This is a genomic window from Marinobacter changyiensis (genome assembly GCF_009193265.1).
Taxonomy (GTDB): domain Bacteria; phylum Pseudomonadota; class Gammaproteobacteria; order Pseudomonadales; family Oleiphilaceae; genus Marinobacter; species Marinobacter changyiensis.
The window spans coordinates 402110-459780 of the sequence record NZ_VZZZ01000002.1; the positions used below are offsets into that span (position 1 = coordinate 402110).

The 57671-nt window shown below is 52.4% G+C and carries 37 protein-coding genes and 1 pseudogene (1 of these 38 cut by a window edge); 22 read left to right on the top strand and 16 right to left on the bottom strand.

All coding sequences use genetic code 11. The features are described from left to right. The 3 genes from F6Y09_RS07640 to F6Y09_RS07650 form a co-directional block, all read right to left on the bottom strand. A protein-coding gene (locus tag F6Y09_RS07640; protein ID WP_246180392.1) for a serine/threonine-protein kinase crosses the window boundary here: on the bottom strand, positions 1-1311 show its 5' portion. Its footprint begins 339 nt before the window's first position; only the first 1311 of its 1650 coding nucleotides appear in the window; the start codon lies at positions 1309-1311; its stop codon lies beyond the left edge, outside the window. A gap of 145 nt (positions 1312-1456) precedes the next feature. Then, positions 1457-2638, bottom strand: a complete 1182-nt coding sequence (locus F6Y09_RS07645; protein ID WP_152206321.1) for a BaiN/RdsA family NAD(P)/FAD-dependent oxidoreductase — start codon at positions 2636-2638, stop codon at positions 1457-1459. A gap of 95 nt (positions 2639-2733) precedes the next feature. Continuing rightward, positions 2734-3543 carry a PhzF family phenazine biosynthesis protein gene (locus F6Y09_RS07650; RefSeq protein ID WP_152206322.1) on the bottom strand — a complete coding sequence of 270 codons (810 nt, stop codon included), beginning with the start codon at positions 3541-3543 and terminating at the stop codon, positions 2734-2736. Between F6Y09_RS07650 and F6Y09_RS07655 the strand changes: the two genes are divergently transcribed. Together F6Y09_RS07655 and F6Y09_RS07660 are read left to right on the top strand one after the other, a co-directional pair. Beyond that, positions 3542-3889, top strand: a complete 348-nt coding sequence (locus tag F6Y09_RS07655) for a hypothetical protein (protein WP_152206323.1) — start codon at positions 3542-3544, stop codon at positions 3887-3889. The genes F6Y09_RS07650 and F6Y09_RS07655 overlap by 2 nt on opposite strands. Before the next feature lie 149 nt (positions 3890-4038). Next, entirely contained in the window at positions 4039-5451 is a 1413-nt protein-coding gene (locus F6Y09_RS07660) for an aminotransferase-like domain-containing protein (protein WP_152206324.1), read from the top strand. Between the two features lie 22 nt (positions 5452-5473). On the opposite strand, the gene F6Y09_RS07665 is transcribed toward F6Y09_RS07660, so the two are convergent. Then, positions 5474-6172 carry an SGNH/GDSL hydrolase family protein gene (locus tag F6Y09_RS07665; protein ID WP_152206325.1) on the bottom strand — a complete coding sequence of 233 codons (699 nt, stop codon included), beginning with the start codon at positions 6170-6172 and terminating at the stop codon, positions 5474-5476. A 202-nt stretch (positions 6173-6374) separates the two neighbouring features. Between F6Y09_RS07665 and F6Y09_RS07670 the strand changes: the two genes are divergently transcribed. From F6Y09_RS07670 to F6Y09_RS07680, 3 genes are all read left to right on the top strand, one after another. Further along, on the top strand, positions 6375-7235 hold the full coding sequence (locus tag F6Y09_RS07670; protein ID WP_152206326.1) for a metal-dependent hydrolase: 861 nt from the start codon (positions 6375-6377) through the stop codon (positions 7233-7235). Then, positions 7232-8254: a hypothetical protein gene (locus F6Y09_RS07675; RefSeq protein ID WP_152206327.1), complete on the top strand. Its 1023-nt coding sequence runs from the start codon at positions 7232-7234 to the stop codon at positions 8252-8254. The genes F6Y09_RS07670 and F6Y09_RS07675 overlap by 4 nt, the downstream gene beginning before the upstream one ends. Positions 8255-8351: 97 nt before the next feature. Next, on the top strand, positions 8352-8990 hold the full coding sequence (locus F6Y09_RS07680; protein WP_152206328.1) for a LysE family translocator: 639 nt from the start codon (positions 8352-8354) through the stop codon (positions 8988-8990). A gap of 110 nt (positions 8991-9100) precedes the next feature. Here F6Y09_RS07680 and fdxA read toward each other — a convergent pair whose 3' ends face one another. Together fdxA and mutS are read right to left on the bottom strand one after the other, a co-directional pair. Then, entirely contained in the window at positions 9101-9424 is a 324-nt protein-coding gene (fdxA, locus tag F6Y09_RS07685) for a ferredoxin FdxA (protein WP_152206329.1), read from the bottom strand. Positions 9425-9639: 215 nt separating this feature from the next. Continuing rightward, a complete protein-coding gene (gene mutS / locus F6Y09_RS07690; protein ID WP_152206330.1) occupies positions 9640-12240 on the bottom strand; it encodes a DNA mismatch repair protein MutS in 2601 nt (866 codons plus the stop codon). 657 nt (positions 12241-12897) lie between these two features. Here mutS and F6Y09_RS07695 point away from each other — a divergent pair. From F6Y09_RS07695 to asnB, 10 genes are read left to right on the top strand one after another with little or no spacing between them, the layout of a single operon-like run. Beyond that, positions 12898-14466, top strand: a complete 1569-nt coding sequence (locus F6Y09_RS07695; protein ID WP_152206331.1) for an XrtA system polysaccharide chain length determinant — start codon at positions 12898-12900, stop codon at positions 14464-14466. Further along, complete coding sequence (locus F6Y09_RS07700; RefSeq protein ID WP_152206332.1) at positions 14466-15341, top strand: P-loop NTPase family protein; 876 nt, start codon at positions 14466-14468, stop codon at positions 15339-15341. Before F6Y09_RS07695 ends, F6Y09_RS07700 begins: the two co-directional genes overlap by 1 nt. 3 nt (positions 15342-15344) lie before the next feature. Beyond that, positions 15345-16544 carry a GNAT family N-acetyltransferase gene (locus F6Y09_RS07705; RefSeq protein ID WP_152206333.1) on the top strand — a complete coding sequence of 400 codons (1200 nt, stop codon included), beginning with the start codon at positions 15345-15347 and terminating at the stop codon, positions 16542-16544. Beyond that, positions 16498-17718 (top strand): TIGR03087 family PEP-CTERM/XrtA system glycosyltransferase, encoded by a 1221-nt coding sequence (locus F6Y09_RS07710; RefSeq protein ID WP_152206334.1) that lies wholly within the window; start codon positions 16498-16500, stop codon positions 17716-17718. The genes F6Y09_RS07705 and F6Y09_RS07710 overlap by 47 nt, the downstream gene beginning before the upstream one ends. Then, positions 17715-18332 (top strand): acyltransferase, encoded by a 618-nt coding sequence (locus F6Y09_RS07715; protein WP_218944121.1) that lies wholly within the window; start codon positions 17715-17717, stop codon positions 18330-18332. The genes F6Y09_RS07710 and F6Y09_RS07715 overlap by 4 nt, the downstream gene beginning before the upstream one ends. Further along, complete coding sequence (locus tag F6Y09_RS07720) at positions 18329-20824, top strand: RIFT barrel domain-containing protein (protein ID WP_246180393.1); 2496 nt, start codon at positions 18329-18331, stop codon at positions 20822-20824. Before F6Y09_RS07715 ends, F6Y09_RS07720 begins: the two co-directional genes overlap by 4 nt. A gap of 3 nt (positions 20825-20827) precedes the next feature. Then, positions 20828-21778 (top strand): glycosyltransferase family 2 protein, encoded by a 951-nt coding sequence (locus F6Y09_RS07725; RefSeq protein WP_246180394.1) that lies wholly within the window; start codon positions 20828-20830, stop codon positions 21776-21778. Next, a complete protein-coding gene (locus F6Y09_RS07730; protein ID WP_152206335.1) occupies positions 21775-22902 on the top strand; it encodes a glycosyltransferase in 1128 nt (375 codons plus the stop codon). The genes F6Y09_RS07725 and F6Y09_RS07730 overlap by 4 nt, the downstream gene beginning before the upstream one ends. Beyond that, complete coding sequence (locus F6Y09_RS07735; protein ID WP_246180395.1) at positions 22895-23950, top strand: polysaccharide deacetylase family protein; 1056 nt, start codon at positions 22895-22897, stop codon at positions 23948-23950. Before F6Y09_RS07730 ends, F6Y09_RS07735 begins: the two co-directional genes overlap by 8 nt. A 1-nt stretch (position 23951) precedes the next feature. Further along, complete coding sequence (gene asnB / locus F6Y09_RS07740) at positions 23952-25850, top strand: asparagine synthase (glutamine-hydrolyzing) (protein ID WP_152206336.1); 1899 nt, start codon at positions 23952-23954, stop codon at positions 25848-25850. Between the two features lie 80 nt (positions 25851-25930). Here the strand turns inward: asnB and F6Y09_RS07745 are convergent, their stop codons facing one another. Both F6Y09_RS07745 and F6Y09_RS07750 read right to left on the bottom strand, forming a co-directional pair. Next, positions 25931-26905 carry a glycosyltransferase family 2 protein gene (locus F6Y09_RS07745; RefSeq protein ID WP_152206337.1) on the bottom strand — a complete coding sequence of 325 codons (975 nt, stop codon included), beginning with the start codon at positions 26903-26905 and terminating at the stop codon, positions 25931-25933. 795 nt (positions 26906-27700) lie between these two features. Beyond that, the gene (locus F6Y09_RS07750; RefSeq protein WP_152206338.1) at positions 27701-28480 is read right to left on the bottom strand and encodes a class I SAM-dependent methyltransferase; all 780 of its coding nucleotides are present in this window, start codon (positions 28478-28480) and stop codon (positions 27701-27703) included. Between the two features lie 617 nt (positions 28481-29097). On the opposite strand from F6Y09_RS07750, the gene F6Y09_RS20500 reads away from it, so the two are divergent. From F6Y09_RS20500 to F6Y09_RS07760, 3 genes are all read left to right on the top strand, one after another. Next, positions 29098-38601: a malectin domain-containing carbohydrate-binding protein gene (locus F6Y09_RS20500; RefSeq protein ID WP_152206339.1), complete on the top strand. Its 9504-nt coding sequence runs from the start codon at positions 29098-29100 to the stop codon at positions 38599-38601. Between the two features lie 68 nt (positions 38602-38669). Next, positions 38670-39107 (top strand): hypothetical protein, encoded by a 438-nt coding sequence (locus F6Y09_RS20345; protein WP_218944122.1) that lies wholly within the window; start codon positions 38670-38672, stop codon positions 39105-39107. A gap of 13 nt (positions 39108-39120) precedes the next feature. Then, on the top strand, positions 39121-40353 hold the full coding sequence (locus F6Y09_RS07760; RefSeq protein WP_179959367.1) for a cytochrome-c peroxidase: 1233 nt from the start codon (positions 39121-39123) through the stop codon (positions 40351-40353). Between the two features lie 16 nt (positions 40354-40369). On the opposite strand, the pseudogene F6Y09_RS20505 reads toward F6Y09_RS07760, so the two are convergent. Next, positions 40370-41259: pseudogene (locus tag F6Y09_RS20505) on the bottom strand (IS3 family transposase); the annotation flags it as partial. A 309-nt stretch (positions 41260-41568) separates the two neighbouring features. On the opposite strand from F6Y09_RS20505, the gene F6Y09_RS20115 reads away from it, so the two are divergent. Further along, a complete protein-coding gene (locus tag F6Y09_RS20115; RefSeq protein WP_179959368.1) occupies positions 41569-42915 on the top strand; it encodes a hypothetical protein in 1347 nt (448 codons plus the stop codon). A 114-nt stretch (positions 42916-43029) separates the two neighbouring features. On the opposite strand, the gene F6Y09_RS07780 is transcribed toward F6Y09_RS20115, so the two are convergent. Beyond that, positions 43030-43944 carry a glycosyltransferase family 2 protein gene (locus F6Y09_RS07780; protein WP_179959369.1) on the bottom strand — a complete coding sequence of 305 codons (915 nt, stop codon included), beginning with the start codon at positions 43942-43944 and terminating at the stop codon, positions 43030-43032. A gap of 612 nt (positions 43945-44556) precedes the next feature. Here F6Y09_RS07780 and F6Y09_RS07785 point away from each other — a divergent pair. Beyond that, positions 44557-45846, top strand: a complete 1290-nt coding sequence (locus F6Y09_RS07785; RefSeq protein ID WP_179959370.1) for a glycosyltransferase — start codon at positions 44557-44559, stop codon at positions 45844-45846. Here the strand turns inward: F6Y09_RS07785 and F6Y09_RS07790 are convergent. The 3 genes from F6Y09_RS07790 to F6Y09_RS07800 all read right to left on the bottom strand — a co-directional run bounded on the left by F6Y09_RS07790 (position 45843) and on the right by F6Y09_RS07800 (position 49764). Beyond that, positions 45843-47009, bottom strand: coding sequence for a glycosyltransferase family 4 protein (locus F6Y09_RS07790; RefSeq protein WP_152206345.1), 1167 nt, complete (start codon positions 47007-47009; stop codon positions 45843-45845). The two genes, F6Y09_RS07785 and F6Y09_RS07790, sit on opposite strands and share 4 nt — an antisense overlap. An 11-nt stretch (positions 47010-47020) precedes the next feature. Continuing rightward, positions 47021-48058 (bottom strand): sulfotransferase, encoded by a 1038-nt coding sequence (locus tag F6Y09_RS07795; RefSeq protein ID WP_152206346.1) that lies wholly within the window; start codon positions 48056-48058, stop codon positions 47021-47023. A gap of 209 nt (positions 48059-48267) precedes the next feature. After that, entirely contained in the window at positions 48268-49764 is a 1497-nt protein-coding gene (locus F6Y09_RS07800; protein WP_152206347.1) for an oligosaccharide flippase family protein, read from the bottom strand. A gap of 233 nt (positions 49765-49997) precedes the next feature. Between F6Y09_RS07800 and F6Y09_RS07805 the strand changes: the two genes are divergently transcribed. Together F6Y09_RS07805 and F6Y09_RS07810 are read left to right on the top strand one after the other, a co-directional pair. After that, positions 49998-51296: a right-handed parallel beta-helix repeat-containing protein gene (locus F6Y09_RS07805; RefSeq protein WP_152206348.1), complete on the top strand. Its 1299-nt coding sequence runs from the start codon at positions 49998-50000 to the stop codon at positions 51294-51296. Between the two features lie 437 nt (positions 51297-51733). After that, positions 51734-52681, top strand: coding sequence for a UDP-glucuronic acid decarboxylase family protein (locus F6Y09_RS07810; RefSeq protein ID WP_152206349.1), 948 nt, complete (start codon positions 51734-51736; stop codon positions 52679-52681). A gap of 41 nt (positions 52682-52722) precedes the next feature. Here the strand turns inward: F6Y09_RS07810 and F6Y09_RS07815 are convergent, their stop codons facing one another. The 3 genes from F6Y09_RS07815 to F6Y09_RS07825 form a co-directional block, all read right to left on the bottom strand. Next, positions 52723-53730, bottom strand: a complete 1008-nt coding sequence (locus F6Y09_RS07815) for a hypothetical protein (RefSeq protein WP_152206350.1) — start codon at positions 53728-53730, stop codon at positions 52723-52725. A gap of 121 nt (positions 53731-53851) precedes the next feature. Continuing rightward, entirely contained in the window at positions 53852-55153 is a 1302-nt protein-coding gene (locus F6Y09_RS07820; protein WP_152206351.1) for an O-antigen ligase family protein, read from the bottom strand. A gap of 427 nt (positions 55154-55580) precedes the next feature. Further along, positions 55581-57470, bottom strand: coding sequence for a PA14 domain-containing protein (locus tag F6Y09_RS07825; RefSeq protein WP_179959371.1), 1890 nt, complete (start codon positions 57468-57470; stop codon positions 55581-55583). Positions 57471-57671: the final 201 nt, after the last annotated feature.

Below are 57671 nucleotides of genomic sequence, written 5' to 3' on the forward strand. Positions count from 1 at the left end.
GCTGCCGGTGCGGGTTCTGGAATCATCGGTGATCTTGGCAATACCGAAATCGGTTATTTTGAGGCTGCCGGTCTTGGCGTCATAGATAATATTGCCGGGTTTGATGTCACGGTGAATAATCTTGTGGCGGTGGGCATAGTCCAGGGCATCTGCCACTTGGGCCAGTACGTTCAGCACCACCGGGATGGGCAACAAGCCGCTGGCCTTGCCATAGGCGCTCAGGGGCTTTCCGCGCGCAAAATCCATGGCAATAAAGGCCAGGTCGGCTTCTTCGCCCACATCGTAGACCGTGACAATCGCCGGATGGTTAAGCCGGCCTGCAGCTTCTGCTTCCCGGTAAAATCTGGCCTTGAGTTCACTCAATTCTGTCTGTTCGAACTGGCTGTAGCTGAGGGTTTTAATCGCCACGGTGCGGGCAATTTTCGGATCCTTGCCCAGATAGACCACGCCCATGGCGCCGCGGCCAATCTCACGGTCAATCTCATAGCGGCCAAGGGTAGGCTTGCTGACCGCCTGGTCGGGCATGATCAACGTGCGGTTAGAATCAAAACCGACGCTGAGGGCTGTGGGGGACTCTGAAGTCAGCCGGTCCATGGCATCCAGCCGTTCTTTCACATCCCGGAAGCGCTTTTTCTTGCCCAGGATCTGCTGATAGGTTTTCCGGGCCTGGTCATACTGGCGTTTACGTTCCTGCTGAATCGCAATGTCGTACTGCAGAGCCAGGGTATCCTGATCCGGCGGGCAGTCTGCTAGCGCGTCCAACGCCTCATCCGGTTTGCCTTGCGCCAATAACAGTTTGCCGAGCTGAAACCTTGCATCTTGCACGTTACACCGGAGCTCTCGAATCTCCCGGTAGGGCTGCATCCAGAACAGCATGATCACAAACCCGGCGGCCAGAAAAACGACCACCTGGCCAAGCGGAAGCCATAGCTGCTGGTCAAGCATCAGCGCGGCCTGGGTCAGTAACAGCCCGCCGGAAAGCAGAACAACCAGTACCACCGACATGGCCACACTGAGGGCTGGCACAACAAACACCAGAAATCCGACGCAGAGCACGACCGCACCCTGGATGATGTGAGAGAACCAGATCGGTCGGATATAGCCGCTGTCTGTCACCTGGCTGCCAAAAGCCGGCGTCGCCAACTCCTGCCCGGTGGCTTGTTGAACGCCGTCGAACAGAGTGCGATCAAGCATCGAGAGCACCGGCAGCTCAGCACTGGCCAACAAGACTAACGCGGCAAGAGCGACCACCAGAAGGCGAAGACTGAACAGGCGTGATAACAGGAAACGGATGACATCTACTCCGTGCAACTGCAGAACAAGTTCCTGGCAGTTTAGAAAGAGATGATGGCAGGGGATACAGGCGGTTGGACGTTTTTTTGTAAGTTATTGTGTTTTTGTGCGCGCTTGCTGAGGAGCAGCTTTGGTTCGAATCTGGATTACGTCGGGTTAAGTCTCAAACCGCTCCCCCAGCCGCAACCCCCGAGGCCCATGCCCATTGGAAATTATGCCCACCCAGGTGCCCGGTGACATCGACAACTTCGCCTATGAAGAAGAGGTTGGGACGATCGTTGACCGCCATAGTTTTTGAGGAGAGTTGACGGGTGTCTACGCCGCCGAGGGTGACTTCGGCAGTGCGATAGCCTTCGGTGCCAGCCGGTTTGACTTTCCAGTGATTGAGGGTATTTGCGATGGCTTCAATATCGCTGTTCTTGAGATGTTGCAGGGCTCCCTGCCAGCCGTTGAGATCGTTGAAGGCCTGGGCGAAGCGTTTGGGCAGGGTTTGCATCAGATAGTGGGCGACGGTGGACTGGGGCTTGCCGGCCCGCAGGTTGATCAGATCCTGGCTGGCGTCCAGCCCCGGTAGCAAGTCCACGGTCAGTTCAGCTCCGGGACTCCAGAAACTCGATATCTGCAACATCGCGGGGCCACTGAGACCACGGTGGGTGACCAGCATCGGCTCCCGGAAATGCTCGTTGTTGCAGTGTACGTCTACCGGGCAACTGACACCGGATATCGGGGCCAGGCGGGACTTGAGGTCCGGGTGCAGGGTAAAGGGCACCAGTCCTGCGCGGGTCGGTAATACTTCAAGCCCGAACTGGCGGGCGATCTCATAACCCAATCCGGTGGCCCCCATGGTCGGGATCGACAAGCCGCCACAGGCCACTACGAGAGATTCGCAGGTGAGTTTGCCCGCGCTGGTCTGCAGGGTGTAACCCTCACCGCTGTCCGCGATTGACTGCACAGCGGTCTCCATCCGGACTTCGGCGCCTGCCCAGTCACACTCAGTCATCAGCATCTCGAGAATGTCCTTGCTGCTGTCCCGGCAGAACAGTTGACCCGCGGCTTTTTCTTCATGCTCGATACCATGGCGCTCAACCAGGTCCAGAAAGTGCTGGGGGGTATAGCGCTTGAGAGCCGAAATGCAGAAGTGGGGATTACTCGAGAGGAAATTGGCAGGCGAGCTGTTGAGGTTGGTGAAGTTACACCGCCCGCCGCCGGACATGAGGATTTTCTTGCCAGGCTTGTTGGCGTGGTCCAGCACCAGCACGCGCCGCCCCCGGTACCCGGCAGTGGCCGCGCACATGAGACCGGCGGCCCCTGCGCCTATGATGATGACGTCGTAGCTGGAAGACATAGTAGTCCGGGCTTGCTGAATGGGTGCCGGGAATTATACGGGCTCAGGGGCGCTGCGTCTCTGAACCCTGTATTGCATCCTGTCCGTCGGCCCAATCAAGGCACCTGGATAAAGCCTTTCATGTAAAACGCTGCCTGCCCGGCAATGCCAACCCGATCGCCGCGAAGCTCACATTTCAGGATGCCGCCCCTGGCGGAGACCTGATGTGCGATCAGTTCCGATTTGCCCAGTCGTTCACTCCAGTAAGGGGTAAGAACACTGTGGATGGAGCCGGTGACCGGGTCTTCATCAATGCCCATGCCGGGCGCAAAATAGCGGCTGACAAAGTCGCAGTCCTGGCCCGGTGCGGTGATGATCAATCCCTGGTTACCCAGGGTTTTGAGCGCCCGCATATCCGGGTTAGCGTCTCTTACGTCTGCCTCGCTGTCCAGAACCAGCATGTAGTTGGTGTCACTGGGCACGAAGAACTCCGTTGCGGGCGTGTTGCCCAGGCTTTGCCTGAGCAGATCGGGGGTATCGACGGTGTCGAAGGCCAGATTGGGAAAGTCCAGCTCAAGCCAGCCGTTCTCTTTGCGGGTGACCCCCAGTGGCCCGCTTCTGGAATGGAAACCCAGGGTATCCGTCGGCCAGTCGAGCTTGTTAAATAAAACCCAGGCAGAGGCCAGCGTGGCGTGCCCGCAAAGTGGCACCTCACCGCCGGGCGTAAACCAGCGAATATGAAAATCATGGTCCGCGCCCTCGGCACCCGGCACCAAAAAGGCGGTTTCGGAGAGGTTGTTTTCTACCGCAATCGACTGCATGAGTGCGTCATCCAGCCAGGCTGTGAGAGGCACCACGGCAGCCGGGTTACCGCCAAAAACACGGTCAGTAAAGGCATCAACCTGGTAAAGGGCAAGGCGTGTCATGAATTTGCTCCAAAGTGCGTTGGTGGCTGTCGGAACGGTTAAAGCCACAAGCATAGGCCAGGGCGCGATCATTCGCGAAGGCGGACAATTCGGCGCCTCCGTAGAGATAAATGCGAAGGGGCATACCGATTTTCGACAGTACCCAGCGACCGGGCGCGGGCTGCTCTATAGTGAACCCCAGGTTTTCCAGCTTCTGGAGAGCTTTTTCGGGACTGAGCGGTTTGGTAAAGCTTTCTCCAACAACAAGTACATCCTTGCGTTGGGCTTGGGGGCGGCCGTTGGTTGGCTGCCAATGAAACAGGCATTGGGCGTTCATGGCACCGACTCCTTTGTCGGGGAACTGTGATGCCATTCTGCGCTCAGGCTCAAAACCATAACAGATTCAGAGAGGCTGCTTTTGCACCGGTACAGGAAGGTCTAGAATGAATCTGTGCTGCTCAATCAGTAAGCAAACTGTACTGCTGTAATTGTTCACCGGTCTGGCAGGATAGAGTCATGGGAATTCTATATAATCGCGTTGCAGATCAGCTTCAGACCTTGATTCACGAAGGTGTATATCGTGACGGTGAACGCCTGCCCGGGGTTCGGGTTCTGAGTCGTCAATTCGGGGTCAGTATTTCGACGGTTTTGCAGGCTCATCAGACTCTGGAGGCCCGGGGGTATCTGGTCGCGCGGGAGCGTAGTGGCTACTTTGTTCACCTGCCGCGCCGGGATGTTCCGGTACCGGATATGCCAAAGCCGAAGGTGCGCCCGGCACCGGTAACGGCCCGGGACATGACGCTGGCGCTGTGTTCCGAAACCCAGAAGCGCATGGTGCCACTGGGCGCTGCAGTACCTCATCCGGACTTCCTGCCGCTACGTCAGATTCAGCAGGCCACGATCTGGGCGGCCCGCCAGGGCTATGAAACTCTCGATTATGCGTTCCCCGGTAAACCCTCCTACCTGCGACAGCTGGCACAACGCATGACGGCCCTTGGGGTCGTGGTTACACCGGAGGATATTCTTGCCACCAACGGGGCCCAGGAGGCCATTATTCTGGCGCTGCGGGCCGTCACCCAGCCCGGTGATATTGTGGCGGTAGAATCTCCGTCGTTTCCCGGCATTCTGCATGCGCTGGAAGTTGTCGGGTTGCGGGTAATCGAAATTCCGACCCATCCATCGGAGGGGATCAGTCTGGAGGGGTTGCAGCTGGCGCTGGAGCAATGGCCCATCAAGGCCTGCATTGTGGTGCCAAACCACAGCAACCCGGTCGGGGTGAGGCTGACGGATGACAACAAGCGCCGTCTGGTGAACATGATGGATGCGGCGGGCGTGCCGCTGATCGAAGACGACATCTATGGGGATCTGCCTTACGAAGGTGAGCGGCCCAGACCGGCCAAGGCATTCGATCAGACCGGTAACGTGATTTACTGCAGCTCGTTCTCGAAGACCATTTCCCCGGGTCTCCGGCTGGGCTGGATGATCCCCGGTCGTTACATGGCCGGTGCCAGCCAGCAAAAGGTGTTTTCCAACCTGGCCACAGCCTCATTGCCGCAACTGGCGGTCGGACATTTTCTTGAGCAGGGCGGCTACGACCGATATCTTCGCACCGCCCGCCAGCGTTACCGGGAAGCCACTGATCGCATGCGAAGTGCAATAGGCCGCGAATTTCCCGAGGGCACGGCGGTCAGTAAACCGATGGGCGGGTTTGTCCTCTGGTTGCAGTTGCCGGATAAAACCTCAGGCTATGAGGTGTACCGTCTGGCCCGGGAAGAGGGCATCCACACTGCGCCCGGCCGGATGTTCTCCACGACGGACAAATATGAAGATTATTTGCGACTGAATGGAGCCAATCCCTGGAGTGAGCGTATCGAGAAGGCCATTCAGCGCTTGGGAGCGCTAACGCAACAGGTCGCTGACGGAAGGTAACGCCGGCCGGATGAGATGAGCGTCAGCCCACTTCAATCATATCAGCAAGGGTTCTGGCCCAGGCTGAGTAACCGGCTTTGCCGGGGTGGAACCCGTCACTGGCCAATGTGGCGTGGCCTTGTTCAAACTCCACTTGTACCAACCGGGTGCCGGGCCGGTCCGCGAGGGTGCGTTCAAGCTGAATATTGAGCTGCCTTGCCCGCTCACCGAGGTACCAGCGCAAGGGTTCGGGCAGCGCCGGGAAACGATCCATCGGCGGTACCGCCGAGAACAGAACCTGTTTGGGGCGATAGCGTCGCTGCAAGGTATCCAGTAATTCGTTGACCTGGCGGGTCCACCGCCGGACAGAGGTTCTGCCAGTCACATCGTTGACGCCCAGGGACACCACAATCACTTCCGCTTGCAGCTTGGGCAGGCGTTCAGCCGGTGGCAGAAAATCCACTACCTTGAGCCCGGTATGAGCCTGCAATGTCCAGTTCACCGTCATTCTGCTAGCCAGCAAGCCTGCCAACTGTCCTGATAACGCATCATTTTGCGAATCAACACCAACCCCTGCCGCTGCCGAATCTCCCAGAATCAGCAGGTTCAGCAGCGGGCCTTCACCGACAGTACCGCTTCGGGCGCCACTGGCTTCGGCCAATCTCGGTGTTTTTGCTTTTACACGTCTGCCCTGAAATATCAGAAAGGGGGCGAGTGGAATCAACGACAGATTGTGGAGCAAAGATCATTCTCCTCTCTTCAGGTTGTATCTATCATGCACCTAACCGAGTGAAAAATCACTGGCCTGAAATGCGTCATTTACGGTAACAAAAAAGAGCCGGTAACTATTGGCCTGATATCAAGGTTTAGGGTATAAAATGAAGCGACTGCTTTAATTTGATCGAAGCGCTGCGTGTCATAACCAAAATAATCAGGAAACCGTTATGTCGATCAGTTCAACCCCGCAGGGGGTGTCCGTATCGCCCCGGCATGTCAGTTTTGACGTAACAGAGGAGCTGAAAACCCTTTGGCATGGCAACGACGCATTCCGAACGGCCTTTTTCAATGCACTCTCCCTGCAGTTTCCGGATGGCGAACAGCATTTCATTGATGCCGTACGACTTTACCGGGACCGTATCGACGACCCGAAGCTGAGCCAGGAAATCCGTGGCTTCATTGGCCAGGAAGCGCTGCACAGCCGAGAGCACAAGAGCTATAACGAGGCACTGAAAGCCCGCAGCTACGATATCCACGCCATTGACGAGCGGTTTCGAAGACACATGAAGTGGGTGACCAGACTCTCACCCAGCCGACGGCTTGCAGGTACTTGTGGTGCTGAGCATTATACGGCTGTGTTGGCAAACGCGATTCTCCGGTACCCGGAGTGGATGGAAGGTGCGACACCGACGATGAAAAAGCTGTGGCGCTGGCATGCCATTGAGGAAACCGAGCACAAGTCTGTAGCGTTTGACGTCTATCGGGAGTGTGTCGGTGACGACCGGCTGCGTCGTGTTGTTTTCCTGTTTGTGACTTATAACTTTTTCAAGTACACCTTCCTGAACACCTGCAGTCTGCTGAAAACGGAGGGCAAGCTCTGGAGCCTCCGAACCTGGCTGGGGGGCATTAATTTTTTATGGGGCAAACCTGGCATTCTTCGCAGTTGCCTGCCCGAGTTCCTGGCTTATTTCCGCAAGGATTTTCATCCCTGGCAGCAGGACAATCGCGCATTGCTGGCGGACACCCTGGCAGAGCTGGACAGGGACTATAACGCCACTTCCATTTTCCGGCAGGAACCAGATATATGAGTCAGACCGATATTTCCTCCGCGCTACTTGAGCAGCATGTCAAACATGAGTTGGCAGCACTCAAAGGCGCCAAACTGCAGAAATTTGTGAAACGGGAGCTCGACGAGCTGCTGGCCATGGGCGATGCGGTGCCTCTCAGCAGAATCTGTTCCCAGGAGCAGGTGATGGGGGTGATCCGACGCGTTGTCATGAACATGGAACTGGATGGTGGCATTCCGGAACTGGCTGGGGAGATGGCCGCCGAGGTGATGAAGGCGCCCGTGCAGTCCACCACCGAGCTGAAGGACATTTTGAGCCGTGACCAGGCAACGGCGTTTCTGGAGGAAATTCTGGAGCTGAGGGAGCATCGTGAGCGGGTGATCAGTGAGCTCATGGCGCACCCGGTCTATCAGGAACTGGTTTCCAATGTGGTGTATCACGGGCTGATCAACTATCTCTATGAAGACAACGTGATCACCAAAAAAGTGCCGGGCGTCGGGTCGATGATGAAGTTCGGTAAGCGCATTGCAAATCGGGCGGTGCCGGGGCTGGATGAGACCTTTGAGCGCCGGATCAAGGCCTGGTTGTCTGATAGCCTGCCGGGGCTGATCATGCGAAGTGAAGAGTTCCTGCACAAAGCGCTCAGCGATGAGGAGGTGCATGACAGTGTCATGGCCGCCTGGATGTCCCTGGAGAACAGGACAATCGGTGACCTGCGACAAGGCCTGGGTGAAATTCAGCTGCAGGAATTTGTCGTGCTGGGTTACGAATTCTGGTTGAACTTCCGTCAAACCGACTATTTTGAGGGCTGCTGCCTTGCGGTAGTGGAACACTTGTTCGAAAAGTACGGCGATCAGCCTTTTAATACTCTGCTCTCGGATGTCGGGGTGGACCGAGCGGTGATCCTCGCTGAATCCGATGCATTGCTGCTGCCCCTGATGGACGTTTTGCGAAAGGAAGGTTATCTTGAGGCCTTGCTACGTCGTCGCCTGACCCCGTTTTACCGGTCTGCGGCGGTGAAGAAAATTCTCCAGTCCTAGTTGTCCCGACGGGCTAATTCGTTAACCGACTGAGCCACGGAGGGCTTTAATAGCCGCGAGTGGATATCGCCTCCTGCGGCTTCTTTGGAGAGGGTGCATGCCAGCTTCGGAATTGTTATGGGCCTATGTCCTGGCGGTGGCGTTATTGACGGTCACGCCGGGTGTAGACACCCTGTTGGTGGTTCGTAATACTGCCCGTGGTGGCCTACGGGATGGGGTGGTCAGCAGTGCCGGCATTTGCTGTGGCCTGTTCGTGCATGCCACGTTGTCGGCTGTCGGTATTTCCCTAATTCTGGTTCAGACTGCCTGGGCATTTTCCGTGCTGAAATGGGCAGGTGCCGGCTACCTGATCTGGCTGGGGCTCACGAGTCTGCGCCAGGCGATCAAGCCAGGCCAGCCGTCAGTAGTCGAGAGTGCCGGGCCAGTGCAGAGTGTCCGCATAGGTCGGTCCTTGCGTGAGGGCGTATTCTCCAACGTTCTCAATCCCAAAACAGCGCTCTTTTATATGGCGTTTTTACCCCAGTTTATCGATCCCCAGGGGCCCGCCTTCGCGCAGTCCATTGGCCTGGCGTCGATCCATTTTTTGCTGGCGATGTTATGGCAATGCGGCTTGGCGCTGGTGGTCGTCAAGTCCCACAAAGTGGTCGTCAGCCAGCATTTGAAGCGGGTACTTCATGGCGTGACAGGGGGTGTTTTTGTGGGGTTTGGTGCCAGGTTGGCGGTCACTCAGCCTTGAGGGGATTAGTGTAGGAGCGGTTTCAACCGCGAATCTTTGCTGATATTTCTGACTGGCTTGATGGCCCCGGCTTGCGCCGGGGCTTCGCGGTTGAAACCGCTCCTACACAGTTACTTTTCCAGGTACTGGATCTTGCCGGGCTTGCCATCCCACTCTTCGGCGTCTGGCAACGGATCTTTCTTCTCGGTGATATTGGGCCACTTGCCTGCAAGGTCGGCGTTCAGTTCGACGAACTGAAGCTGGTCCGCAGGCAGCTCGTCTTCCGAGAAGATGGCTTCGGCAGGGCATTCCGGCTCACACAAAGCGCAGTCAATACACTCGTCCGGATCGATGACCAGAAAGTTCGGGCCTTCGTAGAAGCAGTCCACCGGGCACACTTCAACGCAATCCGTGTATTTACACTTGATGCAGTTATCAGTAACGATAAAGGCCATAAACAGGTTCCTGGTCTTGTGGTCTGTCTCATCAGCAGGCAGGGCATGGGTCCGCTTTGGCCGTTTTCGGCGCGCGGTCGCTGTCCTGCTCTTTTTCTGAACGTATTGGGAATGGACGATATTGTAGGGAGCAGCCCGCTTTGCCGCAAGCGCTTGCGGGCTATATGTTTATTCCCCATCTTCAGCGCTGCCTACTGCGTGCGCTTGTAACGCTCTCAGAGTCTCGCCTTCAGTTCGTATAGACAGTTTAGCGCCTCTCGCGGACTCAGTTCATCCAGCTCCAGGGCCGCCAGGGCCTTTTCAACAACACTGGGCTCCAGGCTGGCGAACATATCCGCCTGCAGCACCGGTTCTGGCGCAACTTTCTGAGTGGCAAGCTGGGCTTTCGGGGCAGCGCTGCCCTCAAGCTGGCTGAGCTGGTGTTTTGCATTGCTGATGACGCTCTGAGGCACGCCAGCAAGCTTGGCTACCTGGAGACCGTAGCTCTGGCTGGCGGGGCCGTCATGCACATTATGAAGGAAGACAATGCTGTCATCGTGCTCGGTTGCCGTCAGGTGAACATTGACCGCATGCTCCAGCTCATCGGCCAGTTGAGTCAGCTCGAAATAGTGGGTGGCGAACAGGGTGTAACAGCGGGTGGTCTTCGCCAGGTGCTCAGCGGTGGCCCAGGCCAGCGATAAACCGTCAAACGTACTGGTGCCGCGGCCGACTTCGTCCATCAGCACCAGGCTATGCTCGGTGGCGTTATGCAGGATGTTGGCGGTTTCAGTCATTTCCACCATGAACGTTGAGCGCCCACCGGCAATATCGTCCGACGAGCCCATGCGGGTGAAGATCCGGTCTACCGGCCCCAGCCGCGCCCGGTTTGCCGGCACGAAGCTGCCGGTGTAGGCGAGCAGGGCGATCAGGGCCGCCTGGCGCATGTAGGTGGACTTACCGCCCATGTTCGGGCCGGTGATAACCAGCATCCGCCGGGTATCGTCAATCAGAAGGTCATTCGGCACGAAGGGCTCGTCAAGCAGCTGTTCGACCACCGGATGGCGGCCCTCTTCGATGTCAAAGCCCGGTGACTCGGTAAACTCCGGCGCACAGAAACGCAGGGAGGTTGCCCGTTCAGCGAAGTTGCTGAGCACATCAAGCTCCGCCAGCGCCTGCGCGCTGTCCTGCAGGGGGGCAAGCTGGCCTGCGAGGGTCTCAAGCACTTCTTCATACAGGCCTTTTTCTCTCGCCAGGGCCCGGCTTTTAGCGCTTAGTGCCTTGTCTTCAAAGGTTTTGAGCTCCGGTGTAATAAACCGCTCGGCATTTTTCAGGGTCTGGCGCCGGATGTAATCCACCGGGGCCTGATCCGATTGCGCCCTGCTGATTTCAATATAATAGCCATGCACCCGGTTGTAACCGACTTTCAGGGTGCTGATGCCGGTTCGCGCCCGTTCCCGGGTTTCCACGTCCAGCAGATATTGCCCCGCGTTTTCGCTGATGTTGCGAAGCTCATCCAGTTCTTCATCAAAGCCTTCCCGTATCACTCCACCTTCACGGATAACCACCGGCGGGTTATCGATGATGGCGCGCGCCAGGAGGTCGGCCAGCTCCGGGTATTCAGTGATGATGGTGGCCAGTTTCTCGATGTGATGGGAGTTGACTGGCCGAAGAGTCATTTGTAAGCCGGGCAGGGTGGCAAAGGCATCACGCAGCCGCGCCATATCCCGGGGCCGCGCCGACCGCAGGGCTACACGCGCCAGCACCCGCTCGATATCGCCAACGGATTTGAGCAGGTCGTGTACGGGCTCGTAATGAAAGCCGTCGAGCAGCGCCGATACGGCCTGTTGACGTTGTTTGACCTCATCCACGTTGCGCAATGGCCGGTTGAGCCAGCGCCGCAAATGCCGCCCCCCCATGGAGGTAGCCGTGCGATCCATCACCCAGGACAGGGTATGTTGGGTGCCGCCCATAAGGTTAGTGTCGATTTCCAGGTTACGCCGGCTGGTGGCATCGAGAATCACGGCTTCTTCCCGCCGCTCCCGGCTGAGTTTTCGGATATGGGGCAGGGCCGTGCGCTGGGTTTCGCGGGCATATTGCAGCAGGCAGCCAGCGGCGGGGATGCCCAGGCGAAGACCTTCACAGCCAAACCCCGTCAGATCCCGAACCTGGAGTTGTTGGGTAATCGCACGGTGGGCGCTGTCCATCTCAAATAACCAGGGCCCCTGGCGGCGAATGCCGGTGAAACCCTGGAGGATATCTTCGAAGGGGAAATCTTCGCTGATCAGGATCTCCGCCGGGCGCAGCCGCTGCAATTCACCCTGCAGGGCTTCCAGGCTATCCAGTTCAGAGACCGCAAAACGACCGCTGGAAATGTCCAGGGAGGCGAACCCGAACTGCTCATACTGGTTGAAGATCGCCACCAGCAAGTTGTCCCGTTTGTCCTCCAGGAACGCGTCATCGCTCAGGGTGCCGGGGGTAACAATACGCACGACCTGCCGGTCAACGGGTCCTTTCGAGGTGGCCGGATCGCCAATCTGCTCACAAATGGCAATAGATTGACCGGCCCGAACCAGCCGGGCAATGTAGTTTTCAGCCGCATGGTAGGGAATGCCAGCCATCGGGATCGGATTACCACCGGACTGTCCGCGAGCCGTCAGCGTGATATCCATCAATTCAGCCGCTTTTTTGGCATCCTCGTAGAACAGTTCGTAGAAATCACCCATCCGGTAAAATACCAGCTCATCGGGATGCTGGCCCTTGATCTTCAGGTATTGCTGCATCATGGGCGTGTGCTTGGATAGAACACTGTCCGATGCGCTACCACTGGCTTTTGGCATAAATCCTCAATCGTCTGGGGCAATGATGGGGCGCAATGTTACCACGAGTGCAAAGTTGCTGAGCCCGTGGCCATCCGGATTTCTTTATGGCTGCAGCCTATAAAACCAAAGCACAATTTTTTTCCTGGGCATAACGACTCAGCGTCTGACCCAATGTAAAAACGTGGTGCAGGTGCCTCAGCCAGAACGCCTGCGTGGATGCGAGTTGGTGGTTCATCACCAGTCTCGCTGTTTCCCCTAGCAGAGTCATTTTGCAGGAACCGATTTCCCCGCTGATGACTACAAGCCCTTCCGATCTCCAAATGGCAGGAGAATTGAAAGTCCCGGCGCATAGACTATATTTAATGGTAATTTCCGAAGAAGATTACCATTCGGAGTTTTGACTGAGTATGGGGGCGGCACGAGCCGGAAATACCCTAACGACCGTCACCAATTGCATAGGGATTGTTGCCATAATTTCGACAAAAATTTGCGGTGATTCAATTTTTACGTAAAGTAATGTAAAGCTGTATTACATAACGACACAAAGCCTTGATATCCCGTATCTGGTGGTTGGAGTACTGGCGACAATGGTCGTGATACTGCTTCGCCTCGCATTCTTTCGTATTGTGGATTCTAGCGTACCCAGAAAAGAGAGTTATTCAGAGGGTAATTTGAATGGACATCAAGCTCATTCTGAATATTTTACGAGCGATCAAGCTCGAGCTCTACCGCAAGCGGGTTGCTGCTGTTGTCGTGTTTATGCTGGTTACCTCTGGCGTGCTGGCATTTGGCTATGTCATGCCAAAACAGTACACGTCCGAGGCGGTGCTTTACGCGGATCAGTCCAACATTCTGCAGCCACTTCTCAGAGGGCAGGCCGAAGTTACCCAGATTGACCGTGTCAATGAAGCCCGCGAAATGCTTCAAAGCCGATCGTTTCTCGAGCAGGTGGCCCTGGATGCGGAACTTTTGACAGGCGGCGAAGCTGACCAGCAGCAGAACGGTGTTATCAACGCGCTGCGTCAACGAGTTCGAATGCGGGTCACCAACGGTAATTTCCTCGAACTGAGGTATACCAGTGAAAATCCCGATGAGTCGTTCCTGGTATTGAGTACCGTTCTCGACAGGTTTTTAGAAAGAACGGTTGGGAAAAAGCGTGCCGAGAGCCAGGGTGCGTTCCAGTTTATTGATTCTCAAGTAAAATCGTACCAGCGGCAGCTTGAAGAAGCAGAAGAGAAATTGAAAGAGTTCAAGGCCAACAATCAGGACGGTACAGAAGGCAACGTGCTGTCACGGATTGAAAGCCTTCGACAGGATATTGAAAACCTGAAGCTGGAGATTCAGCAAACCGAATCGGAAGTACAACTGACCAGACAGCAGTTGGAGACGGAACAGCCTGTCCACCGCATCACCATTGATCCCGGCAAGTCTTCCGCCGAACGGCGGCTGGCAACGGCCTACCAGGAACTGGATTCGCTGCTTCTAAGATACCACGAGAAACATCCGGACGTGGTTGGCATGAAGCGCCAGATTGAAGATCTCAAATATCAGGTTTCCAATCAGGATGACGGGTCTCGGGAGGGGCAGATTACCGAGGTTATGGACAACCCGGTCTACGAGAATCTTAAAATTCAGCTTGCGGATAGTACGACCCGTCTTGCGGTTCAGAGAAATCGTCTGGTTTCCCTGGAACGGTTACTGGGGGAAGCCTTTGAACGGTCCGAGCGTGTTGCTGAAAATCAGGCTGAATTATCCGAGTTGATCCGGGACTATGACGTCATACGCGGTGTCTATGAAGACATGCTCCAGCGTCGCGAAAAAGCCAGATTGTCAATGACTCTTGACATTCAGGGTGAGGGGGTAAGCTACAAGATTCAGGAGCCAGCGTCATACCCCAACAAATGGGATGGATTGCAGCTTCATGAAGTGGGTATCGCCGGACCCTTCTTCGGCAGCGCTGCCGTATTGGGGCTTCTGACATTGCTGGTCATGCTGGATCAGCGAGTTCGCTCTCCCAGAGCGCTGCAATTGGCATTGCCCAAGATCTCCATTCTCACAACCATCCCGCACTACCGAAGCGCCTGGAAAGATCGTCTTCTCAGGAAGGACGTGCTTTTTCTGTTGTTTCTGCTGACTGTCTATCTGATCGGTTATCTGGCTTTGCTTTTTGTTAGCGTCACGGGCATGTCTCCTGAAAGCCTGATTAATGAAATCATGGGATTGACAGGGGCGGGGCGCAGTTGATGACTGATAACAAGCTTTACAATGCACTTCTCAAAAGCCAGCAAGAGCAGCGACGCCCCGACCATCACAAAGGCGAGGCGAGGCCTGAAGAAAACTTCCGCAAGGAAGGGCCCTACGCCGGCTCGGATCGCCTGGAGCCCAACTGGGTACGCGTTGATGAGGGCGATGGCGAGCATCCGCCCTCAGTCTATGACTCCTCTGTCTCTCTCTCCCTTATTGGCAATCCGAATCCATGGAGCCGCGAGCAGCTTCGTGAACGCAAGATTATCTACGCAGGGATGCCCGACAAGGAAGTAATGGATGCTTACCGGGAGCTGAGAATCCAGCTGAGGAGCCGCGAGGATGGCGCTAACGTGTCAGTTCTTTTCAGCAGCCTCGGCAGCAGGGAAAACTCAGTACTGACAGCCTTTAATCTGGCCGCTGCGTTTGCCCTGGATTCCCACACTTCGGCGTTGCTTGTGGATTGTGATCCCTACGATCAGGCGCTGGCGAAACTGGTCTCCAGCCCCATGAATGCGGGAGTTACGGATTTCGTTTCTGACTCTTCGCTCAAGATCAGGGACATCCTTTACCCTAGCGGCGTAGACCGGCTAACCGTGATACCTGCAGGAACACAGGTATCGTCTGCTGTGGAACTCTTTTCTGCAGTGCGTATGCGCGATTTAATGACGGAACTCAAGACACGCTACCCGGATCGCTGCATTGTGATTAACGCACCGCCGTTCCTGGAAAGCACCGAGGCCCGGATTCTGGAACGGTTTGCAGATCAGATTGTATTCGGTGTTCCCTTTGGTGAGGTTACCAGCGATGAAATCGCGGGGTCTGTCGATGCCTTCGATTCCAAAAAGTTCGCCGGTCTGGTCTTTCAGGAGTAAACCATGCATTCCAGAGCGGGCAGAGTGAATCAGGATAAAGTCTCTCACACTCGCAAAGGTGCTGGCTCTACTCTCGATTGTGCCGAAACTGCCTTTGAGACCCACGATTTATACCGGGACTGGAAAGAACTGGAACAGTGGGCCTGCCCCAGCATTTTTCTATCCTGGCAGTGGATCGGTGTCTGGTGCTCGGTTTATCAACCCGACGTAAGAGTGCTGCGGGTGACAGACCATGGGCGGCTTGTCGGCCTGGGCCTCATCACGGAATCGGATGAGCGTCGCCATGGCATTCTGGTGTCTCGTTGTCTGCACCTTCATCAGACTGGCCGACCGTCACAGGATCACATCTGGATTGAGTACAACGGCTTTCTTGCCGGCCAGGGATACGAGTCAGCGGTCGCACAAACCAGTGTCGATTACCTGAAACGCACCTGGACGAATTGGGATGAGCTCGTGATCGGGGCAGTGGAGGCAGGCTATGCCAACGCACTCGCCGAGGCCACAGCGCTCACGCCACATGTTCGCTGGGAAGCGCCCTGTTTTGGCATAGATCTGGCATTACTTCGCAGGGAGGGTCAGTCCTGTCTGGATTCACTGTCGGGTAACACCCGCCACCAGATCCGTCGCACACTGCGATTGTACGAACAGGTGGGCGAAGTGCGCCTGGAGCGACCGAAAACGCTTGATGAGGCCGAGTTTCTCTGGGGCTTGATCGCGCCTTACCACATAGCCCGATGGGGCAGCGGCAGCGGCGAGAGCGGCTTTGCAAATCCGGAATTTGTTCGTTTTCACCGGCAGTACATCCGGACAAACTGGAAGCAGGGAGGAGCAGACCTTATTGCACTCAGGGCCGGTGAGGAGACTGTCGCAATTTTTTACAACCTTGTTTATCGCAACCGGGTCTATTTTTACCTGGCGGGCATAAGGCAGGAGAGTGATAACAGGCTCAAACCCGGTTTGCTCGGGCACAGCCTCGCTGTAGAAGATTATATGGATCGTGGTTTTGACTACTACGATTTCATGGGTGGTGAGGAGCGTTACAAAAGCCAGCTCGGTGTTCGCCACAAACACCTCGTACAGATTGGCCTGCAAAGGAACCGCTGGAAATTGCGGGCCGAACGCGCTGTACGATTACTAAAAAAAGCTGGGATGCGTCATGAAAATACTGGTTCTGTCTCATCGAATTCCGTTTCCCGCCGATAAGGGCGAAAAAATTCGCACCTTTCATCAGGTCCAGTTCCTGGCGTCCCGTGGCCATGACGTTGTGGTGCTTTCCCCATATGAGGATGACGGGGAGCAGAACTTCGCTCGGGATTTGGCGAAACACCTGACAGTCAAGGTTCTGATGTTTCCTCTGATGGCAAAGTGGTTGAGGCTGATCAGGGGGTTGGCGAAAAAACTTCCGTTGAGCGTCGCTTGTTTCTACAACCACAGGTTGCAGACAGCTTTTGATAAATTGGTCGGTTCTGGTGAATGTGACGTGGTTATCTGCACCAGCTCCGCAATGGCCGCGTACGTATTCCGTAATCCGAAGTTGGCAGATCGATCGGGTTCGCCAAAGGTTCGACTGATTATGGACTTTATGGATTTGGACTCGGATAAATGGAGGCAATACCAGAAAGCTTCCAGTTTTCTCATGAGCCTGGTGTATGGGAGAGAGGCAAAGCTGATTAGCCGATGGGAAAAGCATAGCTATGAACGGTTTGACGACTGTTTTTTTATTTCTGGTTGCGAAGTCGAGCTCTTTGCCCGGCAGCTACCGGAAAGCCGACATTTAAAAATTATGGGTAATGGCATAGATACCGATATTTTTTTCCCGCGGCGTCTTGAGGAGAGGCCACATTGGCCGGTTTTTCTGTTCACCGGAGTAATGAACTACAAACCTAATGAAGAGGCTGTCCTGTGGTTCGTGAATTCGATCTGGGACAGGATAAAAGGCCAGTGGCCGGACGCAGAATTTTTCGTTGCGGGCATGGATCCAGGTGTCAGAATTCAAGGGCTTGGCCGTAAGCCGGGCATAACGGTTACCGGGTTTGTTCAGGATATAGTGCCGTATTATCACAACGCCAGTGTATTTATTGCACCACTCAGGATTGCGAGAGGGGTACAGAACAAGATCCTGCAGGCGCTGGCCTGTGGCTTGCCGGTCATAACAACCCGCCTGGGAGCGGAGGGAATAAAGGCCAGGCATAGGGAGGATATTCTTGTTGCTGACAGTGATGACGATTTTTTCGATGCCATAAAACAGGTACTGGAAGACAAAGTGCTTTATGAGCGCCTGGCGCAAAACGGTCCTCTTCTGATTCATCGCGACTATAACTGGGGCAGCATGCTTGAGGAACTGAACAGAGCTGTAGAAATAAGGGATCGCGAGTGAGGAGTTCTACCGAAATCGTCAAGACCGCGGTCAGAGGGTTTGCGCTGATCGGCGTGAGCCCCCTTTTGCTGTTGTATTGGCTGTTGCGCCCCGTCAGTCGGGAGGACGGGTTGTTCGCCGGGTTTTCCCAGGCTCTTTCGCTGGTGCCGGGTCTTGTTGGAAGTTACCTGAGAATCGCATTTTACCGTTGCGTAATGAAGCACTGCGCCAACGACAACTTTATTGGTTTTGGCAGTCTTTTTTCCCACCGGGACACTGAACTGCACAGCGGCATCTATATCGGCCCCCAGTGCAATATAGGCCTGTCTGTTATTCATCGAAACTGCCTCCTCGGTAGTGGTGTCCATTTGCTGAGCGGAAAAAATCAGCACCGGTTCGATGATCTCGACACACCCATTCGCCTGCAAGGTGGCGAATTCACCAAAATCTCGCTGGGTGAGAACTCCTGGGTAGGAAACGGAGCGATCATCATGGCGAACGTTGGCAGTGACTGCATCATTGGGGCAGGCTCAGTGGTCACCGACGATATCCCGTCCGGTTCAATCGTGGTTGGTAACCCTGGCAAAGTAGTGCGCAACCGGAATGCTGAGTTAACACCGGGAGCCGAGACGTGACATTGGGCGCCTACGCTCCTGCAGGCAATGTGAAGAACCCGGCCGGGCTTGCCCAGTGGCTGAGGTTCGGGCTACCCCTTGAGAGAGGTGTCAGCAAAAATCCGGCTTCACTCCAGCTGGTATCCGAAGGCGGAGAGGCCATGGATTCTGAGTTCCATGTGCTGGCGCGCTGGCACGATGGTTCCATCCAGTGGGTGCTTGTAGACACCATTATGAATGCATCAGCTCTGGTTTACGTGCGGACAGGCCAGGCTGGCGGAAAACCCCTGTCCGGATTCCGTGACGGGGCTGGCTCCATTGAGGGAAGGATTGAAGGAGTAGTCGGCAACGATGGCAAGATCCGACTGGGAAACGGCATCGACGCCTCACTGAGTATTACGGTAGGCGGCACCCCCAGGCGCCTGTCACTGGTCCGAAAGCACAGCGAGTGCGGAGATATCTGTCACGAGCACCGTGGTTTATTCGCAGTTGAGGGCATTCCTGATCTCCACTTATCCCTGAGCGCCTGTGAAATAGCCAGAACCGGCCAGACAGAACTCAGGGCGCAAGTTCATAATCTGGCTGCCAGCGTGCACCCGAATGGCTGCTGGGATCTGGGAGACCCGAACAGCGTGTTGATTGAAAATCTCTCGCTGACGGTCGCTGATGAACAAGCGGTAAAGACATCACTGGCATTGCACGATCAGGCACCGCAAGGGGAGCAAACGGCTGAGATTCACGGCAATGGCCGCCTGTTCCAGTACGGCAGCGGCGGCGAGCACTGGGATTCTCCTGTTCATGTTGACAAAAGTGGCCGTTCCCCAGTGGCCGAGCGGGGATTTAAATTTTTCGATGACCAGGGGGAACTGCTTTCGAGCGGTTTGAGGGCAAAACCACGGGTTTGGTTTGGTCATGAAACGTTAACGCGTAGCGCGGTACTGCGACAGTTCTGGGAGAACTTCCCGTCCGCTCTGGAGCTGAAAGACAGCCGGGCTATCTGGCACCTTTTCCCCGAAGATACCGAGCTTCAACCCGGCGAGGCAAAAACCTGGATCTGCGATATTGGCTTCGCTGAATGCAGTGAAAAGCCCCGTGCAGAGTTCGCCTATAATCCCATTTACATCGATGAAACCAATGCCTTGCTGGGTTGCCGGGTTTCCTTTGAAAATGCGCTGAGCGACCTCGTCGACAGTAATGTCTCCGGCCCTGGGTCCTTTTACCGTAAAAGAGAAGCCTGCGATGAGTATGGCTGGCGCAACTTTGGAGAACTTTACGCCGACCATGAGGCCCTGAGCGTCACAGGCGACGACATTTTTGTCTCCCACTATAACAATCAGTACGATCCGGTCTGGGGATTCTCACTCAGATTTCTGGGTGCCGGGGACCAACGCTGGCAAGATCTGGCCTCTGATCTTGCGCAGCATGTGGTCGATATTGACATCTACAAAACGGATCGGGACAAGGCGGAATACAACAACGGGCTTTTCTGGCATACAGACCATTATCTGCCGGCCCTTACCGCCACCCACCGAACGTACTCCCGGGGTCACGATTACGCGTACGAGGGGCACCAGGGTGGTGGGGGCCCGGGTGGGCAGCATTGCTATTCGTCGGGGCTGGCGCTTCGATACCTGCTGACGGGAGATGAAGCCCTCAAACAGGCGGTTTTCGGTCTCTGTGGTTGGATCCGATATTTCTACAACGGGGCACCGACGGTGCTGGCGCGGCTACACCGATTGATCACGGTTGATCTTAACGCGGACAAGATGACCAACGTTGGCTTTATAGAAGCTGGCTACAAATACCCCTTGGACCGGGGAACTGGTAATTATCTGAACACTCTGATAGACGCCTATCTGATTAGCCAGGATGCCCCGCTGCTGGATGAAATGTACGGCGTTATTGTCGAAACTATCTCCCCTGACGACGACCCTGCGGCCCGAAATCTGGGCAAGGTGGAGGAACACTGGTTCTACATTGTTTTCCTTCAGTCCCTTGCACGATTCCTGCTGCTGAAAGAGCAGCTGGCGCAGGTGGACCACCAATACGCGTACGCCCGCCACACTTTGATCCACTACGCAGACTGGATACTGGACAACGAAAAACCCTATTTATCGAACCCGGAGGCTCTGGAGTTTCCCACTGACACCTGGGCCGCGCAGGACATAAGAAAAGCGAATGTCCTGTATTACAGCGCCTATTTTAACCCTGCCAGGAAGGACATTCTCACCGCAAAGGCTGAAGAATTCTGGCGCTACTGCGTGAACACTTTGACCCAGTCTCCCGAGCGCCACACTACACGGATCCAGGCCATTCTGGCCCAGAACCTGGGCGTCCGGGAATGGTGCCTTGAAAAACAAAGCTCACCTTATCCGTTGCCCGGCTTGCAGGAGTTGCGAATCAAAAAAAACGGAGCAGGGAAACGATTCATCAGGGATATTCTGGTCACTCTGCGCTCTTTTTCGATCAGCCATGAAATCGAGTGGCTCAAGGGCCGATTTGGTGGGCGATAAGGTATGAGTATGGACGCTGTAGATTTCGTGATACCCCACATGGGCAGGCCTGAAATGCTCAGGTCGACGGTCAGGTCCATACTTGCCCAAACCCGCGTCGAAGCCATAGCGAGCATAACGGTCGTTACCAAAAATGAGACCGAGCTGCCGCTATGCATCCATAAAAAGCTGCGCATTATCCATGCGCCAGAAGCAACGTCCATTTCCGAACAGAGAAACCGTGGAGTCTCTTCCGGCCAGGGACCCCTTATCGCGTTCCTGGACGCCGACATTGAATTGGCGGAAGACTGGCTTGAGGTCTGCGGCAACCTGCTCGCGGAAAAGACCGGGAGAGTCCTGGTCAGCGCGATGCAGGCACATTCCCTCCAGGCGGGGCGGGTTGAGCGCCTCAGAACCGTGCTGAGCAACGTAAATCTTGACCAGCCTGTTCAGTTTCTGCCGGGCAGGAACCTGCTTGTAAAACGCTCGGCCCATGAACAGGTCGGCGGCTTTCCCGAGCATCTGCAAACCTGTGAGGACTATTTCTACACCGAGAAGCTATCACAACTGGGCGAACTCTATTATACCTCGCGCACCCACTATATCCATCTGGGCGAGGACCGGTCGCTGGGGAAAACCTTCACCAAAGAGATCTGGCGCTCCGAATACAACCTGCTTTCCCTTACCGGGCGCATAGTGCCCCTCAGGGAATGGCCCAGTATCCTGCTGCCATTCTGGATGCTTGCGGGGTTCGCCATTCTTCTGGCGGGCTTCGGTTCTAAATCCCTGCTAATCATCGGCTTGGTCATGGTTATTCTGCCTCCAAGTCTGTATAGCCTGAGGCTGTATCTGAAACCGAAAAATGATCAGTCGCTTCCATTTCTGTTGCTTTTCTATACAGTGTATTTTCTGGCTCGCACAGTAGGTACTATGAAAGGTACTAGGCTTTTGCTGACAAGGAAGCTCACGGAATGAGTATCAGAGTCCTGCAGTTCATCTGTCCCACCGGCTACTATGGCGCGGAGCGCTGGATCAATGCATTGGTTTCGGCGAACACGGATAACGCCATTGAGTACCATATCGCCATTACCGATGAGGACGGCGTGTCTGATGAGGTTTTACATCGGTCGACATTGCCCGCAGGTCAGCTGCATCGCCTGAAAATGTCCTCCAGATTCGATCTGATGTCGATCTTCCGCCTTGCACGGCTCCTGAAAGAACTGCAAATAGACGTCATTCATACCCACGGCTACAAATCAGACATCCTGGGGATTACCGCCGCGAGATTGGCGGGAGTCCGCTCGGTTTGTACGCCCCACGGTTTCGAAAATTCGGAAGACAAGCGCCTCAAAGCCTATATGTGGCTTGGTGGGAAAGCTTTCCACCGGTTCGACAGGGTTTGTCCGCTCTCCGAAGATATCGAGAAAACCGTTGTCGGCGATTATCACGTTAACGCCCACTCGGTTCGCCTGATCAATAATGGCGTTGACCTTAGGGAGGTCGAATCCGCCATCGCTGAGCCCAAAGCACGGGAATCCGCAGGATTTACGATAGGCTACATAGGCCAGCTGATCAGCCGTAAAAACCTGACGGCAACCATAGACGCGTTTGCGTTTTTTTATGAGAACAACCGTCAATCCCGCCTGGTTCTGGTCGGGGACGGAGAGGAAAAAGCACGCCTCCAAGCCCGGGTAGAAAAGCTGGGGCTAACGGAAGCCGTTCATTTTCTGGGCTTCCGGGATGACCGCCTGGCGCTGCTGCCCACATTTGATGTCTTTGCGCTGACCTCATCACTGGAAGGAATCCCCCGGTGCCTGATGGAGGCCATGGCAGCAAAGGTGTGCGTGACCGCCTTTGATATTCCCGGCGTTGACGCATTGATCAAACACGGCGAGACCGGCGTGCTGGTACCTTTCAATGACGCCAGGGCACTGGCCAACGCCTGGGCTGAACTTATGCAGAGCCAGGAGATGAGAACAAGGCTGGCCGAAGGCGGCCGGGCCCGGGTCTATTCCGGGTTCTCTGCCAAAGCAATGGCGGAAGAGTACGCAGCACTGTTCCGGGACCTGAGCACAAAACAGGCAATCAGCAATGCGTAAACTCTATTTTGTACTCAGCGTCGACACCGAAGAAGAGTGGGATTGGGATGGCCCCTTTCCCGATCAGGTGATATCGGTTGAAAACGTGAATCACCTCCCGGTGTTCCAGAAACAACTGGACGATCTGGGCCTAAAACCAAGTTATTTTCTGGATTACGCGGTGCTTGAAAAGCCCCGATCACGGAATATATTGGCGGACCTTTACCAAGCCAATCCGGGCATCGAATTCGGATCACACCTGCACCCGTGGGTCACGCCACCCATTGTGCCGGTCAGATCCGAGGCTGACTCCCACATTGTCAACCTGCCAATTGACATCGTTTCAGAGCAGCTGAGAAGGCTCACGCAAACCATTCAAAACCTGACCGGCAGGCAACCCACGGCTTTTCGCTCCGGACGTTGGGGCATCAACGACGATATCCTCGGTGCCCTTGCGGCCCAGGGTTATCTGGTGGACTCCAGCATCTATCCTTTTTACGAGAACCCCTGGTTCAGCTGCGCTGATTTCGATAGCTGGCCTATGGCGTGGTCCCACTTGGGTACCTCACCGGAATTGATCGAATTGCCGGTGACGGCAGGGTTTAACCATCGCCCGTTTGCCAGGGCCCAGCGCATGCACAAAACATTGGAAAGACCCGCATGGGCGCAGTTTCATATCATTGGCGCGCTCTGGGCACTGGCACTGCACCGCAAGATTTATCTGAGTCCGGAACTGTCCTCGACCCGGGATATGATCGCCCTTTGCAAACAGATGTTGCAAATCGAGTGCCCGGTCATCCACATGTACCTGCACAGCTCCAGCCTGTTGCCTGGTTCAACCCGATACGTTCGATCCGACTACGACAAGAACCGGCTGATGAGACGTATCGAGAGCGTTGTCCGTTTCTTGCGCAGGGAGTGTGATGTTGAGGCAGTAACGATTACCGACGGAGCTCTGAAGCTCAGGGAAGACGGGGCGTTGAAAAGAAAAGCCATGCAACTGGCCAATTTTCAGACATTTGACTTAGGCCGCTCATCCGAAAGCCTGCTCGTTTATAGGGATCGTTAACGTGTGCGGCATAGCAGGCTTTACCACCGTTAAAAACTCAGAAAGCCACCTAGTTGTCGCTGACTCAATGGTTCGCGCCTTGCGTCATCGCGGGCCGGATGCCCAGGCTGTCATGCAGTTCAATGGCGCTGTTCTTGGTCATGCACGGCTGAGCATTATTGACCTTTCGGAAGCGGGGAACCAGCCGTTCGTTTCCGATGATGGCCGGTACGCCATTGTTTTCAATGGCGAGATCTACAACTTCAATAGCCTGCGCAGTAAGCTAACAGCCCAGGGCGTCCGGTTTCGGACCCAAACGGATACAGAAGTGGTACTTGCGCTGCTGAGCCGTGAGGGCATGGGAGCAATCGAGCAGCTCAACGGTATGTTTGCCATCGCACTCTGGGACAACGAGGCAGGCACCCTGGACCTGATCCGGGATCGTATTGGCAAAAAACCTCTCTACTACACAGAACAGGACGGCCAGCTGCTGTTTGCCTCAGAGCTGAAGGCGTTGCTGCAATGCCCCAACGTGCCTCGCGACATCCGCCCGGACGCGGTTTACGATTTTTTTGCCTATCAGTACGTACCCGACCCAAAAACCATCTTCAAAACCATCTACAAGCTGGAGCCGGGAAGCCATTTGCATCGCAACCGCAGTGGTAAAACACATTTATGGCGATACTGGTCGCCAGAAATGGGGGAGCCCGAATCCGTCAGTATGGATCAGGCCAAGGGGGAGCTGCTTGACCTGCTCGAGGATGCAACCCGACAGCGGATGATCAGTGATGTCCCCCTCGGTGCCTTCCTGAGTGGAGGTGTGGATTCCAGCGGTATCGTTGCCATGATGGCCCGCAGTGGTAAAACCGTAACCACCTGTTCTATCGGCTTTAATGACAAAGCATTCAATGAGACCGAGTTTGCTCAGGCAGTGGCCGATCAGTACCACACCGACCATCGTGTGCACACCGTCAAAGAAGGGGTCGCGGAGCGATTGCTCGATATCTGCCGGTATTTGGATGAGCCCTTTGCCGATTCCAGTCTGGTGCCGACCTTTCTTGTGTCAGAGCTGGCCCGGAAAGAGGTCACCGTAGCGCTAACCGGCGACGGTGGAGACGAAGTCTTTGCCGGCTACGAAAAGTATGCCACAGACTGGCGGGAGAACCAGCTGCGCAGCAAATTCCCGTCATCGTTCAGGGCTGTAATGGGTGAGCTGGCACCGGCCCTGCGCAAAATACCCAACAAATCCCTGCGCCGGGCGAGTTCACTGATGCACAGCCTAAGTCTTGACCCTGCGAAAGCGTTTTACGTTACCAACAGCTTTATTGACGACCACATCTGGCAATTGCTGTTGAACGAGGATTTTCGCAAGAACCTGGGCGATTACCACCCCAGCGAACTGACCGAAAGCGTTTACCACCAGTGTGATTCGCAAGACCACTTGGCGAAGATCCTGTACACCGACATGCGAACCTTCCTGCCCGGAGACATCCTGGTAAAAGCGGACCGCATGAGCATGGCCAACTCTCTGGAGTTGCGATCACCACTGCTGGATTACCGGATCATCGAGTTTGCCAACCGGCTCCCGGCAAAGCTGAAATTTCATAAGGGTGACAAGAAGGTTGTGCTACGTGAAGCACTCAGCCCCCTGTTACCGCCGGATATTCTCAATCGCAAAAAAATGGGCTTCTCCACACCTCTGGCGGACTGGTTCCGCGGGGAACTGAAAGCGATTGCCGAAGACCATTTTTTCGAGAAGGGGCAGGGCCTGGGGCAACTGTTCAGGCAAGACCATATTCGCCTGGTATGGGATCAGCATCAAAGAGGACTTTTTGATCACTCCCCGGTGCTCTGGACTATGCTGATGTATGAAATCTGGTGGCAGAATTATCTAAGTGAAAAAAATAAGTTGTGCAATTAAATAAAAGCCATCTTGACCCTGCCCCAGAATTTCTCCTTAATTTTTATAAGAACATGACTTCCGCTACGAAGGGCAGAGCCTCATGGTCTCAGTAGCAAACAGGCCAAGAGGTTTTTGGTCGACCTAATTCGGGTGGGATAGCAAAGCCAATATTGGAACGCGCTCGTAATCGCCCGAAATTTTTTGCCGTGTTTACGGTAGTGCAAGCAGTTGATATAAAAATGTTGGGCGCGCTTTTGCTCTAGAATCTCCCGTACACTGGAAAATAGAGGGTCACGAAGCAACTTGCTGAACACAATGGGCGCATAAGGAGAAAGCGACCCAGTTCCCTTAGTGATGCCAGTGATCCTGATGCGGTAATAAGCGGTTACTTCGCGAATAAGCACCATCTGTCTCGTTGTGGCTGCAGCCCTCCACCATAGGTGGTCATCTTCCCCTCTTGGCAATGATTCATCAAACCCCCCCATGCTCTGGAAAAACGGCTTTCTGAGCGCCACCCCACCCGTCCAGGCGAGCACGGTATCAAGAAATGCGTCTAATGGTCGGTTTATTGCAATCAGCGGGGCTTCGTGGCCCGGAGGGTTAAAGTAGCTTGTCCATACTTCGTTAGTATCAGTCCTCCTTTTGCTTTTGTCGGGATCCTCCGGGTGCCACATGAGAAAATCAGAGCTGAAAAAGTTGCACTCCTTATAGGTGTTGATAGCATCAACTCTTGTTGAGAGTGCATTAGGAGCCAAAATATCATCGCTATCCAGAAAGCAGAGCCACTCTCCTTTCGCTGCATCAACGCCGCAATTTCTAGCGCCTGATGGCCCCTTAGTTCGCGAGTTGCTAATCAAGGACACACGTTTATCACTTTGAGCGATCTCGCCGACAATGTCTCTCGTACGATCACTGGAATTATCATCTACAACGATTAATTCAAATTCTGGGTGTGGCCAACTTTGGGTAAGCACTGAACCAATGGACTGGGCAATATATTCCTCAACATTGAAGCTCGGCATCACAATGCTGAAAAGCGGTGTTTTATCACGGATATCCTGATCATCATCCATAACTATTTCCAATAGATTACATCCTGATTCCAGTAGCTCTTTTTTTAAACCATGGAATTGATTTATCAAGGTGCCGGCTCAGTATGCTATTAAATTTAACTAATTTTTTGGAGTCTGTCGATGTACTAAAGGCGAAGGTGACCGATTATTGGCTAATCCCTCATTTTTTACCGGGCCGCGTCCAACCGGTCACGACAACACCATTAATCTCCGTTCTGGCGGGGATTATTTCTCCAAGTCCCACACTGGCTCGTTCGCTATTGTAGTAACAGAGCCAACGCGTGGCGTAATTTTTGAACTTCATCAACCCTGTCGGAAAAACGTGACTTTTCCATGCGGAATCTCCCTGCATACAGAAACCTCTGCTCTTAATTACGGTCACTCAACCGGTGAGCGTAACACCTTAGCTAGTTTATCGGCTGGAGTGCGAAAGCCGATGTTGTTCGGGAGAGGTTGTTTAGTCCCGCCTAAGACCGATCCAGGTCATTTCGTGAAGGGCCGGAGAACATGCGCCTCTTTGGAAAGTACTGTCAGAGCAGGCCGTTGGTATTCTCATTCGTACCCCGCTGCCAAGGACTATGCAGATCACAGAATTACACAGCCATCTTTACAAAGGTGAACTCTCTGCTCTGGTTCCGGACTGGATGTCCGGGCTCGCTCGGCACAACTTAAAGGGGGAGGCGGGGGGCACGGATTTCAGAAGCTAGATTAAATAGTTAGCAATCCAAGTAACAGTGACTTGCCGTTACTGACGGCCATTGGCGGCGCTCATCAAGGCACTGTGAGAAAACCGGGTTAGGTTTTCTTATAAATGGCGAATATATTATTTTCAATATACGTTATTCCCAATTTATTGAGGATGTAACAAGCCCAAATTTCAATAAAATTTAATACATTATTATTTATTGTCGCTGACGTGTCATCGAAATAGCTAAACTCTACATTCTCAAATCCATGATTTAAAAAAAGAAAGTTAAGATCCTTCTTCGAATTCATCTTATATGCGACTGGAAAAGTGTCCTTTTCTTCTCCGCCCCAGATAACTGATTTTATTTTATGATGCCAAGAAAATGGTGTTAGTCTAGTAATGATAGGTATTGGGGACATCTTATTTATGGTGTAAATTACAACGAGGCCTCCGGGGGCAATCAATGATCTAAGATTTTGAATAACGAGATCAGGCTCCTCTATATGTTCGGCCACCATGCGAAAAGTGGCCAGATTGAAGATCTCATCGGTTTTAAAATTCTCGAACATTTCCTGCGAATATTCATGACAATAAGGGTTATCAAGAACATTTTCGCTTGGATCAACTGATATAAGCTTATTGCACCTGTTGGCTAGCTCAAGGGATAAGCTCGGGTTATTCGGAAACAAGGCATGACCACCTCCAACATCGATCCAGTTTGTGTTGGGCGTGACAATTTTATCAATTTTACATTCGTACAAATCTCCAGCCAATGTATGGCCAAACTTGAATCGCCGTTTAGGACCCCATCCGGTTGTGGATGGCTCTCCATATTTTTTCTTGAAGTGCCTACTAATGTCCTCATCGGTAATGTTTACGTAGCTCATCGATTGCCCTTTTTGACGATAGCGTTTTATCTTGAGTTCAAGTTCTCGTAAACGTTTTTCAAGATCAAGCTATGACTCTTCTAAAAAGACTAAGCCAATTTCGGCAGTTTTCAACCAAGCGTGCCCAATAGCGCCATAATTTTCCGTATATTAAAGCGAACTTTCTGAGGCTTGCCAAGGTCAATCGCTACCGGTTTGCTGGCTTCCCGAGTACGGGTGTTTCCAGATGTGGCCTTGATAACTCCTAACTCGGGAGCCAGGCCGATTCCGAACCGTTCGCAGCGCCTGGTTTCTAAAACTTTTGTAGCGGCCTTCCCACATCATTCGACTGGAGTCCATCGGAACATGCAATCCTGCCAAAGTTAATTAAGAATTTGTTGACCTGTCCGTTTCTCTAATACCAAGAAGGTCAATAACCAACGGCTAAGGGAGCAAAGGGAGGCGTAAAAGTGTCAGGAAATTTTACGTTTTTGATAGTTAACCCTTGATAACAGGGGTTCGGTCGTCCCTTTCTAACGGTAACTTAATGTCAAGCTGTGGATTTCTAGCGAATGGTTTAATTCTTGCTGTTAACTAGTTTGGTGCAGGAAAATTCAAGAAGCAGGGAGGTCTTTGACATGAGTTCTGACCGCATCCGTGCAGTTTTTGGGACCAGTATAGTGGCATTGATAAGCCTGATGCCTGTCAAGGCGTTCTCAGAAACCACATCTACTCCTCTTATCTGTATCAATTCCGGAGGCCCTGCTTACACAGCGCAAGATGGGCGCGAATATGTTGCTGACTCTCTTTTCTCCGGGGGACGCACGTTTGGGACGTCGCTTTCCATTGCCGATACCACGGATGATGCGTTGTTTCAGACAGAACGAAACAGGACCTTCGAATACAATATCCCGGTCCCGTCTCAGGGCAACTACCAGATAGAGCTTTCCTTCGCAGAGATTTACTTTCAGTCAACTGTAACGCGGGGCGGGCCTGGCACCCGGGTTTTCGATGTCTTTGTCGAAGGTAAACTGGCGGATGATAACCTTGATCTGTTAGCGACAGTTGGCCCTGCTACCGCCCTGAACCGTACCTATCATGCGGTGGTGAACGACGGCACACTGCGAATTTCGTTTGTCGGTGTCAGTGATAATCCCAAACTCTCAGCGCTATGTGTGTATGAAAGCGAAGGAGATATGGATGGCGATGGGGTCTTGGACAGCATGGATGCGTTTCCGTCCGATGCCAGTGAGTGGCAGGACAGCGACGGCGATGGCGTTGGAGATAACAGCGATGCGTTTCCTGACGATCCCGCAGAGTCGTCAGATATGGATGGCGACGGTGTTGGTGACAATGCTGATGTAGATCGAGATGGGGATGGATTCCTGAATGAGAATGACGCCTTTCCGAATGACGCTACGGAATGGTTGGACAGTGACGGTGATGGTGTTGGAGACAACAGTGATGCATCGCCTTATGGACCGCCACCGGGCCTTGTAATGTGTTTGAATTCCGGTGGCGGTGCCTACACCTCAGCGGAAGGTGTTGATTTCCAGGCTGACGCCTATTTCAGTGGTGGAAACATTGGCAATCAGAATCACGCCATAGCGGGCACCGAGGACGATCCTATCTACCGTAGCGAACGTTACGGCGCTTTCAGTTATAACATGCCTGTTCCAGATGTTGGCACTTACCGGGTCGATCTGCATTTTGCAGAAATATACTACCAGGCAACCACAAATTCGGGTGGTCCAGGCACGCGTGTTTTCCGGGTACAGGCTGAGAACAGCCTGTTGCTTGACAACTTCGACATACTGGCGCTTGTGCCAAGCAAAACTGCTTTGATTGAGACTCAGACGATACCGGTAGCCGACGGGCAGCTGAATCTCGGCTTCAGTAGTATTGCTGAAAACCCAAAAATATCAGGTGTTTGCGTATACAAAGCGGACGGGGATATGGACGGTGATGGGGTGCCAGACAGTCTGGATGCTTTCCCCAATGATCCTTCTGAATCGGCGGACACTGACGGTGACGGTGTTGGTGACAACGCTGACGTTTTTCCCGCTGATCCCAACGAGGTTTCAGATCTGGATGGAGACGGTATTGGTGACAACAGCGATCCGGACAGGGATGGAGACGGCTATGAAAACAGTAACGATGCGTTTCCAAATGATTCGACAGAGTGGCTAGATACGGATGGTGACGGTGTAGGAAACAATGCCGACAGCGATTCCGATAACGATGGTTATTCAGATTTGGAGGATGCGTTCCCGAATGATCCAGCGGAGTGGAGCGACCTTGACGCCGACGGGGTTGGTGATAACGCCGATGTTGACCGAGACGGTGATGGTGTACTGAACGGAAATGATGCTTTTCCGGATGATGCAACGGAGTGGGCAGACAGCGATGGTGATGGCGTTGGAGATAATTCCGATGTTAGCCCGTACGGTCCGGATCCAGGACTTGTTATGTGTCTGGATGCTGGTGGTCAAGGCTATGCCTCGGTAGAGGGTTTTACCTACCAACCCGACAGCTATTACAGCGGTGGCACTGCAGGGTTCAGGGGACATGATATCGCTGGTACTTCTGACGATATTGTTTACCAAACCGAGCGTTATGGGCAATTCAGTTATGCAATACCTGTTCCCGAGGTGGGTAGTTATCGGGTTGATCTGCACTACGCTGAAATCTATTACCAAGCAACAATCGCGGACGGTGGCGCTGGATCCAGGGTGTTTGATGTCACCGGTGAAGGAAATATTATCTTCGATAACTTCGATATCCTGGGGAATGTTCCAGGCAAAACTGCGCTCATAGCCAGCAAAGTCGTCCACGTCCAGGATGGATTACTCAATCTAAGCTTTTTGCCTGTAGTAGAGAACCCAAAGGTTTCAGCCATCTGTCTTTATAGCAGCGAAGGAGATTTGGATGGCGATGGCGTTCTGGATAGCGCGGACGCCTTCCCTTCAGACCCGGCAGAATCGGTGGACAGCGATGGTGACGGGATTGGGGACAACGCAGATGCATTTCCAAATGATGCGTCTGAGAGTAGCGATCTGGATAACGACGGGATTGGTGATAACAGCGATCCGGACAGAGACGGAGATGGGTATGAGAACAGTAGCGATGCGTTTCCGGACGATCCAGCAGAGTGGGTAGACAGTGATGGTGATGGCATAGGCGATAATTCGGATGTGAATCCGAACGGTCCGGATCCGGCGTTAGTAATGTGCCTAAACTCCGGGGGGCAGGCTTACTCCACGGTTGGGGGCGTTTTATTTGAACAAGATAGCTATTTCAGTGGCGGTAATATAGGGACTGCAAGCCACGAAATTGAAGGTACTGATAACGATACGATATATCGTTCTGAACGCTACGGGTCGTTTGGTTATGAGATTCCTGTACCAAACACTGGTAGCTACAGGGTAGAGCTGCATTTTGCTGAAACCTACTTCCAGGCCACTTCCCCCTCCGGCGGGCCGGGCACCCGTGTATTTGATGTATACGCGGAGGACGCTCTGATAGTCGATAATTTTGACATCCTTGCACAGGTTCCAAGTAAGACAGCATTAGTCCACAACGCCATCATCGCGGTACAGGACGGTGCTCTCAACCTGTCATTTAGTCCTGTGGTCGAGAACCCGAAAGTGTCGGGGCTTTGCTTGTATGAAAGCGAAGGAGATCTGGACGGCGACGGTGTAATTGACAGCCAGGATGCGTTCCCAACTGATCCGACCGAGTCTTCTGACCTTGACGGTGATGGTGTCGGAGATAACGCCGATGCGTTCCCCACAGACCCCTCAATGAGTTATGACCTTGACGGCGACGGTATTGGTGACAATGTCGACGCTGATCGTGACGGGGATGGTTATCCAAATGACAGTGATGCATTTCCGGATGACAGCAGTGAGTGGGTCGATACCGATGGAGATGGTATTGGAGATAACTCTGACCCTGATCCTACCACGCCAACTGAGCTACCTATCATGTGCGTGAATGCTGGTGGTGGTGAGTATAACGGTGCCTTAGGTGTCAAGTTCCTTGCCGATACGTATTACTCTGGCGGGTCAGTTTTTGAGACCAATGCTGATATAAATCTGACCAACGATGATGAGATATACCAATCAGAGCGGAATCGAGGCTTCATTTATCAGGTACCGGTACCTGAAAATCGATTTTACCGGCTCGACCTGTATTTTGCAGAAATTTATTTTCAAGGTATATCTTCCAGTGGCGGGCCAGGCACCCGGGTATTTGATGTGCTTGCTGAAGGAGTAACCATCTTTGAAAATATTGATATCCTCGCGGAAGTTGCCAGTAACACTGCATTGATTAAAAGCCGCGTGGTCAGAGTGCAAGACGGTGTGTTGGACCTCTCTTTCAATGCTCACTCCGATTGGCCGAAATTGTCTGCGTTCTGTATCACACCCAGTGAAGGAGACAGTGACGGGGACGGTATTATCGACAGCCAGGACGCCTTTCCTGCGGATCCTGGCGAGTGGATTGATACTGACGGTGATGGAGTAGGTGATAATGCCGACGTCTTCCCGAATGACCCCAGTGAAAGCAGCGATATAGATGGTGACGGTGTGGGTGACAATGCCGATCCGGACCGAGATAACGATGGCTATTCAGACGATATTGATGCTTTCCCGGCTGATCCGGCTGAGTGGCTTGATAGCGACGGTGATGGTTATGGAGACAATGCCGATGCTTATCCGAATGATCCGGGACAATGGTTCTATTCGGACCTGTTTAATGTCGTTTTCGTTGACTCTGATCTAACAGTAGATAATCTCGACCTTGCTCAAGCACTGATCGACAATCAAGAAAGTTATCCGAGCGTTATTGAGCAGCATGAGAGTATTAATTTAAGTGATGATCAGGAGCATGTTGAATTGTTCGGCAACAATTCGATGATGGCGTTTGAAGATAATTTTGCAGTAAGCGCGAAACGTCAGGTTCATATCGAAGAAGCTGATTATTATACTTTCATTATCAGAAGTGATGACGGTGCAAAACTGACCATAGACGGGAAGACTGTCATTTACGACAACAAGACTCACGGGCCAGCAAACAACCAGGGTGTAATATACCTGAATTCGGGTTTGCACAACCTGGAGTTGCTTTATTTCGATAACACCAAAGGCGCCATGGTTGAGCTGGTAGCAGCTCGGGGAAATGGTGACGAATTTTATGCTGATCAAGCTCAATTTGCCCTGGTTACAGATCGTATAAACGCTGTTCTGACTCCGCCAGAGATATTCCCGCCACACATAGGTGGCCAGTGGAGTGATGTTGTCCAATGGCCTGAAATTCCGGTCTCGGTCGCCAACTTGCCGGATGGTCGTTTGTTAACGTGGTCAGGCGGTGACGCTACGCACTTCGACGGTGTTGGAACAGTCTCCAGTGTCTACGACCCCGCTACAGGCACTTTTGTCAATACTGACCATGAATCTCATAACTTCTTCTGCTCGGGCATAGCCCTGCGTGAGGATGGTTCGGTATTCAATGCCGGTGGTAATCCTTCGACTACTCAAACCAATCAGTTTGATATTGAAACCATGACCTGGGAAACACTGAGCAATATGAATTTTCCCAGATGGTATCCCACCACGATGACGTTGCCGGATGATCGGGTATTTACAACCTTTGCACAGGGGGCGGGCGATACCTCGGAGGTGTACTCGAGCGATTCCGGACAGTGGCTTTTAACCAGTAATGCTTCAATGACAACCTTGCTGAACGAACAAAATTCCACCAACTATGGTCAGGCTACGAATAATGGTGGTACCGACATGCAATGGTACGGGTTTATGCATGTTGCGCCAAATGGTCGTGTATTCCACTCTGGTCCGACCGAAACCATGCACTGGTTCGATACGGAAGGCCTGGGGGGCGTAGAGCCTGTCGGATCGCGGCTCGAAGGTGATCAGGCCAGGATGTTTGGTTCAGCCGTCATGTATGACGTCGGTAAGATTCTGATCACAGGCGGCAATGATCTTTCTACGCAGATACCATCCTCTGATCGTGCGATTACCGTCGATCTGAACGGAGCCGTGCCGGTTATTGAAGAAACAATACCGATGAACTACCGCCGCACCTTCCAAAATTCCGTAGTGCTACCTGATGGGCGCGTTATGGTAATTGGCGGAACTACCGCCGCTAAACTGTTCAATGATGAAGGCACAATACTCCAACCGGAGATATGGGATCCGTCGACTGGAGAATGGATGACTGTCAGTAGTCACACGGTCCCTAGAAACTACCATTCGGTCGGTATCTTGATGAAGGATGGTCGGGTGTTTTCTGGTGGTGGTGGTGCTTGCGGCCTATGTGATGCGAACCATCAGGATGCACAATTTTATTCGCCGTCTTATTTGTTCGCCAGTGATGGCAGTCCTGCTCAAAGGCCGGCGATTAACAGTGCTCCTACCATCGTAAATGCTGGCCAATCGATACTTGTCAGTGCATCCGGTGGCATTTCAGAATTCAATATGATTCGTTTGCAGGGAACCACCCATTCGATCAATACGGATCAACGGTTTATACCACTCGATTTTAGTATTGAAGAGGGCGGTTATCAGGTAAATATAAACCCAAATCCCAACGTCATGATTCCGGGATTCTATTGGATGTTTGCAATTGATGAAAATGGGGTTCCGTCTGAGGGCTACTCTATACAAGTTGTCCGGGATCAGTTTGAGCTGGATTCCGACGGCGATGGATTTGTAGACAGCCAGGACGCTTTCCCGGGTGACCCGACGGAGTGGTTTGATAGTGACGATGATGGGGTAGGTGATAATGGCGACGTCTTCCCGAATGACCCGAGTGAAAGCAGCGATATAGATGGTGACGGCGTGGGTGACAATGCCGATCCGGACCGGGACGGTGATGGCTATGTGAATGAGAATGACGCCTTCCCGAACGACGCTACTGAATGGCTGGACAGTGATCAGGACGGGGTGGGTGATAATAGCGATGAGTACCCTGACGATCCAACCCGTTGGGGCAGCGGAGCTTCCGACTGGGCTATTCGTGAACCCGCTCTTGGTGCAGCACAGCCCCGCCATGAGAATGATTACATAGCGTTCAAAGAGCGCTTCTATCTGACAGGCGGTCGTGGTAGCCGGGGCGTCAACGAATATAACGCGTTGACGAACACCTGGGAGAATCACGGTGTTCCACGTGATGAAAATTTTGAAGAAATTCAACTTCACCATTATCAAAGTGTTGAGGTGGGAGGGCGCATATACGTTGTTGGGGGGCTCGTGGGCGGATTCCCGAGCGAGCAGGGCGCGGCTGAAATATATAGCTATCACCCTGACAACCCATCGTCCTGGCATAAGGAGGCGTTGGTGCCCGAAGACCGTAGGCGTGGTTCGACAGCAGCGGTTAACTATAAAGGTAAGATCTACATAGTTGGTGGCAACACACAGGGGCACAATGCCGGCTGGGTGCCATGGTTTGATGTATATGATCCGAACGAAAAGACCTGGGCGTCATTGACAGATGCTCCGCATGCCCGAGACCACCATCGTGCAGAGATCATTAATAACAAGCTCTATGTTGTTGGCGGGCGGCGATCCAGTGTTGACTTGGGTAACGCTATTGGAGATACAGAAAAAAATATTGACGTGTATGATTTTGAAACCGCATCTTGGAGCGTGCTTGGCAGCGAGCTACCAACACCCAGGGGCGGTATCGCGCTCATGAAGCATGGCTCGGAACTGATTATTGCTGCCGGGGAAAGTAGTCTCGGGGTTCACAATGAAGTAGAAGCGCTTGATATCACAAATGATACCTGGCGCAGTTTGCCGAACCTGAATGTTGGGCGTAACGCCCCTGGGGGCGTGCGGTATGGGAACGAACTTTTTGTTGTTGCAGGCAGGAACCCTTCAGGTCATGAGGTCGGAACTCAGGAGGTTATGACGCTGACGCCCCGAAATGTCCTGGCTGACATGGACAACGACGGCGTTGTCGACAGCGAAGATGCGTTTCCTGAAGATTCATCTGAGTGGATCGATACTGACGGCGATGGAATCGGAGACAATGCGGATCTTTATCCAAATGATCCGGGGAACCCGATAGATACCGATGGAGATGGCGTACCTGATAGCGAGGATGACTTCCCGAATGATCCGAGTGAGTGGGTTGACTCTGACCTGGATGGTGTCGGCGACAACAGCGATGCGTTCGTTACTGACCCTGCTGAGTGGACTGATACAGATGAAGACGGAGTGGGCGATAATGGAGATGTTTACCCAGATGATCCTTCTCGTTACACAGTAGCCGCTTCAAAAGTCCTCAACTCTACCAGCCTTGTCTTAGAGCCCGACACGGCAGGGGATCGGGTATGGGTGGTTAATCCTGACAATGACTCGGTCAGCCTTGTTGTGAATGGCACCCTCCAGGCCGAGATTTCAGTAGGAGACCAACCCAGTGCAATTGCGCTTGCGTCAGAATCCAATCAGGCTTGGGTGTCGAATAAAGGTGACTCCACTCTGTCCGTAATTGATCTGGATGGGCAGGTCAACCTAAAGACAGTTGACTTGCCCTCATATGCTCAGCCTCACGGCATTGTATTCCTGCCAGGATCTCAGCAATTACTGGTTGTTCTCGAGGCACGTCAAGAAATAATTAAACTGGATACCTCGACCGATCAAATAGTTAAAACGGTTGGAATTCCTGGACGACCCAGGCATCTGGCAGTCGATGCGCTCGGTGAAAAAGTTTATGTTTCAAGTTTTATTACACCGAGCATTCCGGGCGAAAGCACCAGTGCACCTGATGTGGCCAGTGCGGGCGGCGAAATCTATGTACTTGATGCTGGGACCTTGACGCAAGTCGATACAATCATGTTGGGTTATAGCAGTAGAGGGGTATCGGAGCACGCAGGGCCCGGTATACCGAATTACCTGCAAGCGCCTGTTATGTCGCCGGATGGCACGATGGCAGTCGTTCCTTCAAAACAGGACAACATCCTTAGTGGAGCTCTGCGGGGTGGTCCGGGTATGACGTTCGACCAGACTGTCAGGTCGGTTTCTTCCATCATCAATCTGATTGAAGGAACTGCAAACCCAGGCGCAAGGATCGATCACGACAACGCCAGCATTGCAAGTGCCGCTGTGTTTAGTGGTGATGGCCGGTATATCTTTGTCGCGCTAGAAACCAGCAGGGAAATCGCGGTTTACAACATCCAGAGTGGATTCCAACTGACCCGTCTGGCTACCGGTCTTGCTCCGCAGGGTGTTGCGCTCTCTCCGGATGGAGAAAGGCTTTACGTGCATAACTTTATGGACCGCAGCCTTTCTCACTATGAACTGAAGCCAATTCTTGCCTCGGGACAGCCTACAGCAGATGATTTGGGAACGGTCGCGCTTGTCGGAAACGAATCATTGTCTCCTGAGATTCTGCTAGGTAAACAGTTATTCTACGACGCCGCCGATGACAGGCTTGCACGTGATAACTACCTGAGCTGTGCAACATGCCATAACGATGCTGGAGATGACGGTCGGGTTTGGGATATGACAGGCTTCGGAGAAGGCCTGAGAAGCACTCCTAGCCTGGTTGGCAAGGGGGTCGGGCATGGCCTTTTGCATTGGTCCGGCAACTTTGACGAAGTCCAGGATTTTGAGGCGCAGATCCGAAATCTCGCTGGTGGTACCGGGCTTATGGAAAATGCGGACTATATATGGGCTGAGACACCCCAAGGCCCTTCGAAAGCAACGTACAGTATTGAACTGGACGCTCTTGCTGCCTATGTACAATCACTGGTTAAACGGCCGGCATCTCCTGAAAGTGTCGGCAGCCTATCTCCGGTTGCGGCCGCCGGCCAAATGCTTTTCGAGGAAAAAGGATGTGTAGCATGCCATAGCGGAGCACAAGGCACAGATTCGGAAAGCGGCTTGTTGCATGACGTTGGAACGATAGAATTGTCGTCTGGTCAGCGCAATGGGGATATCCTGAATGGTATTGATACACCTACACTGGGCATGCTGTGGAAAACGGCACCGTACCTTCACAATGGGTCTGCTTCAACAATAGCGGAGGCTATTGAAGCACACGAAAACCTCAGTATCACTGCGACTGAAGCTGAACAAATTGAACGTTTCCTGCTTGAAATAGATAGTGGACAATAGTTCGACATAGAGTTCAGAAGTACTTATATGAGCAATTGAAATTCAGGTTTTTACTGAGGTAGAGCGATTTGATGACAATGCAAAGGAAGGTCATCGCAAATACTTGCGTGTGGCTGCTTGCATGCAGTTTTATATGGGTACCGAGTGCATCGGCCGGGGCCTGCGAGCCCGTTTGCAGAGCTGTATCGGAGTCAGGTTACTTTATCGTCGAGGTGCGTCCTGAAGCTGAAATGATTGCTCTGAACCAGTACCACTCCTGGATAGTGCGAATTACTGACAGCAACGGCATGCCCCTATCTGATGTTTATCTGCTTGTTGGAGGTGGCATGCTTGGTCATGGGCATGGATTGCCTACGCAGCCTCGTATTAGTGGGCGCCTCGGGGAAGGTCTGTATCGTATATCCGGTGTATTGTTTAATATGCATGGAAATTGGATGTTGCGGATTGGTGTGCGTGACGGCGATATTCAGGACGAAGCGAGAATCAACCTTGCGCTGGATTTTTGAGTCTCCCTTACGAATGACTGCAATACTCCCTCGCACATTCTCAGGAATATTTCTGGTTTTTTTGTCAATTGCCGCGAGCGGTGATGATTTTTTTTCCGAAAGAGAGGTTCGAATCCTGGAATCGCTCAGTCTTTCCGCACTTGGCCCAGTACCAGAGAGTCCTTCCAACCGCATCGCTGATCATCCTGTTGCTGCAATACTTGGTAAATCAATTTTTTTTGATTCACGTTTCAGCCTGGATGGAACTCTATCATGTGCGAGTTGCCATCAACCGGACAAAGCATTTAGCGACGGCTTAGCACTTGCTCAGGGAATGGAACGAACTGGCCGCAATACACCAACGTTACTGGGTGTGGCTTACCAGCAATGGTTTTATTGGGATGGCCGGCGTGACTCTCTTTGGTCCCAGGCGCTGATACCTTTTGAGGCGCCGAGTGAGATGGCCACAAGTCGGGTTGGTGTAATTAAAACGTTTTTTGAAGATGAAAATTACCGAAAACTTTACAAAGAAATATTTGGCATATTATCGAATATTGTTCTAGCTGACTTGCCAGATCAAGCCTCACCGTTGGGTCCTCTAGCCTATCAAAATGAATGGTACCGTCTCCCAAGGCACGTTCATGATGATATCAATAGGATATTTTCAAACATCGGTAAAGCAATTGCAGCTTTTGAAAGAACCCTGGCACCACCGAGTACAAAGTTTGATGAATTTGTAAAAGTATTGAGACACGAAGGAGAAAGTCGAGCTTTGGAACAGGTGACACAGAAAGCAGCTGACGGAATGAAGCTTTTTATGAATATAGATAAAACACAGTGCCTGCGATGTCATAATGGTCCAATGCTAACTAACGGTGGTTTTCACAATATAGGCACTGGCATATTTCGCGGGTCCAATATGGATTTCGGTAGACTATTTGGCCTGCAGGCTGTTCTGCTTGATGAATTTAACTGTCTGGGAAAATACAGTGATGCGGTCGAACAGGATTGTGATGCTATCAATTACATTAATAAAGATAGTCATCAACCGCTGAGAGGGGCTTTTAAAACACCTACGCTACGATATCTGGAAAAAACGAAGCCGTATTTTCATGATGGTAGATTTAATAGCTTAATAGAAGTCATAGGTCATTACTCCAGTAAAAAAGATGTTAATACTGTTAATCAGAATACAGAGATAGAGGGCATAGAACTAAATCAGCTTGAAATAGAGCAGTTGGTTGAATTCGTAGAATTATTAAACTGAATTCACTCACGCTAGCCCAGCAGTCGCCGCGCCGGCTCATGCTTTGTGTCATTCGATAGCGCCAGAGTCTCTGACGGCTGGCGTACTGACTTCCCTGGTCCGACTGGAACATGACTTTCTCCGGTTGACCAGGCTTGTTCCCAGCCAACAACTCGACGGGCATACAGGTCCAGCACAACCGCGAGGTAGCTCCACCGCTGGCCACTCCAGGCGCAGGTGATGTCACCGCACCAAGCCTGATTGGGTCGGTCTACCGTAGACTCACGGGCCAGGTGGTTTGGGATATCCGTTCGTTCGACGGTGGCCTGCTTGTATGCGTGGGGATCTGGCTGCTTACAGATCAGTCCCAACTCATTCATCAGTCGTTGGACCTTGAAGCGACCAATCACCACGCCGTCGTCGTTGAGCATGCCTTTGATTGTCCGGCTGCCGGCAGAACTCCGGCTCTTGATAAACAGGCGATTTACCTGACCCTTCAGAGCCAGACGCTCAACGTCGATATGGCTCCGCCGTTGGCGGTATTCGTAATAGCTGGGACGGCTGCTATCGAGCGCATTGCAGACCATTTCAACAGGCATTTGCTCACTCAACTGGACTATCAGCGCGTACGATTCATGTCGTCCGACATCAAGAGAACGGTAGCCTTTTTAGTATGTCTTTCTCCTGCTCAAGGCGTTTACAGAGGGCTACCAGTTCCTGAATCCGGCGCTGTTCCGGGGTTAAGGTCTTGCCCGTCGGGATAATGCCCTCACGCTCATCCGTAAGCTGTTGAACCCAGCGCCTCAGAGCGCCTTCTCCCACGCCCAGCGACATACTTGCCTGGGCGATGGTGTAACCTTGATCCAGCACCAGACTGGCTGCTTCCCGCTTGAACTCGGGAGTAAAGGAACGTCGTTTTCCGGCCATCAGACACCTCGTTTATGGTGGTGATCTTACCACCTACGTTGGTGTCCGGAATCAATGAACCACTACAGAAATTTAACCAAAATTTTGGAGCAATTTCGCATAAAAACACCGATTAAATGATATCGTATGCGATTGATAAACGGTTGGTGCTTACATGTAGTTTTTATGCGTAGTATTTGCATGTAGCATCTTTGGTCGCATTTATATTTCTATAGGCCAGCGCAAGAGGTAAAGTAAGAAGGAGAAGATAGAGCATTTGTTTGAGGGATCTGGAATTACCTTGCTGGATGATGTTATTTGGAGAGAGTAATGGGTATTAGTTTAAGAGCTTTAAAAAGAAACAAAAGCCAACTTTATGTTGGTTGGTCGTTTAGTGTTGTTGCCGTATCTATGTTTTTGATCAGCATGACAGCTCATGGGCAGACAGAAACTAGCCCTAAGAACCTGGGGTTAATAACAAAAGATTACATACTGTCTAACTACCTCGGATCCTTTAAGACTGATCATACGGATGCTTTTTCATCCACGAGTTATTCACAGGGAAGAGTGGCCTATCACCCTGAGAGGAACAGTGTATTTATTGATTCTCATGTATATCAGCTTGGGGTTGGCGAATTCCGTATTCCCCAGGTTCTTAGTCAATCAACGGATAAATCGAAGTTGCCTGATGGCGAGCCCATTCAAAACTTTGTTGAAGTGATTGATAGAACAACGACGGGCAACCAGGACGGAATCGACCGCCTTGGTGGTATGGCGATAGTAAATGGCGATTTGTTTATCCAAGGCTATGACACCTATGATGGAAATGGAGATGCAAAACAGACAACCATGGTTGTGAGAACCCCATCAAATTTAGCCAGTAGTGAAATTGACGGATTTTATGAAATGGATGGAGCCGCAAGGACAGTCAATTACATATCGCCAATCCCACCTGCATGGCAAGAATTGCTGGGCGGGCCTTACCTTGCTGGGAATGGCGGAGGGATGTCAATTTCAAGTCGTCTCAGCGAAGGGCCGAGTCTATATGTTTTCGATCCTGAAAATGTGGCAGGCAATCAATGGGCGGTTAATACAAAGGAATGGATGAATTATCCATTTCAAAACGCTTTGTCTTCGAGTATTTGGCAAGATTCTACAGTAAGTGGGTCCGGGGATTGGGATATTGCAAATCATACCGGCAAGAATGACATGTGGACGGTAAAAAGCACTGCTGCCTTTGCTTTTATCGTGCCAGGTACAAGAACTTTTATGGTAATTGGATCTTCGGGTATGCATGATTCGGGCGGTGGATACAAGATCACCAATGATGCAGGCTTCCTTTGCGGGGGTTTTTGTGCTAACGATAATGAGGACTATCACAGTTACTTCTGGCTCTATGACCTTAATGAGATACTTGCTGCGTCTACCTCCCATGAAGTCATACCATACAGCTATGGAATTTTTGATGACCGTTGGATGGAATATAATGAACAAGGCGGGACTGGTGAAGTGACCGGCGGAAGTTTTGATCTTCAAACTGGCACATTGGTTTTGAGTCATGCTGCGGCGACAAAAAACCATGAGTCAGGTAGCCCTGTGATTTCTGTATATAAAATTCCCGTGCCTAACAACAACCCACCCAATCCACCATCAAATATTACTATTTTACAAGATTGATAATTCCAGGCGAAATAATAGTTTTCAGATTTGGTTCATCGGATGGCACTGTAGAAATTGTTAATGATTATATGGATGGATGGGCCCCCATCTAGAGGGGGCGCATTCAACTGTTCAGATAAGGGACTTTAAAGAGGCCCTCATAAAGCGCAGGTAATCTTTAGCAGAAAGTGGTTCGCTTCGTACTTCCTTAAAGAGGTGTCGAGCCTTATCGTATTCACCATGCCAGTAGTATTGTCTGAATAGAGTTAATCTTGAACTTTTCACTTCCTTACGCGTCTGCATTTGCAGTGTCGCCGGTAATGCTTCATCAAACAGAAGCTTTTCAAGGATCCGGATACGCCCCTCAAAATTGCCAAGAATGTTTCCAGAGAAATTATCGTCGTGCTTGTTGATTATTACACCAGGCATCCTGTCGATAACAGAATCGCCGTAGGCCGCAAGGCGACGGGTAAGGTGGGCGTCCTCTGCCTGCCATCTCGAAACTTCTGGGGTTATGCCCCCGATAGCCTCATATAATTCACGGCTGAATACACAAGCAGACTGAAAGCAACATTGGAAATTAAGCAGAGCTGAATAAAGGCCAGCGTCAGTATGGATGAGCTGTTCAAAACTTTCAGATGAGGAGGTCAGCGACTCAAACCACCCTTCCGGGGCTGCGTCGAATTTGGTTCTGTCTGGCTCGTTTGACATGTGGAAATTGGCGAAATAAAAATTTGAAGAGGGGAACTCAGAGCGGGCAAATCTGAACCGTTGGATATGCTCCGGGTACCAGAAATCATCGCTGTCGCACAACGCAATCCAGTCCCCTTTTGAATGCTCTATTGCAGTTTTGCGCGCTACTGCTGGCCCGCTGTTCTCAATACGGATTACCTTGACCAACTGGCCGTAGGGTTGAAGAGCGTTAGGTAGATCGTCTTCCGAGCCGTCATCACAGAGGATGATTTCATCCACTTTGCTGCTTTGTCCCAGAATGTGGTCAAGAGTTGAGCCAATCCATTTGGAGCGGTTGAAGATGGGAATTATCACTGATATTGAGTCCATCGCCGTTCAAAACCTCTTCGTTAAAGGACAAGGTATGGAGGAGATTTCTCAGTAAACCACTTTTCGTCCAATGAGATTGAATGTTTCGGCCAGGTTAGAATTTGGCTTACCCGACAGCGAGAAAACGTCTGCATTAAATACATCAACTTCATACGTATTGAATAGACAGAATAACTCAATGAAAGGTAATTATACACAATAGGCATTTGGCGGGCCTCTGCTTGTTAGAATACCTCATAGCTGCTTAAGCTATTGTTATGTTCAAAGTCTACGAGAAATAGACCATCATTGTTGCCGTGCTGAACACACTTCTTGATCTGCCTGGCTTGATTGATTTGAATTCTTTGGAGTTTCGCTTCCCGCTCATCATCAACACCTGTAGATTTAACGTTTATTATAACGCTATCAGGCGTCTACTGTATCGGGGCTTGCCAATGTGGGTGTTGGCGGTGCTCCGGGTTCCACATCAGCGGTGCTCAGGACAGGAAGATTTACATGGATAGCCGCCAGAATCAGGATTCAGTTGGTCACTCTGGTGCGCGAATATGCTGGAGAAGTCGATTAAGAATTCGTCTTTTTCTTTTGCGGCAGCGGTTGGTGGAGCTACTGAAATATGATGCCCGTCGTTGGATGTTGCCCTTCACCCTTCTGCTCTACGTCCGGGCCAGATTTTCGCGTATGCGGGGCCGCTACAGTTGCTACGGTCAACAGTTGTCGAGCCTGTTTCGCACCGGCTGGGCCGGTAGTGCCTGGCTGGTTACTGGCGAGTGCCGCCGTCTTTTCTCCACGGACAATCCGGTTGGACGCGCCCTGAGCCGTCAGACTATCGACGCAACCCAACCCTTATCCAATACCCGCAAGTTCTTTGACGACCCAACCCAGTTGTTCGAGGGTGTGGTCATAATATTGAAGGCAGCGACGGCTACTGAGAAGGGCGTTCTGCTTGTCAAATATAGCTACTACTTCAGTCTGTTATTCAAGCTGTTCGACGTCGAGGAGCTGGCGCGGCACTACCATCTGGTACTGGAACCAAGCTGGGCCGGCTATGCAGACCCCGGCATTCTTTGTTATGCCCATCTTCGCGAGCCGGTCTTCGTGATGACATATGAAGGTCGCGATCGCGACTTTATCCAACGGCTTGGCGCCAACCTGGTGCCGGTTGACATTGGGCCTAGTTGGTGGGTCGACCATCGAATGTTCCGGCCATTACCGGAGATTGCCAAGCGGTTCGATTTGATAATGGTTGCTGCCTGGGATCCGTTCAAACGCCATCACGCCTTATTTCGGGCTTTGCGGCAATTGGCGCGTCGGGGTCGACCAATTCAAGTGGCACTTGCTGGCTACTCGACTACAACGAACGCTGAACGTATTCTCGAGTTGGCGGACTACTACGGTGTTCGATCCAGTCTCACTATCTTTGACAAAGTGCCACCGAACCAGGTTGCAGATCTTTTCCGCCAGTCGCGTCTCAACCTTTTGTGGTCACGTTTTGAGGGCAACAACCGGGCAATCATCGAAGGGATGTTCTGCGATGTCCCGGTTATCGTCCGGGCGGGGCATAACTACGGTGAGCACTATTTCTATATTAATGATGAAACCGGCCGCTTCGCCACGGAAGCTGAATTGCCTGACACCATTATGGCCATGCTGGACCAGGCTGAACGCTTCGAGCCTCGAGCCTTCGTCGGTGAGTGGCTGTCCTGTGAGCGAGCCACCGAGGTTCTGGCTGGGGTGATTGCGGAGCATGATCCAAATTGGCAGGGCGAATTGGCCATCAAAGTCAACGAGCTCGACGGCATGCGCTATGCCGAGACGGATGCCTCCGCACGATTTGAGGCCGACTACCGCTTCCTGATCTCGATGGTTCGCTGTTCCAGTACGAATTAGTCGCTGGACTGTTTAACCTCGGCTGATTTGCTGAACAGTCGTTCGGCATCCCGCGCCAGGTTTGGCCAATGGAAACGCAGGGCCTGGCTCACGCCAGCCTCGCCCATGCGCGCCAGGCGTTCCGGATCGGCCAGTAGCCTCGACAGCGCCGCGGCCAGTGGCTCGGGTGCGGTGCAGTCCACGATAACTCCGGTCTCGTCCGGTACCATGGTTTCGCGGGTGCCGCCTGAATCGCCGGCTAATACGGCCTTACCGCAAGCCTGAGCTTCAAGCAGTACGATGCCGAAGCCTTCAATATCCCGTCCGACAGTCCGGTTGGGCAGGGCGAAGAGCGCACAATGCTGATAGCAGGCAATCATCGTTTCGTCGTCAATTGCGTCTCGAAACTCCACCCGCTCCGCCACCCCCAGATCTTGCGCCAAGCGCGCCAGTTCGGCTTTTTCCTTGCCGTCGCCGACTATGCAGTAGTGCACGTCCGGATGCGAATGGCTCAGTTCAGGCAGGGCAGAGATCAGCATGTCGTGCCCCTTGCGCTTTTGCAGCCGGCCCACGGTCAGGATTACGTTTTTTCCTGCCCAGCCAGGTGGCTGAGGTCTTATTTGCGTGCTACTGAAGCGATCGACGTCGACCCCAGGGTGCATAACTGCAATGCGGTCCGCATCGACGCCCCAGTTCTCGCGAAGCAAAGCAGCGCTATTGTGGCTGTTACAGATTAATCTTTCGGAGTTGTTCAACACTCTTTGCACCATCCACGATAGCTCCCGACTAGTGGCTGCCGTCTCAACATCTTCGCCATGCACATAGCAACTATAAGGCCGTCCGGTGATGTTTTTCAGCAGCCACGCAATGACTCCTTCCGGCAGGCAGCGGCCGCAATGAATTTCTTCAACGCCTATCCGACGCGTCAGGCGAATCAAACGCCAAAGGTTGTTCAGATAGAAGCGTAGCCCCACCAAGGAGCGCAGCCCCCATGACGGACTACTTAACGGCAAGCGATGGATGCGATGGGTCTGGCTTCGGTCGAATTCGGAAGCGCCGGGGTAGTGGCCGGCACCGAATTCGACACGGTTGGCGGGCAGGCGAGAGTAAATTTCCCAGAACCAACGGCCGCTGCCGCCATGCTGGGGCGGAAAGATCTCACTGAGTAGAAGGATTTTTCTCATGGCAGGATGTCTCAAGAGGCGGAAAAGTAGTCGTTAAGCAGGGCGTCACACTCGGTTTCTATGGAACAAAACCATTGATCGTCAGCGTAGTCGTGCCAGTTATCCAGACGTGGCTGCTCGATCAGTGGTAGTAATGGCTCAATATCGACTTTTACACCAATGGCATCGAACAGATGGGCCAGAGTCGGTTTCGGTGATGTGACCAGGTCTTCAAAGGCAAGGTTGTAGTTGGCGTGTTGCTGACCGTGGAGGAAGGAGAGTTTCCATAACAGGTAGAAAAGATAGTACCTATGTCGGTCATGAAAGTCGGTCAGGAAAGGGTAGTAGCGGCACAGATCCCGGCCCCACAGGTTCAGGTAAAATCGATCTTGGTAGCCCCGTGACCCGCTGGCATCCGGCCCATAGCCATGACCAGTTCCGAGAAAGGAGCACCATTGTTCGCGCGGATCGCGGTAAATGTGCACAATCGTGGCATTCGGGAATTCCTGCCGGAGCCATGGCAGGCGGAAATCGACGCGGTTAAACTGCAGCACAGGGCGTTCGGGAGCGCGCTCGATCAGGATCTGAAGGTAGCGCTTGAGGGCCGGATCAAAGTCGTAGCCATCCATATAAAGGCGTTCGCGGACCCACCGCTCCTGATAAAAATTTGCCAGCTCCTCCAGACCATCGTATTCGCGCCAGTAATCGTCGACCCCCCGGTGTGTCAGATCGGTATGGTCGCCCCGGCCAGAGGTGTCGAACCAGCGACGTTCGTTTAGTGGTTCGTAGTAAGCGGTGTGGACACCTGGCCGGCGAAAGAGATTCCACAACAGGGTTGAGCCGCTACGAAATCGCCCGCTTATAAATATGGGATGAGGTTCTATCGTTGGTGTGGCTTTTTGTACCGAAACCGGTCGGTAAGGTGTTGGCCGGTAGGTTAGACCGGTGCGGATTCGCGGGTCGTCGGTGTGGCGCTGGTTAAGCAAATGGTGAACTTCCTGGCTGTCCAGAGCTCGCACCAAAGCCCTGATCAAATGGTCGCGCAGCCAGCGTCGCAATGTTGACCTCATTCTGCGGGTCCCTCCTTAATGCAGCTCAACAAGTCCCTGGCGCATTTCGGCAGAGCGCGGCCAGTAAACAATACAACCGGTAAAGAATGTTTTGCTTCTTAAAATAGTTTATCAGAATGGCGAACGCGCGGGAGATATATCGATCCAGGCAGGCCTTTGTAGCATCGACCGAGAAAGCTGATCGATCGGAGCTGATGAGAGCAATGGGACTAGCCGTGACGAGTCAGCCAACAACGTAAACCCCGAATACAGTGGCTGACAGCGGGGGCCACAAATGCCTGGACCCGACGAACATCATTATTGGTGCGATAGAAAAGGGCGTAGAGGATCACGGCAGTGACAAGGTATGCAGGAAAGAAGACGGCGGTTAAATATACCAGGTGTACCAGGCTAAACGTGTGCATCCTGCTGTCGACCAAGGCGCTTAGCCAAACGGCAACCAGGCAGCCCAGAACGATAGGCACTGTCAAACTTATTAAGCGTACTATCCCCAGCCTCAGGCTATGGTTGATATAAAGGAAGAAACCCAGCGCAGTGGCAGCGCCCAGCAAGCCCCGGTGTAAGGCGAACTCGTTAAGGCTATCGCCGGGAAAGAAGAAGAGCACGCCGACGACGCAAATCATGGAGGCAACATCGTACCCGAAAACCTGTTTCACACGCCCTTGAGAGATGCAGTAGGACTCGAAGAGTTGGTTTAGCGAAAATGCGAAAAGCAGCAGCGACAGCGCCGACAGAACGCCATACGCGCTGGTCCACTGCGAGCCAAGCAGAGTGTCGATGATGGGCGCCGGATAATGCCAGATAAAAACACAAAGTGGCATTATCAGAAAAAGGATTACAAGCAGAGCGATACGTACCTGTTGGGGTAGGGCATCGGGCTGATGCTTCTTGGAGAGTGAAAAGGCCGACAGCAGAGGTTCAATGGCCGGCGAAATGATGTCAGTGGCGGGAATGGAGGTAAGATGTTTGACCATGTGATACTTGCCAACTTCAGCCACACCGAAGCTGCGAGAAACCAGCAGGGTGTCGATATGGGAACGGGTGTAGCCGAAGACGCTTTTCAGCAGCATCCACTGTGAAAAATTCCATTGGGTGCGAATCTGCGAGAGGCTCAGGCGGGGCCGGAATTGATGAATGAGGTAACTGCCCAGGGTGAATGCTGCGGACGAGACCAAATCGCCGATGATCAGTGCCCAGAAGGAGGGCTCAATCAGTACCACTGTCATGACAACGGTGAAGGAAAGCAGTTTCTGGATGATCGAAAGACGCAGAATACGCCGGTAGTCAAGTTGCTTCTTCAGCAGGGTCAGGCCTGGGTTGAGTAAAGCTGAAATAGGCAATGAACAGGAGGCTATCCACAGCGCCATCTGTAATTCGGGCTTGTCGTAGTAATCGGCCACTGTCGGAGCAGCGGCGATCAGGATCAGTTGCAGGCCGCCCTTCATGAGCAGGTCTATGGTCCAGGCAGTGTTTAGATCGTCATCGTGCAGGTCGGCTTTCTGAATAATGTATTGGGTGCTACCACTGGTGGCGACGATGTCGAAAAACTGGACTACGATGGCCACGATGGCGACGAGGCCGAAATCCGCCGGTGTCAGTAGACGTGCCAATACTAGCGTACTTATCAGACCCAGACTGCGCTGGGTGAGACGGATAATGAGCATATTGGCTGAACTGGAAAGGACTCGGTGTGCTAGAGAGGTCATCTGCGTTCATGTCCCGGGTCGGTGTTTTATCCAAAACGTTTGCAGGACCAAACTATACGAGAACGTAATTCTGCTTAGGTTAGTCTGCCACGCAACACTTTTCCAAGGTGAAAAATGAGAATGAATGCGTGGTTTTACTTGCGCCAGAGGTTATCCTGTAATCACTACATCCGCAATCCTGTGCGAGAACTTCGGCTCGCCAGACCTCAAAGTTAGAAGGAGACCATTTCTATATGTTCGCCATCAAAATCAAGACAGTATTTCGTCAGCTTGGACTAGCGATGCTTCTGGTAAACGTTGTCCCGGTCGTCGTTGCGTTCGATTGTTTGCCTGCCCCCGCTTTATCCGAGCCCACCGGTAATATTGTCGAAATTGGTAGTGAAGCGGAATTGCAGAACGCGATGGGTAGTTTGCAACCTGATACAACACTCCTTCTCGCGCCGGGTACCTATGTTCTGTCATCAACTCTTTACATTCGTGCTGCCAACGTCACCGTCCGCGGCGAGGCCGACGATTGCGATTCGGTCCGGTTGATTGGTAAGGGAATGGAAAATTCCGACTATGGTAATGTTCCCCATGGGATCTGGACTGATGCAACTGGTTTGAATGTACAAAACCTGAGCATTGAAGACGTCTACCTGCATTCTATAATGATTAACCCCGGTGCAGGCACGCCTCACCTATACAATTTGCGCTTGGCTAATGCCGGCCAGCAGTTTGTCAAGGCCAATCCTTACTCATTTGGCAATGGGGTGGACGGGGGTGTCGTCGAATACAGCGTTCTTGAATACACTGATGGACCGCCGACGACCGACCATGGCGGTGGCACCGGATACACCAATGGGGTGGATGTACATGGCGGTGCAGACTGGATTATTCGCAACAACCTGTTTGCTAACTTTCATACGGATGACACGGCTGACAACCTGTGGAACCCGGCAGTTCTTATGTGGAATGGTTCCAGTGGAACGCTTGTTGAGAACAACCGCTTCATGAATGTGGATCGCGCCATTTCATTTGGGCTTATCGACCGTGATAATGATCATCGCGGTGGCCTGATCCGTAATAATATGATTGCCTACACAGAAGGACTGTACAGTGATCAACGCAAGGCAGCTTCGGACGCAACGATTATCCTCTGGGACTCTCCCGATACAGGCATCTATCACAACACGGTGCTGACTAACGGCAATTTGAGCAAGTCGATTGAGCTTCGCTTCAATACGAGTGGTTCTGTGATAAAGAATAATCTCCTCGATGCGCCGATCGGTAGCCGCGATGGGGGTGATCATAGTGCTAGCCAAAACAGCTTCGAAGGCAATGCTGGCCTGTTCTTTTCACCTGATATCGCAGATCTCCATCTACTTGCCGCGAGTACTGGAGTCATGAATTCGGTTTCGTCTCTTCCAGAAGCCCAGACGGATTTCGACGGACAAATCCGTTCTGACATCAATCCCGTTGACTTTGGTGCGGATGAGTATCTGGGGATATCCCCCCCGATGCCACCAACTGATTTGCAGATTGTCCAGTAAGATTCCGCAACTGGTCTGGTAGGCAAGGGCTGATGCCGTTGGCGATACCCAGTTTCCGGGAAATCTGCGTCAGTTTATGTCGCAGTGGGCCGGCCCCAACGATCAGCAGCCTTGCCTCAGTGAGATGCTTGGTAATTATCTTAAGCGCCTTCAGCATCATACTTTGGCTCTTGATCGGATTCAGGCACGAAACCTTCTATGTCCAAAAGTGCCTGTCGCGTTGCTTCGGAGATGTCTACAATAGAATTAGGAGATTTGGAAGAGAAGGCTTAAGAGTTGACGCTTTCAGCTTGTTAAATGGCCAGATCGTCTCAATAGGGATGTCTTCCTGTCGAGCCGCTTGCCAAATGACCGACCTGTCGCAGCAGAAAGAAACGTGGCGTTATTCGTAAATGGAAGGCCGATGCAACGAACAGTCATAATGTCAGGGAGGGTATATGAGTAGTATTCTTGTTACCGGCGGCGCCGGTTTTCTCGGCTCACATTTGTGCGAGCGTCTGTTGGCTGAGGGTCACGAAGTAGTTTGTGTCGATAACCTATATACCGGTCAGAAGCGTAATATTGCCCACCTGCTGGCCAACCCTTATTTCGAATTTATCCGTCATGACATCACCTTCCCACTTTACCTGGAAGTCGATGAAATTTATAACATGGCGTGTCCTGCCTCGCCGGTTCACTACCAGTTCGACCCGGTACAGACTTTGAAAACCAGTGTTCACGGCGCCATCAACGTGTTGGGGCTGGCCAAGCGTATAAAAGCCAAGGTCTTGCAGGCATCAACCAGTGAAGTTTACGGTGACCCGGAAGAGCATCCACAGACCGAGGCCTACTGGGGGAAGGTCAATCCTATTGGTACCCGCTCCTGTTATGATGAGGGCAAGCGTTGTGCTGAAACGCTGTTTTTTGATTATCACCGTCAGCACAATGTAGAGATCCGGGTGGCTCGGATTTTCAATACATACGGCCCGAGAATGCAGGAAAACGATGGCCGGGTTGTCAGTAACTTCATCATTCAGGCGCTCAAAGGTGAAGATATCACGCTTTATGGAGACGGGAACCAGACTCGCAGCTTTTGTTATGTCGACGACTTGATCCGTGGACTTATCAGCCTCATGAACATGCCAAATGGTACGACAGGGCCAGTCAACCTGGGCAATCCGTTCGAGTTTACAATTCGTCAACTCGCAGAGCGGGTAATAGAGCTGACTGGCTCCAGGTCAGGGGTAAAGTTCCTGCCATTACCTCAGGATGATCCGCGTCAGCGCAAGCCGAGCATCGAGTTGGCTCGGAAACTATTCGACTGGCAACCGACCCTTCAATTGGATTACGGCCTGGGTGAGACTATAGCTTATTTCGAAATGGTGCTTAGAAAGGGCCAAACCTAGCTAAGTCTTTTTGGTATGGCCCTGACTTGGCCGTTGGGCAGTCAGGGCGTCAGCTTTCCCAATATTTTCAGGAACAACGCCGACAGGTCCCGAGTCCTCAAAAAGAGCCATCGGTTCACTGCACCGTTTGTGAATTTAGGGTAGTCCTCTTGACGTAGCTGATCAAAAATCGCCTGCCATTCATTTGCGATCTGGTCATTAGTGTAGTCGGCGGCTTTGGCTTTCGCCGCGTCGAGCCTTTGGGCGAACCTCGTCGGGTTGTTTTTCAGGTACCGGACTTGCTCCTTCAGGTGCTCGTAGCTATTGATGAACACTGCTTCTTCCGGATCATCCTTAGCACACTCATCCAGGAACGCAGACTCCCGTGTACAAAACGGCAGGCATTGGGCAAGCCAAGTGTTATAGAGCTTGGTTGCTGGCTTGTTGTAATAGTGAGTTCCCCTGAAATCCCGACAGAAGAGAACGGCATCGGTGTTTTCGAAATTGTCCCATTCCTGCATCTTATCGACTACGCGCCATTCAATATCGAGATCAGATAAAAAGTATCGCCAGTCATCTGATCGCAGCTCCGGTGTCAGGTTATAGTCGAGCCCGAAATAGGAGAGACAGTTTAGCTCAGATGCGCGATCAGGGTTCCGTTCCCGCAAACCGGGCTGTGGCCAGTGATGCACGAAATAGGTGTTTGCGGGCCAGAAAAATTGATAGAAAGATCGTCTTCCTTCACGGGTGGTTTGAGCTTTATTCTGACATATATGTGCCTGAGCGTAGGGATGGCGGCCCCAGTCTGCTTGTATGCAAACCAGCAACTGATCAGGAGCAGGCGAAAACGAAGCATCAAGCAGTGCTCTGTGGCTTATGACTATTCCGGCGCGCCCGCGTACGTCATGGGTCAATTCTGTCTTGATACCGTGATCTCGCAGCAACAGATATGTTTGTAAGGTCCAGTTGTAGTACCCCTCACCAAACCCTCTCCAGCGGGTGTCGTAAACGTCGGGCACATCATCCGGCCATTTTTTTTCTGGGATGTAAAAAAAAATAGGGATCGACATTTTTCAGATTCCTTTTTGCAAGATCAGGCAATGAACGACCTTCTAATTGACTCTCAGCTTGATTATGTGCGCGTGACTGATGCATTTGCGCATTTTCATGTTGGTCACCCGGTAGCTTAGCTTAATCCGAGTCGGCTGGTATTGCATTGGTATGTCTCAAGTGCGTCGTAATCAGAAAAACAGCGAGAAGGTAATAAAATGGCTCAAACAGCATAAGATTTAAGAATTGTGAGCCGACGAAGAACCCTAATAGCGAGGTGGATGTTGCTTCTCTGGTGATATCAGTAAGACTGCTCGGTGTCTTTAAAGAAAGTCGTACTTTATCCCTGCGATTAACAAGAAAAATGTAATAAAATATAAATAAATATAGGAGCCCTGAGATCACGCCAGAGTCTACAGAAAATTGGAGTAAAGTATTATGTGCGACCAGTCCTTTTTCATAGCCATAGTCTGGCGTAGCTTGCTGAAATTGCCCTGTACCTACACCTAGCAAAGGGTAGTCTGAAATAATCTCTAAACCGACTTTCCAGGAGACAACACGCGGGTCTAGAGCTTCGGCCTCCGTCGCCGTTTGCTCTTTCGCTATTGTGTTCTCGGTGCGGTTCAATATCATGCCACCCTGGTCACTGGCGGAAAGTATCAATGCTGCCAGTAACGCCACCGATACAACTTTCGATCTGAAGCGCCAACCAATGAAAAGCGTGACAATGGCCAAAGATAGTAAACCACCGCGGGATCCGGTCAGGAAAACCGCGTGCCAGAGAAAAGGTATGGTTATCCAGAGTGAAAACTTAATTAACTTGTTACGAATATATACCGCCATGTAAAAAATGAAGGGCATGGCCGTAACGAACATCAATGCAAATGCATTGGTATCAGCATATATGCTGCCGGGCCCCCTAAGGCGGCCATCGATTTGGTGCTGCCAGAAACCGCCTGTCAGGTACTGCATGTTTGCCCAGTAGGTAAAATAGATCGACACTGCGACAATAACCATTGCAAAGAATCGCAGCTTGCGCTGAGAATCGATGGCCCCAACAGCAATCAAGTAAAAAAGAACCATCGTATTAAACAGGTCCAGAATGAAACCTGGTGAGAACATGTTGGAAGGTATCGAATGTCCTGCGTACGGTGAAAACAGGTGTGATAGATGCGCAAGCACCCAAAGTCCTATTACGCAATAGGTCTGCGAATTCCTGTAGCGGACGAATGAAATATTGCCACTAGCAACCGCCAGTAGGAAGCCAAGAAGTGTACTGGCAGATACAGCCATTGAGATTGGAAGATCATTAAAAATCCATGGCCAGATGTGCTGAGGCGATAGCAAGCCAAGAACATAGTAAGCGCAGACACCAACCCAGGGGCGGAATAATGCAATAATGCATGTGCTGCCGGTTATCAGGAGCAGGGCAATTGTCAGCATGCCAGGGCCAGATGTGCGCGGGACGAAGTTCTCACTGCCATAATGTTGGTTGTATCCCGTTACAAATTCTGATCGGACGTCCAGGGTGACTGACCGCGATTAAAGCCTAGTCAGACATTAGCATGTTCAAGCAAATAGTCGAGTTCATACCTCGAAGATCAACCCGGGTCAGATGCTTATAGAAGATACGAATCCCGGTGCGCCGGTGACTTGCGGATGGCTGCTGATCTGGCACATGCCGATGTTGGGGGTGTGGACACGTTAGTCGTAAAGTTTGCCACACTATCTGGGGGCGATAGTCGACGCTTCCTTAATAAACTGCGACTCATTGTAATTGTCGAGATCTTCTATCCCGGGGAGACAGAACGCAGTCGACAAACGGCTGGCGCTGCCCGGGATGGGCAGGCCAGAAGGTTGTCAGGAAATACTATTCTACGATGTACTCTATGGAATCCGAAAACGTACTCTGCAGCCCGCTGGAGTCGACTACCTGCATCGAGAAGTACCAGGTGCCGGAGTCCAGGTCACTGATCTCAGCGCTTGTTGCGCTTCCTGCGGCGGTAATGCTCTGATTCTGGTTAGCCTGATCCTGGCCGTAGCGGATCTCGTAATAGTCGATCTCTGCGAGGGAAAGGGAGCTGCCATCGGCACGCAGCAGAGGCGCGGTCCACGACAATGTCACCGCGTTGGTAGCAGTCTCCGGCGCCGGTTCGGGCTCCGTAGTTACCGGTTCCGCAGTTATCGGTTCCAGAGTCCAGGGATCGAGATCGCTCTGGTAAGCCTCCAGGTTGGACACACCGTCTGGATTTGATGAGTCGTTGGCGTCATTGGTCCAGGGATCGAGTCCGTAGGCAAGTTCCCAGGTGTCCGGGATGCCATCGCCATCGGTATCCTGAGAGCTGGGTTCTGTTGGGTCTGGCGCTGTGATGGTTTGGCTGGCACTTACTTTCTTGCCATTGGCAAGGCGGGTGATGCTCAGCTGAGCCTCGGCGTCATCCGCACGCTCGTAATACTCTTTGGTGAGCAGAATGGTTTCCTGGGCCCCCAGTGTAATGGTATGGCTGTAATCCGTAGCAGCTTGATCCTTCCATTGATCAATGACCAGGTTACCGTCCAGGTAAAGCCGAACGCCGTCATCAGTCAGGGTCGTGAACTGGTATTCCTCGGTCCCGCTTGAGTGAGGCGCAGTAAACATCCCGCTCCAGCGAGTGCTGAAATTGTCAACGGGCAGTTCCGCCATGGGCTGGCCGCTGCCCCAGCTAAAATCAACGGTCGCATCCTGGCGTGACAGCACAAAGCTATTAAAATCCGTTCCCTCGAAGTATTGCCCGATAAAGCCGGCAACCTGAGAAGCTGATGAAACCGGCTCAGAGTCAGCTGTTGCCGGTGCATCTGCTGGATCGCTGGGGTCGGTATTTGCCAGATACTCGTCCAGGTTGCTGAAGCCGTCACCGTCCATGTCCTGATTGGCGTCTGAAGAGTCCAGCGGATCAAGTCCATAGGCGACCTCTGCGCCATCAGGGATTCCATCGGCATCCGAGTCCGGGTCGTTCTCCCGGGTTCCCATCAGGAACTCGTCCGCGGCGTTCAGCAGGTCATTGTCCGGGTCGGAGATTGCATCATCCGGATTGCTGGGATCGAGGCCGTGGATGACTTCCCAGTTGTCGTAGATACCGTCCTGGTCTTTATCCAGGAAAGGGTACTGAGGGTTAAAATTCAAACCTTCTTTACCATCCAGAAAGCCGACCCGATAACCCTGTGAGTAGGCCTTCTCGGTTGCGTCCTGGTCCACGGGCGCGGTAGCCTCGGAGTGCCCGAGGGAGGCAATGAAACTACCCCCAATGACCTGTTGTGGTATCCCGGGGCCTTCCCAGGCAACGCTGAAATGGTCGTCGCCTGAGGCCTCTTTATGCCGGATCTCGAAGTAATAGCGCTGACCCGCAGAAAGTTCCATAAGGCCGGAGGTTTGGGATCCGTACTTGGTATATTCGTCAGGTTTCGTCCAGCCCGTGACCGATGCAATCGATGTCGCCGCGGCAGGATCAGAGGATGTGCTTAACCAGAACTGAGCCTCATCGTCGCCGGCGACGAAAAAGGTATAGACGCCATCGGTGGGGGGGATGATGTAGCCCCTGACCAAAGACCCGTAATTGCTTCCCCGGTTCAGGGGGCTCCGCAGTTCCGTCAGTTCGTTTAACTGGTCGGGATTATCCGGGTAGGCGTCCAGCGCAATTAGCTGGTCGACGCTAACGCCGCTCACGTTGTCCCAGTAACCGGCTTGCACCATACCCGGTTGGCTGGTTGTTGACGCGCTCACAATTTGAGGTACGCACATTACTGCAATAGCACTTCCGAGCCCGAGAGCTTTGGTTATTGACATAGATTCCCACAAAAATTTGGTCTACAAATAAGATCGGGCATTATCATAACGACAAAGGTATATTGCCATTAGCGTTCTGTAACATTTTTTAAATGCGGGATGATATTTTGTAAAATTTAAACAACGATATAGTTTTTA

Bases quoted from the DNA above. Each gene is read 5' to 3' on its own strand.
- F6Y09_RS07645 (WP_152206321.1), bottom strand. From the start codon at position 2,638: ATGTCTTCCAGCTACGACGTCATCATCATAGGCGCAGGGGCCGCCGGT.
- F6Y09_RS07655 (WP_152206323.1), top strand. From the start codon at position 3,542: ATGAATTTGCTCCAAAGTGCGTTGGTGGCTGTCGGAACGGTTAAAGCC.
- F6Y09_RS07650 (WP_152206322.1), bottom strand. From the start codon at position 3,543: ATGACACGCCTTGCCCTTTACCAGGTTGATGCCTTTACTGACCGTGTT.
- F6Y09_RS07660 (WP_152206324.1), top strand. From the start codon at position 4,039: ATGGGAATTCTATATAATCGCGTTGCAGATCAGCTTCAGACCTTGATT.
- F6Y09_RS07670 (WP_152206326.1), top strand. From the start codon at position 6,375: ATGTCGATCAGTTCAACCCCGCAGGGGGTGTCCGTATCGCCCCGGCAT.
- F6Y09_RS07675 (WP_152206327.1), top strand. From the start codon at position 7,232: ATGAGTCAGACCGATATTTCCTCCGCGCTACTTGAGCAGCATGTCAAA.
- F6Y09_RS07680 (WP_152206328.1), top strand. From the start codon at position 8,352: ATGCCAGCTTCGGAATTGTTATGGGCCTATGTCCTGGCGGTGGCGTTA.
- fdxA (WP_152206329.1), bottom strand. From the start codon at position 9,424: ATGGCCTTTATCGTTACTGATAACTGCATCAAGTGTAAATACACGGAT.
- mutS (WP_152206330.1), bottom strand. From the start codon at position 12,240: ATGCCAAAAGCCAGTGGTAGCGCATCGGACAGTGTTCTATCCAAGCAC.
- F6Y09_RS07695 (WP_152206331.1), top strand. From the start codon at position 12,898: ATGGACATCAAGCTCATTCTGAATATTTTACGAGCGATCAAGCTCGAG.
- F6Y09_RS07700 (WP_152206332.1), top strand. From the start codon at position 14,466: ATGACTGATAACAAGCTTTACAATGCACTTCTCAAAAGCCAGCAAGAG.
- F6Y09_RS07705 (WP_152206333.1), top strand. From the start codon at position 15,345: ATGCATTCCAGAGCGGGCAGAGTGAATCAGGATAAAGTCTCTCACACT.
- F6Y09_RS07710 (WP_152206334.1), top strand. From the start codon at position 16,498: ATGAAAATACTGGTTCTGTCTCATCGAATTCCGTTTCCCGCCGATAAG.
- F6Y09_RS07725 (WP_246180394.1), top strand. From the start codon at position 20,828: ATGAGTATGGACGCTGTAGATTTCGTGATACCCCACATGGGCAGGCCT.
- F6Y09_RS07730 (WP_152206335.1), top strand. From the start codon at position 21,775: ATGAGTATCAGAGTCCTGCAGTTCATCTGTCCCACCGGCTACTATGGC.
- F6Y09_RS07735 (WP_246180395.1), top strand. From the start codon at position 22,895: ATGCGTAAACTCTATTTTGTACTCAGCGTCGACACCGAAGAAGAGTGG.
- F6Y09_RS07745 (WP_152206337.1), bottom strand. From the start codon at position 26,905: ATGGATGATGATCAGGATATCCGTGATAAAACACCGCTTTTCAGCATT.
- F6Y09_RS07750 (WP_152206338.1), bottom strand. From the start codon at position 28,480: ATGAGCTACGTAAACATTACCGATGAGGACATTAGTAGGCACTTCAAG.
- F6Y09_RS20500 (WP_152206339.1), top strand. From the start codon at position 29,098: ATGAGTTCTGACCGCATCCGTGCAGTTTTTGGGACCAGTATAGTGGCA.
- F6Y09_RS07760 (WP_179959367.1), top strand. From the start codon at position 39,121: ATGACTGCAATACTCCCTCGCACATTCTCAGGAATATTTCTGGTTTTT.
- F6Y09_RS20115 (WP_179959368.1), top strand. From the start codon at position 41,569: ATGGGTATTAGTTTAAGAGCTTTAAAAAGAAACAAAAGCCAACTTTAT.
- F6Y09_RS07790 (WP_152206345.1), bottom strand. From the start codon at position 47,009: ATGAGAAAAATCCTTCTACTCAGTGAGATCTTTCCGCCCCAGCATGGC.
- F6Y09_RS07795 (WP_152206346.1), bottom strand. From the start codon at position 48,058: ATGAGGTCAACATTGCGACGCTGGCTGCGCGACCATTTGATCAGGGCT.
- F6Y09_RS07800 (WP_152206347.1), bottom strand. From the start codon at position 49,764: ATGACCTCTCTAGCACACCGAGTCCTTTCCAGTTCAGCCAATATGCTC.
- F6Y09_RS07805 (WP_152206348.1), top strand. From the start codon at position 49,998: ATGTTCGCCATCAAAATCAAGACAGTATTTCGTCAGCTTGGACTAGCG.
- F6Y09_RS07810 (WP_152206349.1), top strand. From the start codon at position 51,734: ATGAGTAGTATTCTTGTTACCGGCGGCGCCGGTTTTCTCGGCTCACAT.
- F6Y09_RS07815 (WP_152206350.1), bottom strand. From the start codon at position 53,730: ATGTCGATCCCTATTTTTTTTTACATCCCAGAAAAAAAATGGCCGGAT.
- F6Y09_RS07820 (WP_152206351.1), bottom strand. From the start codon at position 55,153: ATGCTGACAATTGCCCTGCTCCTGATAACCGGCAGCACATGCATTATT.